This window comes from Lacimonas salitolerans, from assembly GCF_042677865.1.
Taxonomy (GTDB): Bacteria; Pseudomonadota; Alphaproteobacteria; order Rhodobacterales; family Rhodobacteraceae; genus Lutimaribacter; species Lutimaribacter salitolerans.
Window position 1 is genome coordinate 1 of the sequence record NZ_JBHUDD010000155.1, and the last position, 56,042, is coordinate 56,042.

At 64.5% G+C, this 56,042-nt stretch carries 57 protein-coding genes, 1 tRNA gene and 1 other RNA gene (1 of these 59 running past the window's edge); 12 read left to right on the forward strand and 47 right to left on the reverse strand.

From position 1 onward, the window contains the following. Positions 1-537 precede the first annotated feature (537 nt). A tRNA-Ser gene (locus ACFTOW_RS17440) sits at positions 538-627 on the reverse strand. A 128-nt stretch (positions 628-755) separates the two neighbouring features. Between ACFTOW_RS17440 and ACFTOW_RS17445 the strand changes: the two genes are divergently transcribed. Further along, positions 756-1,946, forward strand: coding sequence for an AI-2E family transporter (locus tag ACFTOW_RS17445; RefSeq protein WP_379918078.1), 1,191 nt, complete (start codon positions 756-758; stop codon positions 1,944-1,946). Between the two features lie 75 nt (positions 1,947-2,021). Here ACFTOW_RS17445 and ACFTOW_RS17450 read toward each other — a convergent pair whose 3' ends face one another. From ACFTOW_RS17450 to ACFTOW_RS17510, 13 genes are all read right to left on the reverse strand, one after another. Further along, positions 2,022-2,741, reverse strand: coding sequence for an alanyl-tRNA editing protein (locus ACFTOW_RS17450; RefSeq protein WP_379918080.1), 720 nt, complete (start codon positions 2,739-2,741; stop codon positions 2,022-2,024). After that, positions 2,738-5,248, reverse strand: coding sequence for a DUF3772 domain-containing protein (locus ACFTOW_RS17455; RefSeq protein ID WP_379918083.1), 2,511 nt, complete (start codon positions 5,246-5,248; stop codon positions 2,738-2,740). Before ACFTOW_RS17455 ends, ACFTOW_RS17450 begins: the two co-directional genes overlap by 4 nt. Further along, entirely contained in the window at positions 5,241-6,269 is a 1,029-nt protein-coding gene (locus ACFTOW_RS17460; protein WP_379918085.1) for a cysteine synthase A, read from the reverse strand. Before ACFTOW_RS17460 ends, ACFTOW_RS17455 begins: the two co-directional genes overlap by 8 nt. Before the next feature lie 52 nt (positions 6,270-6,321). Then, positions 6,322-7,440, reverse strand: a complete 1,119-nt coding sequence (locus tag ACFTOW_RS17465) for a gamma-glutamylcyclotransferase (protein WP_379918087.1) — start codon at positions 7,438-7,440, stop codon at positions 6,322-6,324. 3 nt (positions 7,441-7,443) lie between these two features. Continuing rightward, positions 7,444-7,887, reverse strand: coding sequence for a TrgA family protein (locus ACFTOW_RS17470; RefSeq protein ID WP_379918089.1), 444 nt, complete (start codon positions 7,885-7,887; stop codon positions 7,444-7,446). Next, positions 7,884-9,092 carry a class I SAM-dependent methyltransferase gene (locus tag ACFTOW_RS17475; RefSeq protein WP_379918091.1) on the reverse strand — a complete coding sequence of 403 codons (1,209 nt, stop codon included), beginning with the start codon at positions 9,090-9,092 and terminating at the stop codon, positions 7,884-7,886. Before ACFTOW_RS17475 ends, ACFTOW_RS17470 begins: the two co-directional genes overlap by 4 nt. 101 nt (positions 9,093-9,193) lie before the next feature. Then, on the reverse strand, positions 9,194-10,612 hold the full coding sequence (locus ACFTOW_RS17480; RefSeq protein WP_379918093.1) for a cryptochrome/photolyase family protein: 1,419 nt from the start codon (positions 10,610-10,612) through the stop codon (positions 9,194-9,196). A 49-nt stretch (positions 10,613-10,661) separates the two neighbouring features. Further along, a complete protein-coding gene (locus tag ACFTOW_RS17485) occupies positions 10,662-11,882 on the reverse strand; it encodes an aminotransferase class V-fold PLP-dependent enzyme (RefSeq protein WP_379918096.1) in 1,221 nt (406 codons plus the stop codon). Between the two features lie 163 nt (positions 11,883-12,045). After that, entirely contained in the window at positions 12,046-13,785 is a 1,740-nt protein-coding gene (locus tag ACFTOW_RS17490) for a BCCT family transporter (RefSeq protein WP_379918098.1), read from the reverse strand. Positions 13,786-13,818: 33 nt separating this feature from the next. Then, on the reverse strand, positions 13,819-14,235 hold the full coding sequence (locus tag ACFTOW_RS17495; RefSeq protein WP_379918100.1) for a universal stress protein: 417 nt from the start codon (positions 14,233-14,235) through the stop codon (positions 13,819-13,821). A gap of 258 nt (positions 14,236-14,493) precedes the next feature. Then, a complete protein-coding gene (locus tag ACFTOW_RS17500; protein ID WP_379918102.1) occupies positions 14,494-15,096 on the reverse strand; it encodes a hypothetical protein in 603 nt (200 codons plus the stop codon). 227 nt (positions 15,097-15,323) lie between these two features. Then, positions 15,324-16,316 carry an acryloyl-CoA reductase gene (gene acuI, locus ACFTOW_RS17505; protein WP_379918105.1) on the reverse strand — a complete coding sequence of 331 codons (993 nt, stop codon included), beginning with the start codon at positions 16,314-16,316 and terminating at the stop codon, positions 15,324-15,326. A gap of 99 nt (positions 16,317-16,415) precedes the next feature. Continuing rightward, the gene (locus tag ACFTOW_RS17510) at positions 16,416-16,922 is read right to left on the reverse strand and encodes a DinB family protein (protein WP_379918107.1); all 507 of its coding nucleotides are present in this window, start codon (positions 16,920-16,922) and stop codon (positions 16,416-16,418) included. A gap of 79 nt (positions 16,923-17,001) precedes the next feature. Here ACFTOW_RS17510 and ssrA point away from each other — a divergent pair. After that, positions 17,002-17,348: a transfer-messenger RNA gene (gene ssrA / locus ACFTOW_RS17515) on the forward strand. Between the two features lie 33 nt (positions 17,349-17,381). Here ssrA and ACFTOW_RS17520 read toward each other — a convergent pair. The 7 genes from ACFTOW_RS17520 to ACFTOW_RS17550 all read right to left on the reverse strand — a co-directional run bounded on the left by ACFTOW_RS17520 (position 17,382) and on the right by ACFTOW_RS17550 (position 22,622). Then, positions 17,382-18,458 (reverse strand): tyrosine-type recombinase/integrase, encoded by a 1,077-nt coding sequence (locus ACFTOW_RS17520; protein ID WP_379918109.1) that lies wholly within the window; start codon positions 18,456-18,458, stop codon positions 17,382-17,384. A gap of 7 nt (positions 18,459-18,465) precedes the next feature. Next, the gene (locus ACFTOW_RS17525) at positions 18,466-18,669 is read right to left on the reverse strand and encodes a helix-turn-helix transcriptional regulator (RefSeq protein WP_379918111.1); all 204 of its coding nucleotides are present in this window, start codon (positions 18,667-18,669) and stop codon (positions 18,466-18,468) included. 361 nt (positions 18,670-19,030) lie between these two features. Further along, a complete protein-coding gene (locus ACFTOW_RS17530) occupies positions 19,031-20,470 on the reverse strand; it encodes a phage major capsid protein (protein WP_379918113.1) in 1,440 nt (479 codons plus the stop codon). Beyond that, positions 20,467-21,084, reverse strand: coding sequence for a head maturation protease, ClpP-related (locus tag ACFTOW_RS17535; protein ID WP_379918115.1), 618 nt, complete (start codon positions 21,082-21,084; stop codon positions 20,467-20,469). Before ACFTOW_RS17535 ends, ACFTOW_RS17530 begins: the two co-directional genes overlap by 4 nt. Then, positions 21,084-21,383 carry a hypothetical protein gene (locus tag ACFTOW_RS17540; RefSeq protein ID WP_379918118.1) on the reverse strand — a complete coding sequence of 100 codons (300 nt, stop codon included), beginning with the start codon at positions 21,381-21,383 and terminating at the stop codon, positions 21,084-21,086. Before ACFTOW_RS17540 ends, ACFTOW_RS17535 begins: the two co-directional genes overlap by 1 nt. Beyond that, positions 21,380-21,916 carry a hypothetical protein gene (locus ACFTOW_RS17545; protein WP_379918120.1) on the reverse strand — a complete coding sequence of 179 codons (537 nt, stop codon included), beginning with the start codon at positions 21,914-21,916 and terminating at the stop codon, positions 21,380-21,382. Before ACFTOW_RS17545 ends, ACFTOW_RS17540 begins: the two co-directional genes overlap by 4 nt. 82 nt (positions 21,917-21,998) lie before the next feature. Beyond that, on the reverse strand, positions 21,999-22,622 hold the full coding sequence (locus tag ACFTOW_RS17550; protein WP_379918122.1) for a hypothetical protein: 624 nt from the start codon (positions 22,620-22,622) through the stop codon (positions 21,999-22,001). Positions 22,623-22,683: 61 nt separating this feature from the next. On the opposite strand from ACFTOW_RS17550, the gene ACFTOW_RS17555 reads away from it, so the two are divergent. Genes ACFTOW_RS17555 through ACFTOW_RS17565 form a run of 3 tightly spaced genes read left to right on the forward strand, consistent with a single transcriptional unit; the run spans position 22,684 to position 23,626 of the window. Further along, complete coding sequence (locus ACFTOW_RS17555; RefSeq protein ID WP_379918124.1) at positions 22,684-22,920, forward strand: helix-turn-helix domain-containing protein; 237 nt, start codon at positions 22,684-22,686, stop codon at positions 22,918-22,920. Next, entirely contained in the window at positions 22,913-23,401 is a 489-nt protein-coding gene (locus ACFTOW_RS17560; protein ID WP_379918127.1) for a hypothetical protein, read from the forward strand. Before ACFTOW_RS17555 ends, ACFTOW_RS17560 begins: the two co-directional genes overlap by 8 nt. 18 nt (positions 23,402-23,419) lie before the next feature. Further along, entirely contained in the window at positions 23,420-23,626 is a 207-nt protein-coding gene (locus ACFTOW_RS17565) for a helix-turn-helix transcriptional regulator (protein ID WP_379918129.1), read from the forward strand. 282 nt (positions 23,627-23,908) lie between these two features. On the opposite strand, the gene ACFTOW_RS17570 is transcribed toward ACFTOW_RS17565, so the two are convergent. From ACFTOW_RS17570 to yajC, 11 genes are all read right to left on the reverse strand, one after another. After that, a complete protein-coding gene (locus ACFTOW_RS17570; RefSeq protein WP_379918131.1) occupies positions 23,909-24,175 on the reverse strand; it encodes a hypothetical protein in 267 nt (88 codons plus the stop codon). Next, positions 24,172-24,729: a hypothetical protein gene (locus tag ACFTOW_RS17575; RefSeq protein ID WP_379918133.1), complete on the reverse strand. Its 558-nt coding sequence runs from the start codon at positions 24,727-24,729 to the stop codon at positions 24,172-24,174. The genes ACFTOW_RS17570 and ACFTOW_RS17575 overlap by 4 nt, the downstream gene beginning before the upstream one ends. After that, on the reverse strand, positions 24,704-25,489 hold the full coding sequence (locus tag ACFTOW_RS17580; protein ID WP_379918135.1) for a helix-turn-helix domain-containing protein: 786 nt from the start codon (positions 25,487-25,489) through the stop codon (positions 24,704-24,706). Before ACFTOW_RS17580 ends, ACFTOW_RS17575 begins: the two co-directional genes overlap by 26 nt. A 526-nt stretch (positions 25,490-26,015) precedes the next feature. After that, positions 26,016-27,392 (reverse strand): TRAP transporter large permease, encoded by a 1,377-nt coding sequence (locus ACFTOW_RS17585; protein ID WP_379918137.1) that lies wholly within the window; start codon positions 27,390-27,392, stop codon positions 26,016-26,018. A gap of 3 nt (positions 27,393-27,395) precedes the next feature. Then, positions 27,396-28,085 (reverse strand): TRAP transporter small permease, encoded by a 690-nt coding sequence (locus ACFTOW_RS17590; RefSeq protein ID WP_379918140.1) that lies wholly within the window; start codon positions 28,083-28,085, stop codon positions 27,396-27,398. Positions 28,086-28,173: 88 nt separating this feature from the next. Further along, positions 28,174-29,178, reverse strand: coding sequence for a DctP family TRAP transporter solute-binding subunit (locus ACFTOW_RS17595; RefSeq protein WP_379918142.1), 1,005 nt, complete (start codon positions 29,176-29,178; stop codon positions 28,174-28,176). 265 nt (positions 29,179-29,443) lie between these two features. Then, complete coding sequence (locus ACFTOW_RS17600; RefSeq protein ID WP_379918144.1) at positions 29,444-29,797, reverse strand: Mth938-like domain-containing protein; 354 nt, start codon at positions 29,795-29,797, stop codon at positions 29,444-29,446. A gap of 25 nt (positions 29,798-29,822) precedes the next feature. Beyond that, positions 29,823-30,575: a TSUP family transporter gene (locus ACFTOW_RS17605; RefSeq protein ID WP_379918146.1), complete on the reverse strand. Its 753-nt coding sequence runs from the start codon at positions 30,573-30,575 to the stop codon at positions 29,823-29,825. Further along, positions 30,568-31,536 carry a protein translocase subunit SecF gene (gene secF, locus ACFTOW_RS17610; protein ID WP_379918148.1) on the reverse strand — a complete coding sequence of 323 codons (969 nt, stop codon included), beginning with the start codon at positions 31,534-31,536 and terminating at the stop codon, positions 30,568-30,570. The genes ACFTOW_RS17605 and secF overlap by 8 nt, the downstream gene beginning before the upstream one ends. Before the next feature lies 1 nt (position 31,537). Beyond that, positions 31,538-33,202 (reverse strand): protein translocase subunit SecD, encoded by a 1,665-nt coding sequence (gene secD / locus ACFTOW_RS17615; RefSeq protein ID WP_379918150.1) that lies wholly within the window; start codon positions 33,200-33,202, stop codon positions 31,538-31,540. A gap of 65 nt (positions 33,203-33,267) precedes the next feature. Further along, positions 33,268-33,552: a preprotein translocase subunit YajC gene (gene yajC / locus ACFTOW_RS17620; protein ID WP_379918152.1), complete on the reverse strand. Its 285-nt coding sequence runs from the start codon at positions 33,550-33,552 to the stop codon at positions 33,268-33,270. 341 nt (positions 33,553-33,893) lie between these two features. On the opposite strand from yajC, the gene serS reads away from it, so the two are divergent. Next, positions 33,894-35,186: a serine--tRNA ligase gene (gene serS / locus ACFTOW_RS17625; protein ID WP_379918154.1), complete on the forward strand. Its 1,293-nt coding sequence runs from the start codon at positions 33,894-33,896 to the stop codon at positions 35,184-35,186. A gap of 45 nt (positions 35,187-35,231) precedes the next feature. Here serS and ACFTOW_RS17630 read toward each other — a convergent pair whose 3' ends face one another. Both ACFTOW_RS17630 and ACFTOW_RS17635 read right to left on the reverse strand, forming a co-directional pair. After that, positions 35,232-35,462, reverse strand: coding sequence for an EF-hand domain-containing protein (locus ACFTOW_RS17630; protein WP_379918156.1), 231 nt, complete (start codon positions 35,460-35,462; stop codon positions 35,232-35,234). A 330-nt stretch (positions 35,463-35,792) separates the two neighbouring features. Next, positions 35,793-36,689, reverse strand: coding sequence for a hypothetical protein (locus ACFTOW_RS17635; RefSeq protein WP_379918158.1), 897 nt, complete (start codon positions 36,687-36,689; stop codon positions 35,793-35,795). 120 nt (positions 36,690-36,809) lie between these two features. On the opposite strand from ACFTOW_RS17635, the gene ACFTOW_RS17640 reads away from it, so the two are divergent. Beyond that, positions 36,810-37,751, forward strand: coding sequence for a nucleoside hydrolase (locus tag ACFTOW_RS17640; protein ID WP_379918160.1), 942 nt, complete (start codon positions 36,810-36,812; stop codon positions 37,749-37,751). Further along, entirely contained in the window at positions 37,748-38,197 is a 450-nt protein-coding gene (locus ACFTOW_RS17645; RefSeq protein ID WP_379918162.1) for a GNAT family N-acetyltransferase, read from the forward strand. Before ACFTOW_RS17640 ends, ACFTOW_RS17645 begins: the two co-directional genes overlap by 4 nt. A 6-nt stretch (positions 38,198-38,203) precedes the next feature. On the opposite strand, the gene ACFTOW_RS17650 is transcribed toward ACFTOW_RS17645, so the two are convergent. Then, a complete protein-coding gene (locus ACFTOW_RS17650; RefSeq protein WP_379918165.1) occupies positions 38,204-38,740 on the reverse strand; it encodes a CBS domain-containing protein in 537 nt (178 codons plus the stop codon). A 121-nt stretch (positions 38,741-38,861) separates the two neighbouring features. On the opposite strand from ACFTOW_RS17650, the gene ACFTOW_RS17655 reads away from it, so the two are divergent. Further along, positions 38,862-40,283, forward strand: a complete 1,422-nt coding sequence (locus ACFTOW_RS17655) for a protein adenylyltransferase SelO (RefSeq protein WP_379918167.1) — start codon at positions 38,862-38,864, stop codon at positions 40,281-40,283. On the opposite strand, the gene lpxB is transcribed toward ACFTOW_RS17655, so the two are convergent. The 12 genes from lpxB to pyrH all read right to left on the reverse strand — a co-directional run bounded on the left by lpxB (position 40,284) and on the right by pyrH (position 52,456). Further along, positions 40,284-41,438 (reverse strand): lipid-A-disaccharide synthase, encoded by a 1,155-nt coding sequence (lpxB, locus tag ACFTOW_RS17660; protein WP_379918218.1) that lies wholly within the window; start codon positions 41,436-41,438, stop codon positions 40,284-40,286. After that, positions 41,435-42,331 (reverse strand): LpxI family protein, encoded by an 897-nt coding sequence (locus ACFTOW_RS17665; RefSeq protein ID WP_379918169.1) that lies wholly within the window; start codon positions 42,329-42,331, stop codon positions 41,435-41,437. Before ACFTOW_RS17665 ends, lpxB begins: the two co-directional genes overlap by 4 nt. Positions 42,332-42,335: 4 nt before the next feature. Next, the gene (lpxA, locus tag ACFTOW_RS17670) at positions 42,336-43,121 is read right to left on the reverse strand and encodes an acyl-ACP--UDP-N-acetylglucosamine O-acyltransferase (protein WP_379918171.1); all 786 of its coding nucleotides are present in this window, start codon (positions 43,119-43,121) and stop codon (positions 42,336-42,338) included. 5 nt (positions 43,122-43,126) lie between these two features. Further along, positions 43,127-43,591 carry a 3-hydroxyacyl-ACP dehydratase FabZ gene (gene fabZ / locus ACFTOW_RS17675; protein ID WP_379918173.1) on the reverse strand — a complete coding sequence of 155 codons (465 nt, stop codon included), beginning with the start codon at positions 43,589-43,591 and terminating at the stop codon, positions 43,127-43,129. Positions 43,592-43,668: 77 nt separating this feature from the next. After that, complete coding sequence (locus ACFTOW_RS17680) at positions 43,669-44,259, reverse strand: OmpH family outer membrane protein (protein WP_379918175.1); 591 nt, start codon at positions 44,257-44,259, stop codon at positions 43,669-43,671. Next, positions 44,259-46,652: an outer membrane protein assembly factor BamA gene (gene bamA, locus ACFTOW_RS17685; protein WP_379918177.1), complete on the reverse strand. Its 2,394-nt coding sequence runs from the start codon at positions 46,650-46,652 to the stop codon at positions 44,259-44,261. Before bamA ends, ACFTOW_RS17680 begins: the two co-directional genes overlap by 1 nt. Before the next feature lie 334 nt (positions 46,653-46,986). Continuing rightward, entirely contained in the window at positions 46,987-48,330 is a 1,344-nt protein-coding gene (gene rseP / locus ACFTOW_RS17690; protein WP_379918179.1) for an RIP metalloprotease RseP, read from the reverse strand. Between the two features lie 36 nt (positions 48,331-48,366). After that, the gene (gene dxr / locus ACFTOW_RS17695) at positions 48,367-49,539 is read right to left on the reverse strand and encodes a 1-deoxy-D-xylulose-5-phosphate reductoisomerase (protein ID WP_379918182.1); all 1,173 of its coding nucleotides are present in this window, start codon (positions 49,537-49,539) and stop codon (positions 48,367-48,369) included. Then, entirely contained in the window at positions 49,536-50,330 is a 795-nt protein-coding gene (locus ACFTOW_RS17700; protein ID WP_379918184.1) for a phosphatidate cytidylyltransferase, read from the reverse strand. Before ACFTOW_RS17700 ends, dxr begins: the two co-directional genes overlap by 4 nt. Continuing rightward, positions 50,327-51,055: a polyprenyl diphosphate synthase gene (gene uppS, locus ACFTOW_RS17705; RefSeq protein WP_379918186.1), complete on the reverse strand. Its 729-nt coding sequence runs from the start codon at positions 51,053-51,055 to the stop codon at positions 50,327-50,329. The genes ACFTOW_RS17700 and uppS overlap by 4 nt, the downstream gene beginning before the upstream one ends. A 34-nt stretch (positions 51,056-51,089) precedes the next feature. Continuing rightward, on the reverse strand, positions 51,090-51,650 hold the full coding sequence (gene frr / locus ACFTOW_RS17710) for a ribosome recycling factor (protein WP_379918188.1): 561 nt from the start codon (positions 51,648-51,650) through the stop codon (positions 51,090-51,092). A gap of 71 nt (positions 51,651-51,721) precedes the next feature. Beyond that, positions 51,722-52,456, reverse strand: coding sequence for a UMP kinase (pyrH, locus tag ACFTOW_RS17715; RefSeq protein WP_379918190.1), 735 nt, complete (start codon positions 52,454-52,456; stop codon positions 51,722-51,724). A gap of 132 nt (positions 52,457-52,588) precedes the next feature. Between pyrH and miaA the strand changes: the two genes are divergently transcribed. From miaA to ACFTOW_RS17730, 3 genes are all read left to right on the forward strand, one after another. After that, positions 52,589-53,470, forward strand: coding sequence for a tRNA (adenosine(37)-N6)-dimethylallyltransferase MiaA (miaA, locus tag ACFTOW_RS17720; protein ID WP_379918192.1), 882 nt, complete (start codon positions 52,589-52,591; stop codon positions 53,468-53,470). Positions 53,471-53,532: 62 nt separating this feature from the next. Beyond that, positions 53,533-54,348, forward strand: coding sequence for an AraC family transcriptional regulator (locus tag ACFTOW_RS17725; RefSeq protein ID WP_379918194.1), 816 nt, complete (start codon positions 53,533-53,535; stop codon positions 54,346-54,348). A 220-nt stretch (positions 54,349-54,568) separates the two neighbouring features. Further along, positions 54,569-56,042 carry the 5' portion of an ABC transporter substrate-binding protein gene (locus ACFTOW_RS17730; protein WP_379918196.1) on the forward strand. 200 nt of this gene lie beyond the right edge of the window, so the window shows 1,474 of its 1,674 coding nt (coding positions 1-1,474); its start codon is at positions 54,569-54,571; its stop codon lies beyond the right edge, outside the window.

Consider the following 56,042-nt stretch of genomic DNA (forward strand, 5'->3'; position numbering starts at 1 on the left):
CTACCCCCCGGGTGGGTCATTTTTAAATGATCACGATGGGTCAGTTTTGAATGCAGATTGACAGATGGGGTCATTTTCCCGTTTGCCCTTCTGGCAGCGTACGCTCAGTCAACGTAGCTGCTGACGGCAGCAAGATCGATGGAGGACGTGCACGTTCTCCATTATCAAAGTGTAGCGGGAGAGGTAGCGGCCTCCAGGCCGTTCGAGTTGGGCTCACGAGCGTGCGATAGGCCCGCTGATCGGACCGAGCCCTTGCTGCCGGAAGTGACCCATGGTTTGATTTGGGTTCCTTCCTCGACGCGCGACCCTGAAATCGAAGTGTTCAGCCGCAGCCGCAAAAAATATCGCCATTCCCGATACTTAAAATCTATTCACCAAATCGGCACAGGCAACAGGTCCAGAGAATATCGGCCCTGAGAGACCGCTTCCGGGCCACCTGGCAGCAGGGGCAGTGTTCAGCCCCTCCCGCATAACCCTCTAAAACAACGGAAAAATCCGGCCGCAGCTGGGTCGGGAGAACCATTTCGTTAGGGCAAGTGGCGGAGCGAGAGGGATTCGAACCCTCGAGACGGTTCCCCGCCTACACACTTTCCAGGCGTGCGCCTTCGACCACTCGGCCACCGCTCCGTGGGCTGGGTTTTAGACGCAGGCCCCCCCGGAATACAAGAGCGTTCTTGCAAATGGCTTGCCATCGTTGCACCGCGTCCCACCATCGCCCATACTCATTGTGCAATCGCAGAAAGAGCGCACCGCAGATGAACCGTCCCACCGACCGCCTGACACAACCCGACGCCAAGTCCCCGTCGCGCCACGCAGACCCGTACCGGCTGCAAACCGCGGCCCTTGTGATCATTGCTTTCGCGGTCGTGCTGTTCTTGCTGGTGCAGGCGCGTTTCCTGCTGATCTCGCTGGCCACGGCGATCGTGCTGTTCGCGCTGACCTCGGATGCGATCAACTTCATCGCGCGACAGCGGGTGGGGCCGTTTCGCGTGCCCAACTGGCTGGCTTCGATCGTGGCTTTGGTGATGATCTCGACGGCGCTGCTGACGCTGACCTCGATCATTCTGACACAGGTCAACACGGTGCTGTCCACCACCCTCACCTATACCGACCGCGCCCCCGAGGCGCTGGCCGCGATGTTCGCCTGGATGGGCGAGGATGTGGAGCAGGCAGTGTTCAACTCTGTGCGCACGGTCGAGGTGTCGGGCTACCTGCGCTCGTTGGCCGGCCAGGCGGGCAACCTGATGCAGGCCACGGTCCTGGTGATCCTGTTCGTGGGGTTCCTGTTCGCCGAACGGATCTGGTTCACCACCAAGCTGACCAATTTCTTCGGCGACCCCGAACAGGCCGAGCGGGTCAGCCGCATCATGGGCTCGATCATCCACCGGGTGAACTATTACCTACTGGTCAAGTCGCTGGTCAGTGCGGTCACCGGTCTGATGGTCTGGGCGGTGGCCTATCTGTTCGGGCTGGATCTGGCGGTGGCGATGGGGATCATCACCTTCATCCTGAATTTCATTCCCAATGTCGGCTCCATCGTGGCGACGGTTCTGCTGGCGCTGGTGGCCTATGTGCAGTTCGCCGATCCGACCATGACGCTGGCGATCTTCCTGATCGCGGGAACCATCCAGTTCGTGAACGGCAATATCATCGACCCGATGCTGATGGGCCGGGCGCTGCGGCTGTCGTCCTTCGGGATCATCATAAGCCTGGCGTTCTGGGCGGCGGTCTGGGGCATCCCGGGAATGTTCCTGTCGGTGCCGATCATGGTGGGGCTGATGATCGTGTGCAGCCATGTCCCCGAGCTGCGGCCCATCGCGATCCTGCTGTCGCGCGAGGGGCTGCCCGAAGAGGATGACGACATCGGCCCGTCACAGGGGGCCGACAAAGCCGACCGGCCCCCGACCTCGGCCTTTGCGCCGGACCCTGACAGCAAGGCAGGCTGACAGACTGCCACCGTAGGGTGGGTGCCAACCCACCCCGCGCACGGGGGCACACGAGGTGGCGGTCACCCCGCTGCGTCAGTCGTCCAGATGGATCGCGACGCGGCGGTTCTGCCGGCCCTTCTTTTCGATCTTGCCCAGACGCAGCCGGCCGATCTCGCCGGTGCGTGCGACGTGCGTGCCGCCGCAGGGTTGCAGATCGACCTGCGCTTCGCCCTGGCCGATGCGGATCAGGCGCACCCGCCCCTGCCCCATGGGCGGCATCACCGACATGGTCTTCACCAGCCCCGGATTGGCGCGCAGCGCATCATCGGTGATCCAGTCCTCGGTAATGGGCAGATCGCGCGACACCAGGTCGTTCAACGCCGCCTCGACCGCGTCGCGATCCTCGGGGGCTTCGGGCATGTCGAAATCCAGCCGCCCCTTTTCGGCGGTGATCGCGCCGCCCGAGACCGGCATCGGGATCACCACGGACAGCAGGTGCAGGGCTGTGTGGATGCGCATGTGGCGGTAGCGCCGCTCCCAGTCCAGCGTCTGCATCACCCGCGTCCCCACCGGCGGCAGGGCCACGGGTTCGGCAGGCACAAGGGCGATCTGCGCCCCGTCCGCCTTGACCGCCGTGGCGATATCGACGCCGCCGCCTGTCCAGTCCAGCCGCCCGGCATCGCCCGGCTGCCCGCCGCCGGTGGCATAGAACACCGTGCGGTCCAGCACCACACCGCCCTCGGGCGTGTGGGCGGCCACCGTGGCATCGGCCTCGCGCAGGTAGGGGTCGGCAAGAAACATCGGCTCGGTCATCTTCCATCTCCATCGGGGGCATCCACGCCCATGTCACTTTCTTCCAGATGTGCGGCGGCGGCGGGGTCACGCTTCACGGGGGCGGGCGTGCCCTCGCTTGCCACGGGCGCAGCCGGGCTTGGGGCGCCACCGGTCAGCACCTCGGGATTGCGCAGCCAGATGTCGCGCTGCGCAAAGGGAATCTCGATCCCTTCCTCGGCGAACCGCCTTGCGATATCGTGATTCATCTCGGATTTCACGCTCAGCACCCAGTTCACATCGCGCAGGATCGCGCGGATCTCGAACTCGAGACTGTCGGCACCGAACCCCATGAACAGAACCCCGGGCGGGGGTTGCAGCAGCACCAGCGGATGCGCCTCGGCGACCTCGCGCAGGATCGCCTCGACCTTTCGGGTATCGGTGCCATAGGCCACGCCCACCGCCACGATGACCCGGCCCACGGTGTTGCCGCGGGTAAAGTTGGTGACCGTCCCGCTGACCAGATCGGCGTTGGGGATGATCACGTCGGTCCGGTCAAAGGTCTCGATCCGGGTCGAGCGCACCGAGATGTCGCGCACGAACCCCATCTGCCCGCCAACCTCGATCCAGTCGCCCTGGCTGATCGGACGCTCGATCAGCAGGATGATGCCCGAGACGAAATTCGACACGATCGTCTGCAGGCCAAAGCCGATGCCGACCGACAGCGCCCCGGCCACGATGGCCAGACCCGACAGGTCGATGCCCGCCGTGGTGATCGCGATCAGCCCCGCCAGAAACAACCCGACATAGCCAAGCCCCGACACCACCGCCGTCTGTCCGCCGGTGTCCAGCTTGGTCTTGGGCAGCACCGTTGTGCGCAACGCACCCTGCAACAGCCGGGTGGCGGTATAGCCCATCACGAACACCACCACGAAGGTCAGGAAATCGGTGGGCGATATCCGCGTGGCGCCCATCTGGAAGCCTTCACTGAACCGCGTGTAAAGCTCGCTCAGGTCGCTGACCCGCGCGCCCCAGATCAACGCCAGCAAAGGCATCGCCAGAAAACTGAGCGTGAAACCGATCAGCACCGGCACCAGCGCGTCCCGCGCCCCTTCTTCCGATCGGGTCAGCAGCGCGTAGACGTCGAACACCAGCGCCTGCAACAGCGTCAGCGTGCCCAGCAGCACCAGCGTCGCGGTGGTGGAATAGATCAGCAGTTCGAACGCGCGCGCAAACCCCAGGATACCAAGCAGCAGACCGCCGACCCCCACCACCCAAAGACCACGTCCCACCAGGGCGGCCAGGAAATAGCGATAGGGCCGCGTGGTGGTGTCGTCTTCCTCTTCAGGGGCCTCGTACTTGCGCAGGGTCTTGCCAAACCGCCACAACAGCACCGCCGCGATGGCGAGGATGGGAAACATCAGCACCCCGCGCGACACGTCGTTGACATCGGTGGTTGCCACCAGCAGCCTGATCATCACCCCGGCCGACAGCACCCATGCCAGCCAGACGAAAATCCGCCGGGCCTTGGCCGCCGTCCGTGGCTCCATGTCCAGCGGGTTGCCCCGGTTGCCCTCGCGCGGGGTGAACAGCATCGTCATCAGCCAGCGCGAGACGATGATGTAGACCGCGATGCTTGGCAGACCCTCGACGATGGAATCGCCGCGCGGCCCCAAAAGCCCAGTGGTCTGCAATGCCAGCGAGATCAGGTAGACGCCGCCCAGAGGCAGGATGATGTTGCCCAACGACAGCACGAACTCGACCACACCGCGCCCGCGCCGCGTGTTCGCGCCCACCCGTCGCACCAGCCAGTCCACCCAGAACCGGCCCCGCAGCGTCAGGATCACCCCCAGCACCCCAAGAAAGATGGACCCGGCAAGGCTGTCCCAGAACTGCTGACGGCGGATCGGGTTGTCCCACTGGCCGCGCACTTCGGTCCAGATCGCCCGGACACCCGCGCTCATCCCGTCATAGGCGGCCATCCAGCCACCGGGGTTCAGCGGCGAGGTCACCCGTGCCGTTACTTCCTCGACCGAGCGTTGCCGCACCAGCGCATCCACCTCGGCGATCAGGCGATCGGCCTGGGCGTGGGCCTCGGCGGCCAGTTGCACAGGCACGCGCAGATCCGCAAGGCGATCGTTCAGGCGCTGACGTTCGGCCGCGATACGCTCGGGTTCGCTGGCACCCTCCTCGGGTGCAGTTCCAAGCGCGCTGATCTGGCTTTGCAGGGTACGGATACGCCCCGCGTTGACCGATTGCATTTCAAGAAACTGCGCCCGCCACCGCACCAGATCCTCGCGCATGATGGACAGCGCAAAGTTCGATGCCCGCCTGGCCTGCAACGCATTCTCGGCGCGCGTTGCCAAGCCTTCCCACTGCGGATCGTCATAGGCCGGCACCGCCCCAGACACTGTCGTTTCCGTAGTGGCCGGGGGGGCAATGGGCGACAGGCTGGGCGCGTCGGGATCGGTCTGCGCACCGGCAAGACCCGCCCACAAGAACAGGCATAGCGAAAGACAGGCGACAGATAACCGCCCGATGTCAGGCATCTTCGAAAACCCCGGGCACCGACCGGCCCGGGCCTGTCATCCATTCCGGGACCGGCAGGCCCTTTTCGGTCAGGAACGCAGGGTTGAACAGCTTGGACTGATAGCGCGTGCCGTAATCGCACAGGATCGTCACGATGGTATGGCCCGGCCCCATGTCGCGCGCCATGCGGATCGCGCCCGCCACGTTCACGCCCGACGACCCACCAAGACACAGCCCCTCGTCCGACAACAGGTCGAACACCACCGGCAGCGCCTCGGCGTCGGGGATGCGATAGCTGAAATCGGGGGTGAACCCTTCAAGGTTGGCGGTGATGCGGCCCTGCCCGATCCCTTCGGTGATCGAGTTGCCGGGGTTCTCCTGCCCGGTATACAGCTTGAACAGGCCAGCGCCCTCGGGATCGGCCAACCCGACCTTGACGCCCCTGGGCTGCAAGGCCATGCCCACGCCTGCCAGGGTGCCGCCCGAACCCACCGCGCAGATGAAGCCGTCGACCTTGCCGTCGGTCTGCTCCCACACTTCCGGTCCCGTGCCTTCGACATGGGCCTGACGGTTGGCGACGTTGTCGAACTGGTTGGCCCAGATCGCGCCCTTTTCCTCAGATTGCGCCAGCCGCTCGGCCAGCCGCCCGGAATAGCGCACATAGTTGTTGGGGTTCGAATAGGGCACCGCGGGCACCTCGACCAGCTCGGCCCCGGCCAGCCGCAGCATGTCCTTTTTCTCCTGGCTCTGCGTCTCGGGGATCACGATGACGGTGCGAAACCCCATCGACGCGCCCACCAGCGCCAGCCCGATGCCGGTATTGCCCGCGGTGCCTTCGACGATCGTGCCGCCGGGCAGCAACAGCCCCTTTTCCACCGCGTCGCGGATGATGAACAGCGCCGCGCGGTCCTTGACCGACTGGCCGGGGTTCATGAACTCGGCCTTGCCGTAAATCTCGCAGCCGGTGATCTCGCTGGCGCGGCGCAACCTCAGTAGCGGCGTGTTACCGATGGCCCGGGCCAGATCCTGTGCAATGCGCATGTCGCGTCCCCCTGTCTGTTGCCCACAGGTTTATGGGGGCAGACACGGGAACTCAAGCGGATGCGCGCAGGTGCTCACGATGTCGTGCCAGCCACAGCAGCATCGCCACCAGCGGCATGGCGTTGATCTCGCCGCTGTCGATCAGCGCCATGGCACGGTCAAAGCTGATGATATGACTTCGGATATCCTCGTTCTCGTCGGCCAAACCATCGTTATCCTGACGCCGCGCGGTCAGATCGCAGACCCCCAGAAAACAATGAAAATGCTCCGAGGAATAGCCCGGCGACGGATAGGCCGCCATCATGCGTTTCAGATCGCCCAGTTCCAGCCCGGCCTCTTCCACCGCCTCGCGGCGGGCGGTATCCGCCGGGGCCTCGCCCGCATCCACCAGCCCGGCGATCGGTTCCAGCGTCCAGGGCACAGGATCGCCGCGCCAGATCGGGCCAAAGCGCAACTGCTCGATCAGCAACACCTGATCGGTCGCCGGATCATAGGGCAGCACCAGCGCCGCATCGAAGGCCACGAAGGTCTCGCGCTGAAACCAGTCGCTGAACCCGCCGTCAAAGCGGCGGTGGCGCAGGTCGAAATGCTTGATGCGAAAGAACCCGTCAAACCCGGTGGGCCGCGCCACGACCTCCAGGTCACCGGGCTGCACATCGCGGCGCAGGGCGGTAGGGGCAGGCTGTTCGCCCATCATCCGCGCCCAGGCCCGCGCCCGGATGAACGGATAAATCCGCGCGATCTGCTCGGGCGGGGTGGTGCCCATCCGCTCCATCACCTCCTGCGCGGCCCGCAGGCTCAGCGCGGCATCCCGCGCCACCCAATCGTCCAGCGACCAGCGGCCGCCCGCCTGCCACTGCCCTGGATCGGGGAAATAGATCTCCGCCACCACCGGGCCATCTGCGGTTTCCACCGTCGCTTCGCGCAGCGTGTAGCCAAACCCGCCTTCGTAGAAGTCCAGCCGCGCCAGATCATCAGCCGACAGGTTCTCCAGCAGCAAGCCATCGGCCTGCGCCCCCGCCTCGGGCAGGATCATCGGAAACCCCTGCCCCGCCACCGTGCATACCGCATGTCCGGGCAGGCTGGCCGGGCGCAGCGCCTCGGGCGCGCGCCCCAGCACCACGCGCAAAAGCGGCAGATGCCGCAGGCTGCCATACAGAAACACCGCCATGGATCACCGCCAGACGCGCGAGGCGCGTTCCGCCAGAACCGCGCTGACGATTCCACCGACCAGCAGCGTACCGATCACCGCGGGCGTGGCCATGACTGCCAGATACTCGACCCCGATCTCGAAAACACCGACCATCGCCTCGATCGGCCCGTCATAGCGCCGCTTGTTGGCCAGCGCGAACATCTCGCGCGAGGATTGCAAAAGCAGCCCCCAGAACACCAGCACCACCGCCGAGGTCACGCCCACCCCGATGGCATTGGTCATGCCGCGCCCGGTGCGGCTGCCGATCACGATCCAGCCGACCACCGCGCCGATCGCCGCATTCAAATACTCGAAGATGCCAAAGACCGTCGCCTCGGGCATCAGCGGCATGATCAGTTGCGAGGCCAGCCAGCCCGTGATCGCAAGGAGTATCGCGGCCACAAGGCGCGCGGCGGTAAAGGTCATGCGGGTTTCGTCACCGTGATCTGAGTCACGTCGCAATTTCCGCTATGAAAGGTCGCCGCGCAAGAGGTCAGGTAAAAATTCCACATCCGGCGGAACCTGTCGTCAAAGCCAAGGCTGGCCACCTGATCCCATTTGTCGTTGAACGTGTCGTGCCAGCGGCGCAGCGTCTGGCTGTAGCTTTCGCCGAATTCGATGTGGCGCGCCACCTTCAACCCGGCCTTTTCCACCTCGGCCTTCAACACCGAAGGCGCGGGCAGCATTCCGCCGGGAAAGATGTATTTCTGGATGAAATCCACGCCCCGCTTGTAGACCTGCCAGCGGCGATCCTGCACGGTGATGATCTGAAGCGTGGCATTCTTGCCGGGCTTCAGCCGCTCGCGCAGCGTGTCGAAATAGACCGGCCAGTAGCGCTCGCCGACAGCCTCGAACATCTCGATGCTGGCAATGCCGTCATAGCTGCCACGCTCGTCGCGGTAATCCTGCAACTTGAAGGTCACCAGATCGGAAAGCCCCGCCTGTTCAATACGTTGCTGGGCATACTTGAACTGTTCTTCGCTGATGGTCAGCCCGGTCACGCGCAGCCCGCGCTCCTTGGCGGCATATTCGGCGAACCCGCCCCAGCCACAGCCGATTTCCAGAATGTGATCGCCCGGCTGCGCGCCCATCTGATCGACCATGCTGGCATACTTGGCGATCTGTGCCTGCTCCAGACTGTTCTGACCCGGTTCGAACAGGGCGCTGGAATAGGTCATCGTGTCGTCCAGCCACAGGCCATAGAATTCGTTGCCCAGATCATAGTGATAGCTGATGTTCCTGCGCGCCTGCCGCTTGGAGTTCGATTGCAGCCAGAATCGCGCCCGCTCGTAGGCGCGCACCAGCCCCATGCCGGGAAACCCGTCGTACATCTCGTCGTTCTCGTCATGGACCAGATCCATGAAGGCCTGCAGGTCCGGCGTGCTCCACCAGCCATCCAGATAGGCATCGCAGAACCCCAGATCGCCGTCGCGGATCAGACGGGCAAAGATGTCGGGGTTGTGGATGTGCAGTTCGGCCACGAATCCGGGGGCCCGCCCGTCAGCCCGAAAGTGCCGCCCGTCCGGCATCACGAAATCCAGCCGTCCGCGCTCCATACGCTGCGCCATCTCGAAGACACGGGTGAAATACCGTGGCAAATCCTTTTGATTTTCTGTTGTTGTCAGGATCATCCGCTTTTCCCCCTGCGGTTTCTTTGGCGTGTTTTTGGCCAAGGCTGGCGACAGTTAGCCCACCGGGCAAGAATTTCATCCATTTTTATGCGGCTTATCCGTCAGAACGTGCGGTTTTCATAGGCCTCCAGCGCCCTTTTTCGCCCAACATCCAGCGCCACCACCGGCGCAGGGTATCCCATGTCGGGCGACAGGCCCCAGGTGCGCGGCACCGCGTGGAAGAAATCCAGCGCCGTTTGCGGCGGCTTGCCCTGCCCTTCGGCGATCCATCGGCGCACATAGCGTCGGTCGGGGTCAAACTTGTCGCGCTGGCCATCGGGGTTGAACACCCGGAAATAGGGTGTGGCATCGGGGCCAGAGCCCGCCGCCCATTGCCAGCCCATCGCGTTGCTGGCCGGGTCCCAGTCGATCAGGCAATGTTCGAACCACTTTTGCCCGATGCGCCAGTGGCTGAGCAGGTGCTTGGTCAGATAGCTGGCCACGATCATGCGGCCCCGGTTGTGCATCCGGCCCGTGACATAAAGCTCGCGCATCGCGGCATCGACCAGCTCGATCCCGGTGCGGCCCTGTTTCCAGCGCGTGACGGCCTCGGTGTCGTCCTCGTTCCACGGAAAGGCATCCCAGTCCTCACGCCAGTTGCCGGTCAGGATGCGCGGGGTGTGCCAGGCCAGATGATAGGCGAATTCGCGCCACACAAGTTCCTTCAGGAAGGTCTCGGCCCCCGGCTTGCCCTCGTGCCGCGCGCGCAGGCCCGCGTGCCAGCATTGATGCGCGCTGATTTCGCCCAGGGCCAGGTTTTCCGACAGGCCGGACGTGCCATCCTCGGCCAGCACATCGCGCATCTGCCCATAGTCGCTGATCTTGTGGGCGATGAACGCGCCCAGGCGCGCCTGCGCCGCCGCCTCGCCCAGCCGGACATGCGGGCGCACAATATCGCCCCCGCGATTCATCGCGGCCCCCATCCGCCAGTCGTCCAGATCGTCGCTGGCGGGCCATGTGTCGGGCGCAGGGATGCGCCCCGGCGCGGGCAAGGGCGGCTCGACCTCGCGCGTTTTCACCGCGTTCCAAAACGGGGTATAAACCTTGTAGAGTCCACCCTGCTTGGTCTCGACCGTCCAGGGCTCGAACATCAGGTGCCCGCCGAAACTGCGCGCGTCGATGCCATCTTCCTTCAGCGCGGCCTTGACCGCCTTGTCGCGCGCCACCGCGTCAGGGTCATAGGCGCGGGTCCAACAGACCGACCCCGCCCCGGTCTCGGCCACCAGTTCGCGCAGGGCGGTCAGCGCCTCGCCGCGCCGCAGGATCAACCGGCTGCCTGCATCCGCCAATGCCTGCGCGTGATGCGCCAGCCCAAGCCCCAGTCGCCACTTGGGCGCGGCGCCAAGGGCCTCGACCTGATCGTCATGGATGAACACCGGAATCACCGGGCCTCCGGCGGTGCAGGCGGCGCGCAACGCCGGGTGGTCGCCGAGCCGCAGATCGCGGCGCAGCCACAGGATTACAGGGGATGTATCGGCCAAAAGCTGCTCCATTTCTTGTCAAGGAATACGCAGCAACCCCGCAGCCAGATTAAAGAATCTCTTCCAGCGCCGCGATCAGGCGCTGCACCTCGTCCGCGCTGGTGTAATGCACGAAACTCAGACGCAGAACACCCTGATCGGCATCCACCCGCATGCCTTGCAGCGCGCGGACAGCATAGAAATCGCCACCCCCCGCCATGATGCCACGCTGCGCCAGTGCCGCCGCCAGCGGGGCGGCGGGCTGACGCGCATCCACCGCCACCGTGGGCGCGCGCGCCTCGGCCCGGTCCGGCCCCAGCAGGCGGACCGAGTTCTTGGCCTTGAGATAATCCAGCACGGGCTGCAACAGCTGCGTTTCATGCCCGCGCATCAGGTCATGCACCCCATCCGCCCGCGCCGCGGCATCGCCGGTGATCCCGTGATGCCCGGCCAGCGCGTCGAAATAGTCGGCCATGCCCGCGCAGGCCGCCACCTGTGCATGATCGGGCCCGGCAGGCGTGAACCGCTTGTACAGCGCCTTTTCGTTGAAGAAATGCGCCTGATTGGGCAGCTGCATCCCCAAGGCGCGGCGCATCACCATGATCCCCTGATGCGGGCCATAGGTCTTGTAGGCCGAAAACAGGTAGATATCCGGCCCCATCAGCCCCACGTTGGGCAGGCCGTGCGGCGCATAGCTGACGCCATCGACACAGACGAAGGCTCCCGCCGCATGGGCCATCGCGGTGATCTCGACCACCGGATTGACCTGCCCCACCACGTTGGAACAATGCGGAAAACACACCAGCCGCACGGTTTCATCCAGCAGGTCTGGCAGATCCTCGGGGTCCAGCATGCCGGTTTCGGGGTTGATCTTCCACTCGCGGATCTCGATCCCCTCCTGCGCCAGCCGCCGCCAGGGGCCGGAGTTGGCCTCGTGATCCTGATTGGTCACGACGATCGCCTCGCCGGGCTGCATCCATTGCCGGAAGGCTTGCGCCAGGACATAGGTGTTGGCCGTGGTCGACGGACCAAAGCTCAGCTCGTCGGTATCCACCCCCATCATCGCGGCCAGCCGGCTGTGCGCCTCGTCCATTTCCTCGCCGCCCAGACGGCTGGCGTCATAGGGGCCATAGGGCTGCACCTTGCGACTGTGATAGAACCGCGTCAGCCGGTCGATGACAGGCGCACAGGTGTACGACCCGCCCGCGTTCTCAAAGAACGCCTGCCCCTCCAGCGACGGCTCGGAAAACGCGGGAAACTGTGCCCGCACGAAATCGATATCCAGATCCATCTTGCATCCCCTGTCTGTGCCGGGCGCCACTCAAGGCGAAATGCCCCCGCAGCGCAAGACCCCGCACCGTATCCTTTGATTGGGTCCCGCGCGCGCACCTGACCCGCCGAGAACGAAAAAGGCCCCGCACGGGCGGGGCCTTTTGCCAGGATGGTCAAGCCACCTACATGATGCTGCGTTCGCTTTGCAGCCCCTTGACGATGGAAAAGCACATCACCAGCAGCACGACGGTAAAGAACAACCCGGTCGAGATCACCATCGCCTGAAGGCTGTCCAGCCCGGCAGTGCCCGCCGCGCCCAGCAGCAGAACGCCTGCAACAGCACCTTCGAAGATGCACCAGAAGATGCGCTGCGATACCGGCGCATCGACCTTGCCACCGGCCGTGATCGTGTCGATCACAAGGCTGCCGGAATCCGACGAGGTGACAAAGAAGATGACGATCAGCACCACTGCCAGCACCGAGGTGATCGAGGCCAGAGGCAGCTCGCCCAGCATCGCGAACAACGAGATTTCCGGCCGATAGGCGGCAATCACGTTCTGGAACACGCCGCTTTCACTGCCCCCTGCCACAAGCTGGGTGATGGCCGTGCCGCCGAACGTGGCCATCCAGAACACGCAGACCAGCGACGGGATCAGCAGCACGCAGATCACGAACTCGCGCACGGTGCGGCCCCGGCTGACGCGGGCGATGAACATGCCCACAAAGGGTGACCAGCTGATCCACCAGGCCCAGTAGAAGGTGGTCCAGCCATGCAGGAACCCGGTATCCTCGCGCCCGAACGGGTTGGACAGCGGCACGATCTGCTTGGCATAGGCCCCCAGACCGTTCACGAAATCCCCCAGCACCGACAGCGTCGGCCCGGCCAGGAACACAAAGGCCAGCAGAAGACCGGCAAGACCCATGTTGATCTCGGACAGGATCTTCACCCCGCCATCAAGGCCGCGCATCACCGACACCAGCGCGATCGCGGTGATGAAGGCGATGATCAGCACCAGCAGCGACGAGCTGTTCTCGACACCGGCGGCGTTCTCGCTCTCGTTGCCCCACAAAAAGCCCAGAAAGCTGCGCGTGCCTGCCTGCGCGTCGCCCGATCCGAACACCTCTGTCAGACCCGACGCCACCTGCGTGGCCCCCAGCCCCAGCGAGGTCGCCAGACCGAACAGGGTGGCAAAGGCGGCAATCGTGTCGATCACGTTGCCCCAGAAGCCCCAGACACGCTCGCCCAGCAGCGGGTAGAAGGCCGAGCGCAACGTCAGCGGCAGGCCCTTGTTATAGCTGAACAGCGCCAGCGCCAGCGCCACGATGGCATAGATCGCCCAAGGATGCAGACCCCAGTGATAGATCGTCGCCGCCATCGCCATCTGGCGCGCGGCCTCGACCGTGGCGGCATCCGCCACCGTGCCATCCACGATGCCAAGATCGCCACCCAAGGGCTGATCGCCCCATGGCGTGCCGAAGTAGTAGACCGGCTCGAGCACCCCAAAGAACATCAGGCCGATGCCCATGCCGGCGGCAAACAGCATCGCGAACCACGCCGGATAGCTGTAATCGGGCGTCGCATCCGTGCCGCCCAGCCGGACCGAGCCCCAGGGCGTCACGATCAGCACAAGCGCAAAGATCACGAACAGGTTGGCCGACAGCAGAAAGAACCAGTCGAACTGGGTCAGGACGAATGTGCGTATCGCCATGAACGTTTCGCGCGCGCCCTCGGGCCAGATCAGCGCGATGGCGACAAACAGGACCACCGCCACGCCGGTGATCATGAAGACGGGATTGTGAATATCCAGCCGGATCGGGCCAAGCTTGCCCTCGTAATTGTCCTGACCGATTTCGTAATCGGTCTCGATGATATCCGATGCGCCTTCCGGCTCCGGGATACCTTGGTCAGGAGTATCTGTCATGTTTCGCGTTCCCCTTGGTAGTCTGTTTCCTGCTCAGTCCCGCACGACCATCACGCTGACCTTGGCATGGCCCGCGATCTTGCCACCGTTGGATGGCCAGATGTAGTCGGCCAGACCAGGAATATGGCTGGCCATCACCACCAGATCCGCGCCTGTCGCCTCGACCGCGCGCAGCAGGCAGGCGTCCAGATCCGTGGTCGGATCATGGCTAATCTCGGTATGCGCATCCGTCGCGATACCGTGGCTTTCGGCCTCGGCCGCCGCAAAAGCGGCCAGCTTTTCGCGAAACTCGGTCGGGTTATGCGCCAGCTTACCCGGCGTTTCCGCCGTGACGCTAACATAGGCCACTGCCGCCGCGTAATGGGACGCCAGATCGCCCGCCACCCGCAGCGCATGCGCCTGGGTGTCCGGATGTGCCAGATCAACCGGCACCATGATGCGTTTGAACACGTGTTCCCCTCCTTCAACGCTGGTTTTCGGAAGGCGGCCGGATCGTCGGGCCGTGCCTCCCGCGCGCATTCGTTTTTCGTGTTGCCAAAGGCGTCCCGGGTTGTCCGGACCGCGCCTTGAGGCTTCACGCTAACGCGCATTGGGGTCCGAGTGCAAATCGACGCGGCATTTCCGTTACGGAAAGCGACATTTTCTGTCGCTTTTCCACTTTCGCTCAGGTCATTCCGGGGCCAGCCTGACCGCGTGCAGGATCGCGGCTCAGGATGTGCGCAGCCCCTGACGCCGCGCGGGGCGCCCTTCGGCCAGGGTCAGGACCGATGGCACCGACCGGCTGCCGTGCCGCCGCTCGAACGCGGCCATCAGAACAAACCCCACCTGCGGCTCGATCCGCATCAACTGCCCCACGCTGCGCGCCGACATGCGCCCCACGCCGGGCTTCGTGAACCGCTTCAGCCCGATCCGCGTCATGAAGGCCCGCACCCCGGTTTCGCACAGGGGCGAGGCATAGGCATCCTCGATCAGCACGGTCTGGCGGTACTTGCCCGCCCGCGCGGCCCGTGCCAGCGTCTCGACCTCGCCCCAGCGCTGCCGCACCCGCCGCCGCTCGGCCCAGGCATGGCGGGCCTGCGCGATGGCCTCGACCGGATCATCGGGCGTCGCGTGATAGCCATGGGCCTTGTCGCGGTGGCGCACCAGCCACAGCAACTGCCCCTCATGGGTGATGCCGCGATGGGCCGTCACCAGCCCGCACTCTCCGTGCACCACCTGCCCGGGGTCGATCCACATCCGCACCCAGTTCTCGCGGTTTTCCTCGAACTTCGTGGCCGCCACCGCGATCTGCCGCTCCACCAGCGAAACCATCTGGCGGTTGAGGCAAAGACTGTTCAAAAGCTCCGCGCGCCGCGCGGACGATACATACGTCAGCATGAAATGTTCCAATCAAATGATGCGCGTCTGACCCAGAAATCGCCAGACTCGAAAAACGTTCAATTCAATACGATCATGATTTTATGAAACTCGCGTGATTGCAACGAAAAAGAGCAGCCCGTTCCCCGGACTGCCCCCGTTTCACGCGCATGGGCGATGGATCAGGCGTTCACATCCACCACCATGCGGCCCTTGACCTGCCCTTTCAGGATGTCGGCCCCCAGCTTGGGCAGATCCGACAGGGTCGCGGGCTGGCTCATCGCCTCAAGCTTGTCCATCGGCAGATCGCGCGCGATCCGCTCCCAGGCGCGCAGGCGGTTGGCATAGGGCTGCATCACGCTGTCGATGCCCAACAGGTTCACGCCGCGCAGGATGAAGGGCGTGATGAGCGCGCCCTCGATCGCGGCGCCCCCGGCCAGACCCACGGCGGCCACCGAGGTGCCGTATTTCATCTGTTTCAGCACCCGGCCCAGCATCGGCCCGGCCACCGCGTCGATGCACCCGGCCCACAGCTCCTGCTCCAGCGGCTTGCGCGTCACCTCGGTCAGCTCGTCGCGCGCCACGATCTGGCTGGCCCCCAGATCGCGCAGGTATCCTTCCTGCTCGGGTCGGCCGGTCACCGCCGCCACCTCGTGCCCAAGGGCGGCCAGCAGCGCCACCGCGACCGAGCCGACACCGCCCGCCGCCCCCGTCACCAGCACCGGGCCGTGCCCCGGCTCCAGCCCGTGATCCTCCAGCGCCATCACCGACAGCATCGAGGTCAGACCGGCCGTGCCCACCGCCATCGCGGTGCGGGTGTCCAGCCCCTCGGGCAGCGGCACCAGCCAGTCGGCACGCACGCGGGCCTTTTGCGCATAGCCGCCCCAATGCGCCTCGCCCACGCGCCAGCCGGTCAGAACCACCTTGTCGCCGGGCTTGTAGCGGTCATCGTCAGAGGACTCGACCGTGCCGGCAAAATCGATGCCCGGCACATGCGGATAATTCCGCACCAGCCCGCCTCCCGGCCCGATGCACAGCCCATCCTTGTAATTCACCGTGGAATACTCGACCGCCACGGTCACCTCGGCCTGCGGCAGGTCGTCCAGCGTCAGGGTCTTCACCTGCGCTTGGGTCTTGCCGTCGTCGTCCTTGTCCACGACCAGTGCGTTGAACATCCCGTGTCTCCCTTTGCTTGCCGGGGCCTGCGCCCCTGCTTCCTCTCTCCAAAAATATCCCAGGGGGCCCGCGCCTTGCGCGGGCGGGGGCAGCGCCCCCTACCCGGTCTCGGGCATCGCGAACAGATCGCTCTGCGGGGCCTGCGCCCCGGCGGCGGTCAGCATCGCATGGATCTGGCCGCGATGGTGGGTCTGGTGGTTGAAGAAATGCACCACCAGCGCGCCCACCGGCCGCGACACCTCCTGCTCCATCGCGCCGGAATACCAGCGCATCCGCCCGGTCAGGTCGACCGCGCGCAGCTTTTCGGCCCACAGCGTTATGCGCCCGTCCATGCGGAACCGCTCGGCGCTCCATGTGGCATGGGTGGGGTGCATCCGGGGGCTGTCAGCCAGTTTCACGTCAGGGGCCGCGCCCACGCCGAACCGCGCCATCCAGATCTGATCGCCCCACAGAAGGTGATTGGCCGTGCCCAGGATCGACCCCCAGAAGGCCGCCCGGTCCGCCTCCAGCGCCTCAAGGCTCAGACCCGCCATGGCGCGGTCCATCTGCCGGTTCTGCCAGGCATTGTAGGCAGCCATGCGGCGCACATAGTCGGGTGTGATCATGGCCTGTCCCCTTTGCACTTGGTTTTCCCGCACCGAACCCCGCGCGTACTGTCAAAGCGATGCGCGCAAAGATCAATCCCCCCTTTTCAAACCGCCAAAGCCCTCCTATGTATGGGGTGTCCTTCGGGACTATGGACATAAACGCGCTCGTAATAAGCGGATCGGACCCGGGGGCGGTACCCGGCGACTCCACCAAACCTCCTTCATTTGAGGAGCATGGGGTCGAAACAGGATCGACGAACGTCTAAAGGGGTAGCTTTGTCCCGGTGAGGTACCACCGTTATCGGTCCGAAAAGTACAATTGCAAATGACAATCGTGCTCCGGTCGCCGTTGCTGCGTAAGCAGTAACAAGACCGAAACTTAAGCCCTTGCGCTTAGCAGCGTAAGGCGGGGTTCGCAGGCACCTGGCAACAGAAGCCTGCACTCTATTTTCCAGCCCTTAATAAGCTGATTTTCCGTCACTTTCTTTTTCCATTTTCCAGTGGTTTTACAATTTCGGATTGCCGTTTCTCGCGTTCCTCCTTCAAGACATGCTGGGCGCTGACCTTCTTGTCCTCGTGCCGGCAGTAGTGCTCCACGATCTCGAGCGACATGCCGACCATGTCGCCGATCTGCCCGTGTGAGTAACCAGCGCGCCGCAGGCGGATGGTCGCGTTCGCGCGGAGGCCGTGCATCACCGCCCCCTCGAGAATCGGGTGCTTGGCTCGCTCCCGGTCGAAAACCTTCCAGAGCTGGTTGGTGGTGAATGGCCGCCCAGCGCTCTTGCCCTCTTCCTGCAGCAGGAATGGTCCTGGGCGACGCTCCCATCTTGCCATCTCCGCCTGCAGCTCGGGGAAGATCGGACACCACGGCTGCGCGCCGCTCTTCTTCTGCGTCAGGTGGAAGCAGTCGTCCTCGATGTGGTTCGGGCTCAGCCGAACGATGTCCGAGACGCGCTGGCCGGTGTACCGCGCGAGGAAGAAGAACCGCCGCAGCGCTCCCGTGAAATTCTGCTCGGCGAATGCGAGCTGTTCGTCCGTCCAAGGCTCGTGCCCTTTGCCCTTGGCGAAGTGCCGCACGCCCTGCGTCGGATCGTGCGCAAGCAGATCGACCGGCCCGTTGGCCCACTTCACCATGGCGCGCAGCGCATCGAGGACGTTGTTCGCCGCGCCGGGCGTCTCAGCGCCGATCTTGCGGATCAGCGCATCGACATGCTTCGGCCGCAGGGACTGCGCGGGAAGCTGGCCCCATGCCTTGCGCGCAGGCTTCAGGTACCGGCGATACTGATCCTGCGTGCCCTTGCTCAGCTGCCTCTGCAGCGTCGGCCACGATTCCTCAAAGGCGTCGATCAGCGCGCCGATGGTGTCGACCGGAACTGGCCCGGTCACGCCCTGCGCTTGGCGCAGAGCCTGCCAGAATTCCGGTGAGCGTGGGTCCGAAGGTAGCTTTATGCTCTTCCCTTGGTGCGGCGTGTTTCGAAACGGGATGTAGTAGAAGTACTCGCGCCCGCCGGAGACGACCTTGTGGACATATTTCGGGAGATCGATGCTGGTCACGCGCCGCTTAGACATTGTCCACGCCGCGCATGAAGGGATCATCGCCCTGCTCGGCGCTGCCCGCCGCGAGAAGCGCTGCTTCGACATGCGGCCAGTACCAAAGCACCAAACCACCGACGCGCACCGGTTTCGGGAGAAGGCCGCGCTGGACGTAGGTGTCGATGGTCGATTCGCTCATGTCGAGCTCGGCCGCGAGCGTCGCCCGCTTCATGAACGACGAAGGGCGCGGCCCCAGAATAGCTACATGCCTGCCCATCGCGCCTCCCAACCGCAGAATCAATGTGAAAATTCCTCACTTGAGGAAGTGTTGCCCGCTCTGGCTCCCCAGGTCAAGGGCTTTACCTCACACGAGGTAATGGAGGGGGTGAAACCAGAGGCTTGGGAGTGCCGCGCTAGGCGCTCGGGCAGATCATCCCTGCGTCGAGGCCGAGCGCGGCTGGGGTGCGCCGTCACGCAACGGAGTCGTGCGCCGTCGCTGCGGGTGTTTTCCGACACCGCCCGCTGGTCGTTGCAGCCCGAGAGAACTGCGTGGTCACCGCGCGGGATGCCGTTCCGCGCGGTGATGCTCAGGATCAAGCGCCGGGGTTGCGGAACCAGCTTGCGGTTTCGATGAACCGGGCATCCACCGCCCACACGAGGCGGAACTGCAGCCCGAGGGTTTCCCAGGCAGGCCGGGACTCGACACGAGGCGCGTTCTGGCCGGTCAGGAAGGCATGGGCGAGGCCGTCGTGCAGCGCCGGGTTCCCGATCAGGAACCATGCGCCATCATCCGCGAGGCCGGGCTCGACGATGATCTCGAGCTTGCCCGAGAAGGGGTTCGCGTCCGAGAACTTCGTCGCCTGAATTTCGGCCACCACCTGCTGCGCCACCGTCTCGAGCTCTGCCGGGACCACCAGCGCCCAAGGCTCGATCGCGAGACTTTCACCCTGCAGCCCCTTGGCCTTGCGCAGCGCCACCCGCGCCTCGGAGAGGCTGGTCACGCTCAGCGCGGCCCCAGTGCTGGTGGTGTTGCCGTGCGAGGTGTGGAACATGGGCTGGCCGTCAGCCATCGTCTGCCCAGCGCCCGCGTTCGCCTCGAGGGGTTCCAGGAGCACCCGCCGCAGGCGCTCCACCGCGCCGCGCACCATCCGATCCGATGCTTGGGAGAGCAGCTCGACGCGATCATTCGCGATGGCCTTGTTGCTGAGATTGAAGCCCGCGCCGAAGTCACGCGGTGTCGGCAGCGCTTCGCCCTTTTCGTCCATGGTGACGAACTGGATTTCGCCGGCCTCTTCGATCTCCTGCGGCATGCCGGATGCCGAGAGGGTCAGCGCCTTTCCCTCGTGGTAGGTCTCGCGCGGGATTTCCCGCGAAGCGCGCGCCAGATCGGGAATGCGCTGGGCGAACTGCCGGGCAACCACGTTCGACATGGCGTCGGCGGTGATCATCGCGAAGTCGCTCGCGGTATGAGTGCCGCCCGTGACCATCTGGATCGCCTCGCGGCGACTGGAAACGCGCTCGCCCCGTCCTTCCGCGATGGCCATGCACAGATCGCCGAGCGAAGCCTGAGCGAACTCGCGGCCCATGCCGGGCTGGTGCGTCCGGTCAAGCCGGGCTTGGAGGCCATCGACCAGGCGGGCGCGAAGGCCGGGACCGCTGTTCCAGTCCGTACCCACGGTGCTGATTTCGCGCGTCGGCCCGTAGTCGCGAACACTGGCATCGGCCATCACGGCCAAGACCACGTTGCGTGCCGCCTGCTCGACCGTGCCGGTTTCGGGATCCTGCTTAGTCTCGATTTCCGTGAGATAGTCCTTCACGGCCTTGGCCAGATCATCCGCGGCGACCTTGTTCTTCTCGGTCAGGTCGCGGATCAGCTCGAGCCCCGGCGCCAGTGTCTCCATGCGCTTGATCGTCATCTGAGGCCGCGCTGCGAGGACGTCGGCCATGATCGCCGGAAGCTTCCGCTCCTGGGCGAAGAGGCGCGCTTGCGCCAAGAGCCGCGCAGGCGGCTGGATTTGGGTGGGTGCGTTCATTGCTCGCCTCCTTTGGGTTCGGACGGGACGGCCGCCCAGCCGTTTTCGCGCGCGAGGCGCTGCAAGGCCGACGGTGCGGCCGAGTGCTTCGTGTAGTCGTGTTCGGCTGGCGCTTCGGGCTTCGCGTCGCCATCGAGGCCGTCCGCAAAGCCCAGCGCGACCGCCTCTTCGGCGCTCAGCCATGTTTCCTCGGCGAGCCATGCCTGGACGCGCGCGACCGGCTGACCAGAGAAGCGGCTGTAGATTTCCGCGTCTGTCCGTCCGACCTTCTCGAGCAGCTCGGCTTCCTTGCGGTGCGCGTCTGCATCGCCAGCAATGATCGACCACGGGTGGTGCGCCATCCAGAAGGCCGCTGGGTGCATCAGCACAGAGGCACCGCCGCAGATCAGCAGCGAAGCCGAACTCGCGGCGACGCCGCGCACCCGGAACCGCACCCGGCCATGCGCCTCCGCCTCCGCAAGGATAGCCGCGCCCTCGAAAGCATCACCACCGGGACTGTTGACGATCACGTCGACGTCGCGGCTGGAATGCTCGGCGAGGAACTCAGCCAGCGCCAAGGCGGTGTTGCGCCCAGCGCCGATGTAGCCCGCGATCCGAAAAGTTGGGCGATCCATCAGGCTTGCTCCGTGCTGCAGTCCAGAACGCGAAGGTCGGGCTTCGGCGATGGAGGGGGTGGCGCGCACAGGACCGGGTAGAGAGCATTCGGCCAACGTGTCCAGACCGCACGCAGAAGGCGTTCCTGAAACACCTTCTCGGCCTTCGTCTTGGGGTCCAGCCCCATGGCCAGGTTCATGCACCGAGACGGCGCGGGCACCTTGCGCCCTGATTCTTCCTCTGCCTGACACAGGTCGGCGATCACCGGAGCGACCTTGACAAGGAAGTCCTGACGCTGGTCGAGGTTCGGACCCGTCATCGCTGCTCGTCCTCGCTGATCCCCATTTCGTTCGCCCGTGTCAGCACCTCGTATGCCGCTGTGGTCACGTTCAGCGCGGCGAAGACGCGCGACATGTGAGGAGCGCGAAGGGCATCGAGGCCGGGTTTGCTGGGATCGAGTTGCTCGGCGGCCCAGCGCGGAAGCTCGTCCAGCGCACCAGCGAACCAAGCTCGCCAGACCTCGGCGTCTCCTTCCTTCGTCTGCCCGGTGAACTCCGCTCCTGCGATCCAAACCGCAGTATCGGAGCCGACGAAGCTGCCGGGATGGTTCGAACCGTAGCGATCCGCGATCCAGCCCATCGCATTCACGACGAGGCTGCGCGCGTCAGCCGGGCTGATGCCGCCAAATCCATCGACAGAGGTGCTCATTGCGATCAGGCGCAAGGCAAGAGCCTCGGCCAAGGTGTAGTTGCCGCCGCCGCGCTTCGGAAACGGCAGATGGTCACGCTCCGCGAGCAGGTCGAACCGCTTCGGCGGAATGTCGGCGAGATAGGCGATCTGAGCGCGCTTCATAGGTGTCTCCCTCGTTTGAGGGATCATCGCACGCCGCGATATAGGCGGTCAATCCCTTTCCCTCACCAGAGGGATCAGGCTTCTACTTTTCTCGTCTCAGCTCGTTCCAGAGCGGCGAGAGCTTCTTCCTGATCACGCTATCGCTCGGGCATTCGGCACCGTTCGACTGGTCCAAGAACCAGCCCTCAAATGTTGCGACGAACTCCTTCAGCGTCGGTGGGACGCCATGCTCATGGACGTAGATCGCGACCGCTCGCCAAAACCCGTCCCAGTCAAATTTCGGCTCTGGTCCCTTCCCTGCATGCGCCCGGCGCATCAGCTCGTTTTCTTCCTCAAAGCGGCCCATCTCAGCGACGTCGATCAACAGGTCACCTGCCGCAACCACTACGCCATCGGCAGGATCGGACACCGTCCGCCACTCCCGGTCGCCGATCTTCCGCAGGCGTCGCAGGCGCATCGAGGTTGGCCCCGATCCGTCGCGCCGGAACATCGGCAGCAAGTCTGCCATGGCGACCACGACCAGCCCGGCCACCTCATCACCGCCTGCATGGACCGGCCCAACGCTGGTGATGACCTCGAGGCGCTCTTGGGCGGCCCATTGTGCGACTTGGTGCGGCGCGGCGATCCAGCGCGCGCTGACCTCATCAATCGAGAATAGGGACTGTCCAGGTAGCGGCATCGACTTCTTTCCTTGTTCTGATTTCATGACACGGTTACGAATGGGCATGGGCGCGCAAGGCGTCAAGCATTTCAGAACAGGATTCCGAATGAACGCGGTGCAATGTCGAATGGCTCGGGCAGCAACAGGCCTCGGTGTCCGGGAGCTCGCCCAGCGCGCGGGCGTCGCCATCGATACCGTCGCACGGCTCGAGCGCGGCGACACGCTGCGGCCAAGGACAATCGAGGCGATCTGCGCGGCGCTGGAAGAAACCGGGGTGATTTTCCTCGAAGCCACCGATGCCGCGGGCGTCGGCGTCCGGCTGAAAGGAGACCGCAATGCCTGACTGGATCCCGACCGCGCTCTCGGTCGACTGGATCGCCTTGGTGGTTTCGCTGCTGGCCATCGTGCTTTCCGTCTTCGCGCTTCGCCAGAACACGCGCTTCCGAACGGGCGATCAAGCGATGGAGGCCGGGCGCCTCGCAGCGGAGATCGGCGAACAGCTTGGCGACGTCGCATCCCGCGTGCCGAAGGTGAAGGCAAACTGGCACGCGCTGATGGCCGCGAACGGGAACTTCCACTCGGGCGCGAGGCAGCAGCTCGACAACGAGATGGAGCAGGCTCTGGCCGATGTGACCTCTCTGCGCGCGCGCCTGGCCGATCTGTCCGGTGACTTCCAGCGGCTGGGCCCTGCCGCGCTCGAGCAGCGCCTCGTGCAGCTGTGGTCACTCAAGCTTGCCGCGAACCGCATCGAGGGTGGCATCGCCGAGCGCGAAGCCAAGCACCAGCAGGGCGTCGAGGCCCGGCGCGCCGCGATTAACCCCTGACCAGAACCGGAGGAACCAATGGCAGAGCAGCAGGAAACCGACATTTTAGCGGGATATCTCACGCGGGAGCAGCTGGCCGAGAAGCTCGGCGTCACAAAGGACACCGTTGCGAGATGGAGCACGCAAGGAATCGGTCCCGATCTGATCAAGGTCGGTCGCAAGGTCTTCTACTCAGAAGAAGCCATCAGGGAGTGGCTCAAGACACGCGTGGTTCGCAAGGGCTGACCAGCGTGAAAACAGGGTGGCAACCCGGCAACCCAAAGGTGGAAACCCAAGGGTGGAAACCCGTAAAAATCCTTTGACGCTACAGACTTAGCGCGCTTCCGCCCCCCGCATACGTTTTGCGCGCGGGAGGAACCAAAGCCGGGGGGGTGGCCCGGGAGGGGTGCCTGCGAGGTCATTTCCAGCCCGCCCGCGCCCTGCTTTCCCTGCCTTGCGCCGACGGAAACCAAACGCGAGGCGCTTCGCGCCTACCCGTTGCTCCCCCCCTGTTCCGCGCGCCCCCCCTCACGCGCGCCCAGCGGGCTTGAGGCTGGCCAGGTCGTGCGCCCCACCTGCTGGGTGCGTCTGGGCTGGCAGGCGCTCCACACGGCTCGCTGTGGCGCGCAGGAAGGCCGCTGCGTCCTCCCTGCCGCACACCGCCGCGATCCGCCCGACGAGGTGTCCGTGCGCCGCGCTGAGCGCGTGCAGGCCCGGCAGGCCGTGCTCGATGGCTGAGAGCATCAGCCGGTCAAGGTTCTCCGTCAGCGCCAGTATCGTCTCTTCGTCCGTCATGTCGTCTCCTGTTCAGGGATCCTGCCAGCAGCCTCGCACGTTTGCGCGACGGCGCTGCGCCATGGTCCTCGAGCGTCTTGCTCTGCGGCCTCCGGCCAAACCTCGGCCATGATGCGCTGCCGTGCCTCTGGGCTCATCCGTGGGCCCCGATCCGGCTGGTGGTGCGGCTCCCCGCAGCGCACGCGTCCCTGCGCCAGCAGCGAGGCGATTGCGCGTCGGCGCGACGACAGCGCGTCGCAGGCTTCCTCGAGCTCGGCGATGGCCGGGAAGAACTTCCAGCGCTCTCGCAGCAAGACATGCTCGACCACGTCTGCGGGGTATGCTGCGAGGCGCTCCGAGTAGATCGCCATGATCAGCCCCGCGTCCAGCTCGTCGCGCGGCCTGCTGATTGTGATCGCCGAAAGCGTGGCGAGCCACTTCGCCAGCTGCGGCTTGGCTGGTGGTGCCATCGCGGCCGCGAGCGAGCGCTGGGCTGTCGCCACGTCAAATCCCTCTGGCGCGACCAGCACGAGCTCGTGGCGGCCGGTCTCAGGGTTCTTGGTCGAAATGACCAAGCCTGCGCGCTGCAGCCAGCATTCCAGCCGCTCGGCCGGGTGCTGCGCGGTGATTGGGGTGGGCTGCCCCGAAAGTGCCCTTGCGATCTGTCCCATCGCTCGTCCCTTCGCGTTTCAGTGGAATCACGTTCTCTGCTCGGCGTTTCAGCGCGGCGTTGATCCAAGCCACCGGCTCGGTCACCTCCTGCCGCTCGGCCTCGGCCATGATCGCCAAGATCATCGGCTCGGGGTAATCCCGTCGCCATCTTCCGAGGATCGGGCGCGCTCGCTTCTCGGCCACGCCCTTGGCGATGAGGAACCGAAGCCCCGTTTCCCAGAGCGAAGGCTGATCCGTGCCCAGCGCCGCTTGCGGCTGCGAAGCTTCAGCTTCGTCTTCAATGGGGGTTCTTGGGGGTTCGGCGGAACCGTGGTTCCGGGTATTGTGCAGTCCCGTTCCGGGTTTCTCGGTTTCCCGGCACTCCAAACCCGGTTTCTCGTTCCGGGTTTCCTCGGCTTCGGCTGGCCGCAGAAGGACGCGGTATCGGCTGGTTCCGTGCCTCCCACCGCCGCGCTTTACCTCAAGCCAGCCGCTCGCCTCGAGGCGTCGGATCACGCCCCGCGCTCCCCGCTCGGTCATGGCCGCGCGGTTGGCGATATCGATCATGGCCGGGTGGCAGAAGCCGTGTTCGTCGGCCCGATCCGCCAGCGCCAGCATCACGAGGCGCTCGGCCCTGCAGCGCGGCCCGTGGCGCATGACGTGGGTGATGTGGAGGTTGCTCATGCCGCCTCCCTCCATGCCAAGGAAGCGACCGTGCTGGCCACCGAGGGGGAGAGGCCAAAGCGGCGCATGAGCGCTTCCGCTTGGCGGTGTCGTGCTGTATGCTGACCTCCGCAGCACTGTCCCATGCCGCACGTTTCAGCCCCGGTCGCGCCCACCAGCGCACCGGGGTTTTTCGTTTGGGCCCGAGGCCCGAAGGGTGTTTTACAAGATGCCGGTTCGTTCTCCGGTCGTTCTTGTTGCATTCCCGAGAAGCTGGAAAACGCATCTGCCTGAATTTCTGAGACAAACCCGGAAATAGGCAGAAGCCTGCACTTTCCCTTCATCAGTTTGATCTGGATGTGCGCGCCTTGCGCGCGCCGGTCGCCTCGTCACCGGCCCTTGGCCGTTGCCTCGGGTGGGTCGTTGTGGCCGTCGTTGCGCGCCTGGGTCAAGGACGTCGGTGGTTGCAGCCTTTGGTGCCTCCGGCGGGGATATTTTCAGAGAGAGGAAACACGGGCCGCACATGGGGCGGCCCGCGGTGCCATGATCAGTTGATGATGATCTCCGGCCCCATGAAGGTGGTGGGCAACCATGTCGATATGGCCGGGATATACGTCACCAGGATCAGGAAGACGAACAGCACCGCCAGGAACGGCAGCGACGCCCGCACCACCCGCATCATCGGCATCCCCGCCACGCCCGAGGTGACGAAGAGATTGAGACCCACAGGTGGCGTGATCATCCCGATCTCCATGTTCACCACCATGATGATGCCCAGGTGGATCGGGTCGATCCCCAGTTCGATGGCGATGGGAAACACCAGCGGGGCCACGATCACGATCAGCCCCGAAGGCTCCATGAACTGCCCGCCGATCAGCAGGATAACGTTGACGATGATCAGGAACACCCACCAGTTGAACCCCGCATCCAGCATCGCCGAGGCGATCTGTTGCGGTATCTGCTCATCGGTCAGCACGTGTTTCAGGATCAGCGCGTTGGCGATGATGAACATCAGCGTGACGGTCAGCTTCCCCGCCTCGAACAGGGTGTTTTTCGTATCACGGTGAAAGAACGCCGTGACCAGCGCGATCGGCTTTTGCAGCAGCGTCAGGTTGCGCTGCCCATCGGTCCGGTGCAGCGGCCCCATGTCGCGATAGACGAAACTGGCGATGAAGAAGGCATAGACCGCCGCCACCGCCGCCGCCTCGGTCGGGGTAAAAATACCGCCATAGATGCCGCCAAGGATGATCACGATCAGGAACAGGCCCCAGCCCGCGTCAAAGCCCGACTCCAGCACCTCGCCCCAGCCCTGCCATTCGCCCTTGGGCAGGTTGCGGACCTTGGCGATGCCATAGATCGTCAGCATCAGCATGGTGCCCGCCATCAGCCCCGGTATCACGCCCGCAAGAAACATCCGTCCCACCGACACATCGGTGGCCGACGCATAGACCACCATCACGATGCTGGGCGGGATCAGGATGCCCAGGGTGCCCGCGTTGGCGATCACGCCGGCGGCGAAGTCCTTGGAATACCCGACCTGCCGCATGCCCGCGATCACGATCGACCCGATCGCCACCACCGTCGCCGGGCTGGAGCCCGACAGCGCCGCGAACATCATGCAGGCAAACACGCCCGCGATCGCCAGCCCACCGGGGAAATGCCCGACGATGGCGATGGAAAAGCGGATGATCCGCCGCGCCACGCCGCCGGTGGACATGAAGGTGGAGGCCAGCACGAAGAACGGGATCGCCAGCAGCGTGTAATGCCCCGCCATCGCCTGGAACAGCGTCTGCGCGATGGACGCCAGCGAGGTATCCGACAGCACCAGCAGGAACAGGATCGAGGACAGCCCAAGGCTGACCGCGATCGGCACGCCGATCAGCATCAGGCCGATCACCATGATAAAAAGAATGGCAACTTCCACGGATCAGTCTCCCCGGTTCATGTGGGCCACCTCGTCGATGGCCTCTTCGGCTTCATGGCTCACGATCAGGGTCTGCGCCTGACCGGTCCAGATGCGCCAGGTCGCCTGCACAAAGCGGAACAGCAGCAGCGCGATGCCGAAAGGCAGGATGAAATAGGGGATGAAGCGCGGAATCTTCTCGTATTCCTCGCCCTCGTTCATCAACGGCTCGATCCAGCGCAGCCATTCGGGCAGCGGGATATCCACCACCTCGTACCAGCCGCGGTAATTGGTCATCCGCATCTCCTGCAGCCCGGTGGGAAACCAGCGGCCCGTGGTCTGCGGCAGGTTGGCGAAATTGGCCCAGTAATCCCAGGCCCCCTTCATCAACAAACCCGCATAGACGATGCAGACCGCCCCGGCGGTCAGCGCCAGCATCCGGCGCACCGGCGGCGAGAACAGGTTGATCACCGCATCCACACCCAGGTTGGCGGTGATCTTGACCGCATAGCTGATGCCGAACAGCACCAGCCATGCGAACAGAAATGTCACCGCCTCGAGCCCCCAGATCAGCCCGGTATTGAACACGTACCGCAACACCACGTTGATGAAGGTGATGATCGTCATCGCCCCCAGCAGCAGGGCGATCACGGTTTCCTCGATTTCATGGACCAAGCGGCCCAGCATTGTCTGCGGCTCGTATCGTGCGGACATGCCAGCACTCCTCCCCCAAGAATCACGGCAATCGCATGGCCCGGCCCGCGCGCGGTGCGGGGGCCGGGCCGACCGGCAAGGCCGGAGCTTAATGCTTGGCGTTGATCGCCTGCGCGGCGTCGATGTTTTCCTGGCCCACGTCCTCGACGAACTCTTCCCAGACGGGTTTCATCGCATCGACCCAGACCTGCCGCTGCTCTTCGTCAAGCTCGCGGATGGTGCTGCCGGCGTCCACGATTGCCTGACGCGCCTGATCGTCCACCTCGCCCACGACGGCGTTGCGCTCGGTCGTGACCTCGTTCAGGATCGTGGCCAGCTGGTCGCGCACGTCGGCATCCAGGCTTTCCCACCAGTCCACGCTGGTCACGACCATGTAGTCGATGATGCCATGGTTGGTTTCGGTGATGCCATCCTGCACCTCGAAGAACTTCTGCCCGTAGATGTTGGACCAGGTGTTTTCCTGCCCGTCCACGACGCCGGTCTGCAACGCGCCGTACACTTCCGAGAACGCCATCGGCTGCGGGCTGGCCCCCATCGCGGCCATCTGCGCCTTGAGCACGTCGGAATTCTGCACCCGGAACTTCATGCCCTTGGCATCCGCCGGCGAGATCAGCGGCTTCTTCGCCGACATCTGCTTCATCCCGTTGTGCCAGAATTCCAGCCCCAGCAGGCCGCGACGGGTCATCGAGGCCTTCATCGCCTGCCCGGTCTCGGAATTCTGGAACTCGTCCACCGCGGCGATGTTCTTGAACATGAAGGGCAGATCGAAGATGCGGAACTGCTTGGTGAACTGCTCGAATTTCGACAGGCTGGGCGCGGCCATCTGCACGTCGCCCTGCAACATCGCCTCAAGCACCTGGTCGTCGTTGTACAGCGTCGAGTTGGGGAACACCTCCATGCAGGCGGTGCCGTCCATCTCGGTGTTCACCCGCTCCATCAGCATCGTGGCCGCGATCCCCTTGGGGTGGCGGTCGGTGTTGGTGACATGGCTGAACTTGATCACGATCTCGCCGTCGTCGCAGGCCGCAATCGCGGTCTGGGCAGTGGCAGAGATGGCAAGTGCCATTGCGGCAGTGGTCATAAGCGTTTTCATGGGTCTCCTCCCTAGAGTCCTCTGGTCCTCGGCACGCCCTTCGGGCCTGCGCTGTGCATGACCCTGCCCAAACCTGCGAAAATGCTCAAGAATTTGTGATGTCTGCCGGAAAAGACGCCAATTTGCCCGGGCTTTCAGCAGGTTAGGAATGCACACCACACATGGCGGCCCTGCATTCTGCCAACTTTGTGCGGATATCCGCACAAGCACTGCGCCAATTCGTGCGAAAATCCGCACATGCAGCCAGCCTGCGATTCCCCCGGCGTCACACCGGCAGCGCCGCCAGCGCCACGCGCCGCCCTTCGGACAAAAGCACATTGTAGGTCCGGCAGGCGGCGGGGCTGGCCATCACCTCGACCCCGATCCCCAGCTCTTCCAGCCGGGCGCGCAGCCCGCGTGGCGCATGGGCGATATCCGCCCCCATCCCCAGGAATATCACGTCGACATCCCCCGCCAACGCCTCAAGCGCGGCAGTATCCTCCAGCCCGACCCAGCCGCGGGCACGCGCGCCGGTAGCGATCATCGCGCCCTCGATCACCTTGCCGTCGACACGGAAAAAGCCCGGGCCATAGCCCTCGACCGGGACGGCGTTGTCATAGCGGATTTCGTTCAGTTCCATTTCGGCAGCCCCGGTTTGATGTGTTTCAGTCCCAGATCGGCAGTCCGCTGATCGCAGCGGCGATGATCACCACATAGGCCACCCCACGATACAGGCGCGCGCGGGATGGTTCAAACACCCAAGCGCCCAGCAGGTTGCCGATGATGTTGGGCAGCGCCATCGCCAGCCCCAGCACCACCGGGACCCATTCCAGCCGCGCCTGCACCGCCAGCAAACCCAGCAGCAGGATGTCGTAACCGTACAGATACAGCATCGTGTTGGCCCGGATCGACGCAGGCGGGACCGGCGCGGACATATAGAGCAGGATCACCGGCGGCCCGGGCAGGCCCGCCACACCGCCCAAAAAGCCAGACGCCGCCCCGGTGCCCGCCATCACCGGGCGCGACATCGGGCCGGTATAGCGCAGCCCAAGGCTCAGGATCAGCGGCACCGCGATGGCCAGACCCGACACCGCATAGCGAAACAGATCGGGCGACACCCGCACCAGCACCGCCAGCCCCAGCGGCAGGAACAAAGCCGACCCCAGCAGCAGCCACCCCACCTGCCCCGGATCGCCGTCCCGAAACGCCCGTGGCAGGTTCGGCGCAGGGCCGATCATGTCCATGATCACAAGAATGATCAGCACCCAGACCGGGGGCACCACCATCGCGGCAAAGGGGATGAATATCAGCGCCGTGCCAAAGCCGGAAAAGCCGCGCACCACGCCCGACAGCGCGGCACCCAGCACCAGCAGCCACAGGCCCTCGATCCCGAGGGCCTGCGAGACGATGTCAGGCATCGACGTTGGCAAACTGGTTGCCGCCGGTGTTGTCCGGCTTGGTCCAGTCGCGCTTGACCCCCAGCATCAACAGCGTGGTCGAGGCCACGAAGATCGAGCTGTAGGTGCCGATGATCACGCCCCAGATCATCGCAAAGACAAAGCCGCGGATCACGTCGCCGCCCAGCACGAACAACGATCCCAGCGCGATCAGCGTGGTCACCGAGGTCATGAAGGTCCGGCTCAGCGTCTCGTTGATCGACACGTTCAGCACTTCCTTGAACGGTCTTTGCTTGTACTTGCGCAGGTTCTCGCGCACCCGGTCGAACACAACCACCGTATCGTTCAGCGAATAGCCCACGATTGTCAGCAGCGCCGCGATGATCGCCAGATCGAACCGTATCTGAAGCTCGGAAAAGATGCCGATGGTCAGCACCACGTCATGCACCAGCGCCACGACGGCCCCCACCGCAAACTGCCATTCGAACCGCAGCCAGATGTAGATTAGAACCGCGCCGATCGCCAGCACCACAGCGATGACAGCCGTCTGGATCAGTTCGCCCGACACCTTCGGGCCCACGGATTCCACGCTGATGAACCGGATCTCGGGGGCATAGGTGCGCAGCGCCTCCTGCACGCTGTCGATCACCTCGGGCGTCACCGATTCCTGCCCGTCCTGCGCCTGGATGCGGATCATCGCCACGTTCTCATCGTCGCCAAAGGTCGGGTCGAACACCTCGGTGATGGTGATATCGCCAAGGCCCAGCGGCGCCACCGCATCGCGATAGGCGCCCACATCGACCGGCTTGGGGCTTTCGGTGCGGATCGTGGTGCCGCCCCGGAAATCGATGCCGTAATTCAGGCCCTGGATCAGGAACGACCCCAGCGCCACAACCATCAGCACCGCCGATATCCCCAGCCACAGCTTCGCGCGGTTGAAAAAATCAAAGCTGGTGTCGTCGCGGATCAGTTTCAGGCGCATCTCAAACCTCCAGGGTTTTGGGGCGGCGGCGCTCGAACCACAGCACGACCAGCAATCGGGTGACGAAAAAGGCGGTAAAGACCGATGTCATGATCCCCAGCCCCAGCGTGATGGCAAAGCCACGCACCGGGCCGGACCCCATGACATACAGGATCAGCGCGGTGATGAAGGTGGTGATGTTGGCATCCACGATGGCGCTCATCGCCTTTTCATAGCCCAGCTCGATCGCCCGCGCCGGGCCGCGCGCGGTCTTCAGCTCTTCGCGGATACGCTCGAACACCAGCACGTTGGCATCCACCGCCATCCCGATGGTCAGAACGATGCCCGCAATCCCCGGCAGGGTCAGCGTGGCCCCGATCAGACTCAGCAGCCCGAACAGCAGCCCCACGTTGACCAGCAGCGCCACGTTGGCAAAGACCCCGAACAGACCGTAACTCAGGAACATGAACACCAGCACCGCGATACCGGCCACGATACAGGCCGTGGTGCCCGCCGCGATACTGTCGGCCCCCAGTTCCGGCCCGATCGTGCGTTCTTCCAGAAACTCCAGCCCCGCAGGCAGGGCCCCCGCCCGCAGCAGCACCGCAAGCTGCGTCGATTCCTCGACCGTGAAATTGCCGGTGATGATCCCCGACCCACCGGGAATATGGCTCTGGATCACCGGGGCGCTGATCACCTCGTTGTCCAGCACGATGGCAAAGGGGTTGCCGATATTCTCGGCCGTATAGTTGCCGAACCGCCGCGCGCCTGTCGGGTCAAAGCGGAAATTCACCGCCGGCCGCCCGTTCTGATCGAAGGCGGGCTGCGCATCCACCAGTTCCTCGCCGGTCACCACCGGGGCCTGTTCCAGCACATAGAACACCCCCTGCTCGTCCAGCGAGGGCAGCAGCTCGTTGCCCGGCCCGGGCGGCATGTCGCCATTGTCGGTCCGTGTCACCACCGGCTGAAAGGTCAGCTGCGCCGTGGTCCCGATGATTTCTTTCAGTTCCGAGGCACTGCCGATCCCCGGCACCTGGATCAGGATGCGGTCCGACCCCTGCCGCTGGATCGTCGGCTCGCGCGTGCCGACCTCGTCGATGCGCCGCCGGATGATCTCCAAAGCCTGCGCCACCGTGCGCTGATCCATCGCCGCGCGTTCGGCATCCGACAGGCGGATCACCACATCGGCACCTTCCACCGACACGTCGATATCGCTCGACCCGGCCGATGCCACGCCCGACACCGGACGCGACAGGCCGCGCACCAGCGCCGCCGCCTCGCCCGCCATCTCGGGCCGCTCGTTCAGCCGCACGCGCAGCTCGTCCGGCGCGCCCTCCTGCAACCGGAACGTGCCGATCCGCCCGCGCTCTTCGCGCAGCAGAGCCAGCACTTCGGGCCACATCGCGGTGATCCGGCTTTCATAGACATCCGCCACCTGCACCTCGGCCAGCAGATGTGCACCGCCGCGCAGGTCCAGCCCCAGGTTCACCAGCCCCGACGGCAGGAACGACGGCCAGCGCGAGGCCTGCTCTTCCAGCCCTTCGGCCACGCCGCCCGCCTCCAGCGCCGCCCGCGCGTCATTCGATGTCTCGACCCGCGTGTAGAACCCGTTGGGCAACGCCAACAGCAACCCGACCGCAACGACGGTCCAGATCACCAGACGTTTCCATAGATCAATCTGCATCATAGCCTGCCCGCCTCCCTGCCCGTCATTCCGGGCCTGTCACACTGTCGCCGCCTGCGCGGCGCGGATCACTTGGCCTCGGCCGGCTCGGTCTTGGTCAGCACCTGCGCGATGGTCGATTTCACCACCCGCACGCGCACGTTCTCGGACAGTTCCACCTCGATCTCGTTGTCATCCTTGACCTTGCTGACCTTGCCGATCAGCCCGCCCTGCGTGACGACCTGATCACCCCGGCGCAGTGCCTCGACCATCTTCTGATGCTCTTTCAGCTTCTTCTGCTGCGGGCGGATCAACAGGAAATACATGATCGCAAAGATCAGGATAAGCGGAAGAAACTGGGCAACGGCGTCCATCTGGGGTGTCCTTATGAGCAAATGGGAACGCGCAATGGGGCACACCCCCGCGCGAGAATTGGCCGGAACCTATGTGCGCGCCTGCCGTTTTGCAAGCCGAACCGGGGGCGCTCGCGGCAGACCCCGCGGCATGCGCAAGGTTACACACCCATAAAGGCGGCGCGCCCGCAGATCCGACCCTCAGGACCGGCCTCCGAACAGGATCAGACGGCGCGAGGCAAGCCCGAAATCTGACCATCGCGGTGCGTATGGGATGTGCATGCCTTGTGCATACCCCTTTTCCCGCCCCGCGTTTTGGGGCAATAGGGCCGTGAATTCGTCACTCCAAAGGGATCAGACCCATGCATGACATCCGTGCCATCCGCGAAAACCCGGCCGCTCTCGACGCCGCCCTTTCCCGTCGCGGGGCCGAGCCTGCATCGGCCAAGCTATTGGAACTGGACGAAAAAAGACGCGCGGTGATCCACGCGGCGGAAACTGCGCAGGCCGATCAGAACCGCGCCTCCAAGGACGTGGGCGCGGCCAAGTCCAAGGGCGACGAGGCCGAATTCGAACGCCTGCGCGCCCTTGTGGCCGAGAAAAAGGCCGAGGTCGCCGAGATGCAGGCCGAGGCCAAGGCGCTGGATGCGCAACTTACTGATTTTCTTATGACTTTGCCCAACACCCCACTGGCTGACGTCCCCGACGGTGCCGATGAGGATGACAACGTCGAACTCCACCGCTGGGGCACCCCGAAAACCTTTGCCTTTGATCCTAAGGAACACTTTGAAATCAAGGGCGTAAAGCCCGGAATGGACTTCGAGACGGCGGCCAAACTGTCTGGTTCGCGCTTTGTCGTCCTGACCGGCGGCGTGGCCCGCATTCACCGCGCCCTGGCCCAGTTCATGCTGGACCATCATGTTGAAAACAATGGTCTTTCCGAGACATGGACACCCGTTCTGGTGCGTGAAGACATGATGCTGGGCGCCGGTCAACTGCCGAAATTCGGTGAAGACAGCTATCAAACCACAAACGGCTGGTGGCTCGTCCCCACCGCCGAAGTGACATTGACCAATATTGTCAATGGCTTGACGGTCGAAGCGGACACTCTTCCCCGCCGCTACGTGGCCCATACCCAATGCTTCCGCTCCGAGGCGGGCAGTGCGGGCAAGGACACCTCGGGCATGCTGCGCCAGCACCAGTTCGAAAAGGTCGAAATGGTCTCGATTACTCTTCCAGATCAATCTCTTAGCGAGCATGAGCGGATGACGAAATGCGCCGAAAGCGTGCTCGAAGCGCTGGAACTGCCCTATCGCACGATCGTCCTGTGCACCGGCGACATGGGCTTTGGCGCGCAAAAGACCCATGATATCGAGGTCTGGCTATCCGGTCAGAACACCTATCGCGAAATCAGCTCTGTCTCGGTCTGCGGCGATTTTCAGGCGCGGCGCATGAACGCCCGATTCAAGCCCGAGGGCGGCGGAAAACCTGAATTCCTTCATACGCTTAACGGATCGGGCCTCGCCGTGGGTCGCGCCCTTATCGCGGTGCTGGAGAATGGCCAGCAAGAGGATGGCTCGGTCGAGCTGCCCGCTGCGCTGCACCCCTATCTGCGCGGAAAGACCCGGCTTTCGCCCGACGGCACCCTGTCCTGAAAAGCGGCCCCCGGCATCACCGGGGGCCACCGCACATGGCGTGCCTTACTCTTCCAGCAGACCTTCTTCCATGGCCGCGCTCAGCTCTTCCTCGTCGATCTCGCCATCGCCGTTGGTGTCCATCGCGGCGAAATCATCCTCGCTGACGGTGGGATAGGCCGCCGTGATCTCGGCATAGGAATAGGTGCCGTTGCCGTCCATGTCGGTCAACTCGGCCTGTGCCAGCAGCGGCGTGGCCAGAAGTGCGGGCAGGATGATGAGTGCAGTCTTTTTCATTGGTCTTCCTCCATGAGTGGTCCGACAGCATCGGCCGCCGGTGTCATGGATATTGGCGAGTAGACGATTTTTATCAAACCATGCCAGATATTTAACAGGCATTATTCCACCACTGCGCTGGCAGATTCCCGCGCAAGTCACGCCAGGAAATTGCAACTCGGCCCTGAGCGCGAGCGTGCATGGCCGCAAGAATTCCAACCCGCCTTGAGGCTTGTCCGGGCCCGGGGCGCTCGACCAAGGCTGTCAAGATGACCTCAAGGGCCCACCGGCCATTTGCGCGCGGCTTTGCCAAACGCGGCCCAGGCGCGCAAAAGATCGCCTGAACCGGCCTCAGTCCGCGTCCGAATCGATCAGCGTGATGCCCGGCATGTCGCGCAACCTCTCTAGGTCAGCGGCATAGCGGGCGCGCAGCGACGCGCGATCGGTGTCGGCAAAGGCGGCCAGCCCAAGGTTGTCGCGATTGTCGGCGTGACGCGTCATCACCGCGCGAAACTCGGCCTTATCAAGGGTTCCACCCGCATGATACCGCTTCTGCAACTCTTCCAGCGCAGCATCGGTGGCTGACAGGTTCAACTGCCGCGCAGGCTCGGTCAGGGCATCGGCGTCCAGCCCCGGCACCAGCCGCGCCAGAAGGTCGCGGCTGGATCCGCGCGCGTCATAGCTCAGCACGGTGATGCGCGCGGGCTGCAACTGCTCTTGAAATGCCGCCATCAGCTCGGGCCAACCGTCGGTGACCGACATCAGGCCGGGCACGAAAAACGAGAACGGCTCGACCCCAATATCCTCGGCCCGCTTGCGATAGGCCGAGACGAACAGCTCGTCATAGGGCCGCAGTACATAGACGAGGTGCGCCACCGGGCCCGGCAACGCCTCGCGCAGCACACGCAGACGATTGGCCCGTGCCGGATAGAACTTGCCTTGGGTGAAATGCAGCATCCGGCCGGGAATGTTCTCTTCCGACAGGATCAGGCGAGATCGGCCCTGACGCCGCTTGTCGATTTCGGCACGTGCGGGGGCGATGAACTCTTTTGCCTTTTTCAACCCGTGCCGCGGGCTGGGCAGCTTCAATTTAAGCTTGCCTCCGGGGATGCCGTCGCGCCCCGGATAGGCCAGATCATAGCCGGCGGCGCGCAACGCCTCGGCGTTCTCGTCCAGGCACATCTGGAAACTGCTGGTGCCTGTGCGATGTGCCCCCGCATGCAGGTAGACCTGAACCTGTTCCGCCATTTCTGCCCCCTGCCCGTTTTGACGCGCACAATGGGCGGAATCGCACCTCGGCGCAATGCGTCCCCATGGACATCGCGGCGCTGGGTTGCGAATGTCGCGAAAATGACCAAGGACCGAAGTATGCCCGCCAGACAGATCATCATCGACACCGACCCCGGGCAGGACGACGCCGTTGCGATCCTGCTGGCCCTGGCCAGCCCTGACGAGATCGAGGTGCTGGGCATCACCGCTGTGGCCGGCAACGTCCCACTGGCCTTGACGGCGCGCAATGCGCGGATGGTGTGTGAACTGGCCGGGCGGGCGGATACTGCGGTCTTTGCGGGCTGTGACCGTCCATTAGGCCGCGATCTGGTCACAGCCGAGCATGTGCATGGCAAGACGGGCCTTGACGGCCCCAGCCTGCCCGAACCCACCATGCCCCTGCAGGACGCGCACGCAGTGGATTTCATCATCGACACTCTGCGCGCGAAACCCTCCGGCACCGTCACTCTGTGTGCCCTGGGGCCGCTGACCAACATCGCCACGGCGTTCGAGCAGGCCCCCGACATCATCGGCCGCGTGGCCGAGATCATCCTGATGGGCGGCGCCTATTTCGAGGTCGGCAACATCACCCCGACGGCCGAGTTCAACATCTATGTCGATCCGCAGGCGGCGCAGATCGTGTTCGGATCAGGTGCGCCGCTGGTGGTGATGCCGCTGGACGTGACCCACAAGGCGCTGGTGACACAGGTGCGCAACGATGCGTTCCGCGCGCTTGGCACGCCGGTGGGCGTGGCCGTGGCGCAGATGACCGACTTCTTCGAACGGTTCGACAAGGAGAAATACGGCAGCACCGGCGCGCCCCTGCATGACCCCTGCGTGACCGCCTATTTGATCCGGCCCGATCTGTTCACGGGCCGCCACATCAACGTCGAGATCGAAACCGCGTCCGAACTGACCATGGGCATGACCGTGGCAGACTGGTGGCGCGTCACGACCCGCGCGCCCAATGCCACGTTCATGGGTGACCTGGATGCCGACGGGTTCTTTGCCCTGCTGACCGAAAGGCTGGGCCGTCTGTGACCTCGCTGCATATCGCCACGCCCGACGACCTGCATCGGCTTTTGCCGATGGTCACCGCCAGCCATGCCGAAGCCGGGATGAACAGCGACGAGGCGGATCTGACCGCGGCCCTGATGCCGCTGCTTGATGGCACGCCGATGGGGGTGGCCTATCTGATCGGGCCGCGCCGCAGCCCGGTGGGGTATATCGCGCTGTCCTTTGGCTGGTCGATCGAGTTGGGCGGGATCAACGGCACGATCGATGAATTCTGGATACGCCCCCCCGTGCGTGGACGCGGTATGGGCATGGAAGTGTTGCTGGGCCTTGTGCCCGCGCTGGCCAGTCACGGGTTGCGCGGATTGACGCTGGAAATTGATCGCCACAACACGCGCGCTCAGAAACTGTATTCTCGCGCAGGGTTCCGCCTGCGCGAGACACAGAGCCTGATGACCCGCGTGCTGAGTTGATACGCGCTACATCACGGTCAGCACGATGATCATGAGCAGCGAATACAGCATGATGCCGCCCCCGATCAGCCAGATCGGATAGTTGCGCCCGATGCTGGCCTTGGCCAGTTCCTTGGCCTGATAGATCAGGTCGGGCCATGTGTAGGACACGAAATCGCCTTGCGTGAACACCGCCTTGATGCGGCCCTCGTCGTCCACCACGGGCAGGCGGCGGAACCGGTCGTTCGACATGATGCGCATCCAGTCCAAAACATCGTCGGTTTCCCTGGCCACGCGCGGCTCGCGGGTCATGATATCCTCCAGCCGTGTGTCCTTGGCCGACCGGTCGGCGTTGACCAGCTTTTTCATGATGTCGCGCTCGGTCACCACGCCGATCACCTTCTGATCCTCGTCAACCACGATGACCGAGCCGAAATCGCGCTCGGACATCGCTGCAACCGCTTCGGCCACCACCGTGCTGGGCGGAAAGGTCAACGGCTTGGGCTTGCTGGCGAACTCCGGGCGGTTGCGCAGTTGCATCTTGTATGGGTTCTCGGTGCTCATCGGCTGCTCCGTTTTTTGGTTGCGCTGGTTTGTCGCACTGACGGTAGCCCGCTTGCGCAACCCGACAAGGTGGCGCTGACGCCCCCTCGACATCTGCGGCGGAATGCTTAACTGATCGGGTATGAGCATCAGCATCGCCTTCGACAATTCCTATGCCCGGCTGCCCGACGGGTTTTTCAGCCGCCTTGCCCCCAGCCCGGTCAGCGCCCCTGCGCTGCTGGCTTTCAACGCCACGCTTGCCACAGAGCTTGGCATCGACACCTCGGACCCTGCCGGGCTGGCCGAGGTGTTTGCCGGCAATACGGTGCCAGCAGGGGCCGATCCGCTGGCGCAGGCCTATGCCGGGCACCAGTTCGGCGGCTTTTCCCCGCAACTGGGCGATGGCAGGGCCGTGCTGCTGGGCGAGGTGCTGGACCAATCAGGACAACGCCGCGACATCGCGCTGAAAGGATCGGGGCGCACGCCCTACAGCCGCATGGGCGACGGGCGCGCCTGGCTGGGGCCGGTGCTGCGCGAGTACCTGCTGTCCGAGGCAATGCATGCGCTTGGCATCCCGACCACCCGCGCACTTGCTGCGGTGGCCACCGGCGATCCCGTACTGCGCGAGCATGGTCCCCTGCCCGGTGCCGTGCTGACCCGCGTGGCTTCCAGCCATATCCGCGTCGGCACCTTCGAGTTTTTCGCCGCGCGCCGTGACCTTGCGTCGCTGACGGCCCTCTATGACCACACGCGCGCGCGCCACTATCCCGATGCCAAAGACCCCGCCGAGATGCTGGAGGCCGTGATCGACCGGCAGGCCGCGCTGGTGGCCGACTGGCTGTCCATCGGGTTCATCCACGGGGTGATGAATACCGACAACACCACGCTGTCGGGCGAAACGATCGATTATGGCCCGGCAGCCTTCATGGATGTCTATCACCCGATCACGGTCTATTCCTTCATCGACCGGCAGGGACGGTATTCCTACCAGAACCAGTCGCAGATCATCGCATGGAACCTGGCGCAGCTTGCCTCGGCCTTGGTACCGCTGATGCCCGATGCCGATGCGGCGGTGCAGCAATTCACCACCATGATCCACGCCATGCCCGCACGGGTCGAGGCCGAGCGTCAATTGCGGTTCCGCCGCAAGCTGGGGCTTGCAACCCGCCAAGAGGGCGATACGGCGCTGGTGGATGATCTGCTCAAGCTGATGCAGGATCACGGGGCGGATTTCAGCAACACGTTCCGGGGGTTGATCGATGGCACCGCCAGGGACCAATTCGCCGATCCCGCCGGGTTCGATGCATGGCACGCGCGCTGGCAGCACAGGCTGAAGGCCGAGGATGAACCACAGGCGCTGATGCGCGCCACCAACCCCGCCGTCATTCCGCGCAATCACCGGGTGGAACAGATGATCGCGGCCGCCGTGCAGGGCGATTTCGCGCCGTTCGAGCGTATGCTTGACGTGCTGCAACGCCCCTTCGACGATCACCCCGAGGCCGCAGACCTCAAGCAACCGCCACGGCCGGACGAGGTGGTGCAGAACACCTTTTGCGGCACCTGATCAGCCGTCCAGTCCCGACAACACCGCCGTCGCCGCGCGCAGGCCCGGCGCGGCCTGACCCCGACCCAGCCGCTCCATCGTCAGCTCCATCGCCGCGCGTTGGGCCTCTGGGGCGGCCAGCACATCGCGCACAGCGGGCGCGATCAGGTCGGGTCGGCATTTCGAACCGATGAATTCGGGCACCACGCGGGTATCGGACACCAGATTGACCAGCGTGACCGTATCCACCAGCAGCATCCGCGAAATGATCTGCCGGGAAAGCCAGGTCATGTCATAGGCGATGACCATGGGCGTGCCTGATGCGGCCAGTTCCAGCGACACCGTGCCCGACGCCGCCAGCGCCACATCCGCCGCTGCAAAGGCCGCGCGCTTGTGGGCGGCAAAGGTCGCGGCATCCACCCCGCGCGGATCAAGGATCAGCGGTTTGTCAGGCCACGCCGCCGTCGCCTGCCCGATCATGTCCGCCACATGCGTCACCGCCGGGATCACCACGCGCAAGCCCGGCTGATCCCGGCGCAACCGCGCGCAGACGTCCCCGAATACCGGCATCAGCCGCCCCACCTCGCCCCGGCGCGACCCGGGCAGCAGCAGCAGCAGCGGCGCATCACCCAGACCCTGCGCTGCGCGAAACGCCTGCGCCTCGGCGGCATCCGCCACCGGCTCGGACACCACAGGATGGCCCACGAAATCGCAACGCATGCCAGCCGCCTGCATGAACGGCGGCTCGAACGGGAACAGCGCCAGCACCTGGTCGATCACCTGCGCCATCTTTGCCGCGCGCCCGGGCCGCCAGGCCCAGACCGTGGGCGCCACGTAATGCACCGTGCGGATATCGCTGGCCGCCTTGACCCGCCGCGCCACACGCAGGCTGAAATCGGGGCTGTCGATCGTGATCAGGACATCCGGTTTCGCCGCCAGCACCGCCTGCGCTGTCTGGTCGATCCGGCGCTTGAGCTGGCGGTACTTTGGCAGGATCTCGGCCAGCCCCATGACCGACAGCTCCTCCATCGGGAACAGGCTTTGCATCCCTTCGGCCTGCATCATCGGGCCTGCCACGCCCTGAAACGCGACCGTGCGCAGCGATTTCAGCCCCGCCATCAGCGCCGCCCCCAGCCGGTCGCCCGAGGCCTCGCCCGCGATCACGAAAACCTTCAGCGGATCCACAGGAACATGCCCATCGCGTCCAGTATCGCCACGACCTGATCGCGCTCCAGCACGATCACGCCACCCGCCTCGATCACGATGCCGTCCAGCCCGGCCTCGGCGGCGCGGCGGGCGGTGTCGGGGCCGATGGTGGGCAGATCGGCGCGCCGGTCCTGCCCGGGCTTGGGCGCCTTGAACAGGATCGCGCCCGCGCCGGGGGCATCCGGGGCATCCTCGGTCGTGTTCGACAGCCAGTCAGCCGCCTGCCCGATCATGTCGCCCGCCAGATCAAAGGACCACGTGATCGGCCCGAAATCTGGCGCACCGCTGTCGCGTGGCACGGTCAGGCGGCGCAGCATCGCGTCGGTGCCATCCTGCCCTTCGCGCGCCAGCACGCGACCGCGTTTGACCACACAGGCCTGCCCGACGTCGGCGCGGCCCATCTCCGCCAGCGTGTCCAGCGCGACGGGCACGTCCTCGCGGTGGGTCTGCTGCGGCTGACGCCGGGTCGGCACGCCGGGGTCGGGCAGCAGATGGGGGGCCAGGTCATGCGCGGCGCGGATGGCGAATCCCGTCCGCTCCAGAAGGTCCATCACCACCCGCAGCGCGCCATCATCGCCCTGCGCCAGCGCATCGCGCAGCAGCGGCACCAGAGGCGCGGTCTCCGCATCCAGCGCATTCGGGTCAAGTGAGGGGCGATCGATACTGCCGCACAGGCAGACGTCGGTCACGCCACGATTGCCCAGTTGCAGCAGGAATGTGCCCAGCGTTTCCAGACGAAAGGTGATTTCAGGCGTCAGCCCGTCGGGCGCAAAGTCCTCCAGCGCGCAGATCAGCGGCGGCGTGTCCCGGGCCGCGGCCACCGCCGCGGGCAACCGGCCCCGCCCTGCGATCAGCGCCAGCACCGGCCTACCGTGGCGTCAGGAAATGCCGGTCAGTGCCGGCGGTGACAAAGGCGACGATCTGGCGGACATAGTCGCTGGTGGTCTCCTCGCCCAGACGGTTGGCGCGGTCCTGGAACGTACCCTCACCCTGCGCCAGCATCTGGAACGCGGCACGCAGCGCAGTGATATCCGCCCGCGCCACGCCGCGCCGCTTCAACCCCACAAGGTTCAGCCCGTCCAGCTCGCCGCGCGGGCCCTGCACCAGACCATGCGGGATCACGTCATTGGCCACCATTGACAGCGCGCCGATGATGGCCCCCTGCCCGATGCGCACGAACTGATGCACGCCCGACAGTCCGCCCACGATCACGTCATCCTCGATCACGCAATGGCCCGCGATGGCCGAGTTGTTGACGATGATCACCCGGTTGCCCAGCTGCGCATCATGGGCCACATGGCAGCCCGCCATGAACAGCCCGTCATCGCCCACGCGGGTCACCCTGCCGCCGCCATCCGTGCCGGTGTTCATCGTCACATGCTCGCGAATGCGGTTGCGCGCGCCGATTTCCAGACGTGTCTTCTCGCCATTGAATTTCAGATCCTGCGGGATCTCGCCGATCACGGCAAAGGGAAAGATCACCGTCTCGGCCCCCACGCTGGTCTGACCGCCGATCACCACATGGCTTTTCAGCTCGACTCCGTCGCCCAGATGCACATCGGCCCCCACATGACAGAACGGGCCCACGCGCACATCCGCGCCCAAACGCGCGCCATCCTCGATGATCGCAGAGGGGTGGATGTGGCTGGCCATGCGGCTTACTCCTGCGGCAGGTCCATCATCGCGGTGAACTCGGCCTCGGCGGCCAGATCCCCGTCGACGGTGGCGATGCCCTTGAATTTCCAGACCTTCGCGCCGGGTTTGCCGCGCAGCGTGGTCAGTTCCATCCGCAACTGATCGCCGGGCACCACCTTGCGGCGGAACTTGCAGCCGTCGATGCCCATGAAATAGATCAGCAGGTTCTTGTCAGCCAGATCCATCGCCACGCCAACCATCACCGCCGCGGTCTGGGCCATCGCCTCGACGATGGTGACGCCCGGCATGATGGGCGTGCCGGGGAAATGCCCCTGAAAATGCGGCTCGTTCATGGTGACATTCTTGAGGCCCACGGCACTGGCGGTGCCGTCGATATCGACCACCCGATCCACCAGAAGGAACGGATAGCGATGCGGCAGAATGCGCTGGATCAACTGGATATCGGCGCTTTGCTGCGTGTCACTCATGGCGGTATCCTTGGTGGGTCAGGGGCTGTAGCATGTCCCTAGCAACTCCCCCTGCCCGGGGCAAGCTCCGGGGCGCGTCAGGGATCGGTGGCGGTGTCCGGCTGGCTTTCGCTTTCAGGCATATCGAATTCGACGTCAGGATCGGCCTCGTCCAGTCGCCGTATCGCAAGATTGGTTATGTCGATCACATCAAGCGTCAGCACCACGGACCGGCTGTCAACGACCACGACCGCGTTCGCCTCGCGCACGATGTCCGTCAGCACCGGGAGTGCTGCCTCGTCGAACCGATTGCGCAGGGTGTCGCCCTGTTGGGTCAACTCGACTGCCAGCTGCCGGCGTTCGCTGCGAATCCGTTGAACTTTCTCGTCAAAGGCACGGGCGGCCCCGCGAAAGGTTTCGGGGGCCATGGTGTCGCGCGCTTCGGTCAGCGCGATTTCCTCGGCTTCCAGCTCTGCCTCGATCCGGCGGTTCTGGGCCTCGAGCATCACGCGCTCTGCCTCAAGCTGGCCCACCATCTCACGGCCCAGTCGCGAGCCGGCAAAAAACCTGTCGTAGTTGATCGACAGGACCGGGCTGCGGAACACCTGCTCGCCCTCTGACAGCGATTGCGCCGCCACCGGGGCGGCCAGCGCCAGACAGGCCGCCAGAACCGCCGCCAAGCGCCGCATCAGAACCGGGTCGAAATCGAAACGTTGAACGTCTGCTCGTCGTCGCGGTCTTCCTTTTCCAACGCCTTGGTAAAGTTGAACCGCAGAGGCCCGATCGGCGTGGTCCAGAACACCGACAGCCCCACAACCTGACGCAGCGAGAAATCGTCGTAAAGGATACCGTTAGCGCCCACCGCAAGGCTGTCATCCAATCCCCAGACCGAGCCGATATCATAGAACACGCCGCCCCGGATGCCGTACTCTTCCGGCAGACCCAGCGGGAATTCCGCCTCGAACTTGGCAACGGCATACATGTTGCCGCCAAGGGCATCGTTTACGACGTTGTTGCCATCGGTATCATCGTATTGCCGCGGCCCGATCCCGTCAGGGCTGAAACCGCGCATGATCGACCCGCCGATATTGTATCGGTCGGTCACCCGCGATGTGCCTTCGCTGAATGACAGTGCACCACCTTCGATCGAGGCGCGCAATGTCACCTCTTCGTTGAACACCTTGGTTTCGGCGGTCGCCTTGGCGCTGGTGCGAATAAACTTGTTTTCGCCGCCAACCCCGGCGAACTCCTGACCGAACTGAAGACGGTATCCGGCGTTGGGATTCAACCCGTTGATCCGGCTGTCATAGGTGTAGGTATAGCCGACCGAACTGGTCAGAACGCGGCCGAGGTCCGCCTCCTGCGAAATCACGCTGCCCGTGACCGACGGAACATTCGGATCGACAAGATTCTCGTAATCCGCCTCCATGTTCACGCTTTCGGCCTGGTAGAACAGGTTCAGGCGTCCGCGCTCGCTGACCGGAAAGCCAAGGCTGGGGCGGAAGCGGAGCAGTTCGGTATCGTAGTTGGCGTTCAGGTTGTCCGTTTCGATGTACCCGACATCGATGCCGAACTCCAGGTCACGCCCCAAAAGTGCAGGTTCGGTGAACTGCAGACGGTACACGCGGTTGTCCTCGGCGCCCGACAGCGAGAGGTTTATCCGCTGCCCCCTGCCCAGAAAGTTGTCTTCGCTCAGCGATGCGGTCAACGAAAAACCTGTCGAGCTGGAAAATGCGCCGCCAAAGGACAGCGACCCGGTGGGCTGTTCCTCGACATTCACGTCGACAACCACCTGATCGGGGCTGGAGCCTTCGCGCGCGTTTACCTCTGCATTCGCGAAAAAGCCAAGCGCGCGGATGCGTTCCGCGCTTTCACGGATTTCGCGGGGGTTGAACGGGTCGCCTTCGACGATCCTGAACTGGCGGCGCACGACCCGGTCCAGCGTGGTGGCGTTGCCTTCGATGTCGATCCGCTCGACGAATACGCGCTGGCCGCGCACAAGGGCAAATTCCACGTCCAGTGTCAGATCGCGATCGTTGCGGGTGATGCGCGGCTCGACCCGCACGAAATTCAGCCCCTTGCGGATCGCCAGCGTTTCCAGCCGCGCGATCGAGTTTTCCACGATGCTAGGCGAATAGACCACGCCCGGACGCACGCGCAGCGCCTCCTGAAACTCGTCCACGTTCACATCGGACAACTCCGATGTGGTGGTGATGGCGCCGAACCTGAATTGCTGGCCTTCGTAGATGTTGAAGGTCAGGAAATAGCCGTCACGTTCGCGCGCCAGTTCGGCATTGACCGAGGTGGTGCGGAAATCGACGTAGCCGCGGCTGTTGTAGAAGTCGGTCAGCACCCGCTTGTCGAACTCGATCCGGTCGGCCACGAACGTGTCCTTGCGGACAAAGGCGCGCAGCAGGCCGGCCTGCTTGGTTTCCAGCACCCGGCGCAGGCGATTGTCGGAATAGGCCTGGTTGCCGACAAAGCCGATCCGCTCGATCTCGACCAGACCGCCTTCGAAGATCTCGTAGACCAGATCGACGCGGTTGTCGCCCCGGCGGATGATGCGCGGGGTCACCTGGGCGCCCAGGCGTCCGGCGTTGTTATAGGCTTCGGCGATACGGGTGGCGTCCTGTTCGGCGACATTCGGGCTGTAGATCCGGCGCGACTGACTTTCGATGACCTGCCCCAGCACATCGTCATCGATGCGGCGGTTGCCCTCGAAAGAGATCCGGTTGATCGTCGGGAATTCCGTGACCGAGATGACCAGCGTGTTCCCGCGTGGCTCCAGCGCAACGGTTTCGAACTGGCCCGAGGCCAGAATGCGCTGATAGGCGTCATTCAGAGTGCCCGCCGATACCGTCTGGCCCCGCGCGATTCCCGCATAGGACAGGATCGTGGACGCCTGGATGCGCTGATTGCCTTCGATTCTGACGTTGGAAAAGCTGTAGCTTTGTGCTTCGGCCTTCTCGGGCAGGCCTGCGAAAGCCATTGCAAAAACAAGGAAAACCAACGCGCCGATGCTGCGCAGTCCGGTGGCTGTCTTGGCAGGGACATGTCCCAGCGCAGCAGATGCGTCGATCATCAAAATCCCCAGTCAGAGAAGCGTTCGCATCCTGACTATCGGCATTGATGCCCCTTGTCAAAACGCCAAACGCGCCCCGGAAGGGCGCGCGCAGGCGAAATCGAATTTCCGGTTGGATCACAAGCTGTAGAAATATACCGCCAATGCGACGCACATGTAGATGGTTACCACGAAAAGGATGCGGTCCCAGTTCAACCGGACCAACAGCCCAAGACCCCGCGCGCCTGTCTGTATCGTTTGCATGTCACACCCGCCTTAGTCATCTGTTCGGTGCAAACATTAAAAGAGCATTGTGGCACGATTTGGGCAAAATCGCAGCCACCGGCGCACGCGATCAGGGGCAGAAGATGTCATTCGTCAGGGCAAACACCATCAGCGACAGGATCACGAACAGGCCCGTGGTCATCATGATCCGCAGCGCAAGATCGCTGGGCGGACGCCCTCGGACGGCCTCGTAGGCATAGAACACCAGATGCCCGCCATCCAGCACGGGGATGGGAAACAGGTTCAACAACCCCACCGCCGCTGACAGGACGCCGATGAAATAGATGAAATTCCATGCGCCCTGGCTGGCCATCTGCCCCGACACCTCGGCAATTCCGATGGGCCCCGACATGTTGCAGCTTGAAATCGCGCCCGTCACCATGTGCCACAGACCCGAGATCGAGCCGCGCATGATTTCATAGGTGCCCTGCACACCCCCCCACAGCGCCTGACCCAGCCCGGGCGCGGCGGTGGCCGGTTCAAACGCCATGCCTCCCACGATGCCGATGCGCCAGTTGGTCTGGAATCCACCTTCCCGCTGGGGTTCATCGACTCGGCGCGGGGTCAGCGTCAGCTCCAGCTCCTCACCCGCGCGCCAGACCGTAAGGGCAAGCGGTGTGCCGGCGCCCCCTTCGACCCGGTCGCGCAGTTGCGAAAAGGCAAAGATCGGCGTGCCATCCACGGCAGTGATCACATCGCCCACCCGCAACCCGGACGTAAACGCCGCCGATTGCGGAGACAGTTGCGTGACCAGGGGCGGCATCAGCCAGGGGCCATCCAGCGCCATTTGCTGGCCGTCCCGATCCACCACATATTCAAGCCGGGGTTGTTCCGGCAAAGCGTTCAGCAGATCGTCAAACCCGGTGGTGTTCTCGAAATCCGGTACGGGGATGCCGCCGATTTCCAGCAGCACATCGCCCGATTGCAACGCGGTTTCCTGCGGCAGCGGGCGCATGTCCCCGATGGTGAGCGGGTCAACCGCGACACCGCGCGTCATGCCCACTGCAGTGAAAAGCGCAATCGCCAGAACGAAGTTGAACACCGGCCCCGCCGCCACGGTCGCCGTGCGCGCCCACAACGGCGCACCGGCCATGGTGCTGCGCTGCTCTGCGGGCGTCATCTCGCGCACCGCCTCGCCATCAGGGGCGCTGGCGGCATTGGCGTCGCCGCGAAACTTGACATAACCACCAAAGGGGAGCGCCGCGATCTGCCAGACCGTGCCGCGCTTGTCCGTCCGGGCGAACAGCACAGGGCCAAAGCCAAGGCTGAACACATCCGCATGGATGCCCGACCAGCGCCCGACTATATAGTGGCCGTATTCATGGATCGCCACGATCACCGACAAGGCCACGACGAAAGCAGCCAGCGTGCCCAGAAGGTTGCCAAACTGGGGAAGCAGCGAAATGATATCCAAAAGCCTGTCCTTTATTGCCTGCCTGCAAGCGCCGTGTCAGCAGTTTTGCGCGATTTGATCGTCGACGTCCTGACGTGCCAGATGGTCCGCTCGGGCCACGTTATCAAGGGTGATTTCGGCATCAAGAAGGCCGGACTGTGCCGACAGCCTGTCCAGCACACCCGCAACCACCGCCGTCATGTCGGTGAACCCAAGCCGCCCGGCAATGAACGCATCCAGCGCGCGCTCCTTGGCCCCGTTGAAGATCGCGCCGGAAAGACCGCCGATGCGCATCACCTGCTGTGCCAGATCCAGCGCCGGATAGCGCGCAGTGTCGGGCGCGCGGAAATTCAGTTGGCCGATGCGTGCCAGATCCAGCCGTTCGACCGGCAGATCCCGGCGCTCGGGCCAGTTCAGCGCATAGCCGATGGCGTGGCGCATGTCCGAGGGGCCGACATGGGCCATCAGCGCCCCGTCGCGAAACCCCACCAGCGCGTGGATCAGGGATTCAGGGTGGATCAACACCTCGATCTGATCGGGCGCGATGCCAAAGTATTCACGGGTTTCAATGACTTCCAGCGCCTTGTTGAACATCGACGCGCTGTCGATGGTGATGCGTTGGCCCATATCCCAATTGGGATGGCAGGACGCCTCGGCCACCGATGCCTTTGCCAGCCGGTCCAGCGGCCAATCGCGGAACGCCCCACCGCTGGCGGTGATCACGATCCGCTCGACCGCCGCCATATCCTCGCCCACCAGCGCCTGAAAAATAGCAGAATGCTCGCTGTCCACCGGCAGGATGCGCGCGTCATGCTGACGCGCGGTCGCCATCAATAGTGGCCCGGCGGTGACCAGCGATTCCTTGTTGGCCAGCGCCAGCGTCGTGCCCTGCTCCAGCGCCTTCAGCCCCGGGGCCAGCCCGGCAACACCCACGATGGCCGACATGATCCAGTCGGCAGGACGCGCTGCCGCCTCGACCAGAGCCGCGGGCCCGGCTGCCGCCTCTACGCCGGAGCCTGCCAACGCCGCGCGCAGATCCTCCAGCCGCGCGGGATCGGCGGTGACAGCCAGTTCCGCACCCAGACGCCGCGCATCGGCGGCCAGTTGCGCGATGTTTTGCCCGCCGGTCAGCGCCACGACCTGAAACCGCGCCGGATCGCGTGCGATCAGGTCGATCGTGTTTTGCCCGATCGAGCCTGTCGCGCCAAAGATGCTGACCCGCCGCGTCATGTCACCATCCCCAGAGCCAGAACCAGCAACGCGCCACCGATCAGCCCGTCGAACCGGTCGAGCAAGCCGCCATGCCCGGGGATCAGGGCCGAGCTGTCCTTGACCCCTGCCCGCCGCTTGATGGCGCTTTCCATGATGTCCCCCAGTTGCGCGGCCAGCGCCACCAGCATCGAGAACATGACGACGGCCCATGCCGGAACAGGCACACCGAAATAGGCCTCGAACACGTTCAGGAACAGCAGCCCCACCACGCCGGCCCCGACCCAGCCCGCCACCGTGCCGGACCATGTCTTCTTGGGGCTGATCGCAGGCCAGAACTTTGGCCCGCCCAGCACGCGGCCCACGAAATACCCGCCCACATCCGACGCGATCACCACACACAACAGCCAGATCAGAAACGGAATGCCCAGCCCGTCGCGAATCCAGCACAGGGAATAGCCCGCCAGCAGGATCATCGGCGCATAGATCAGCCAGGATTTGCGAAAGGTCCGGATCATTATCGCCCCGACGATGACGATTGCGGCTATGGCAGGCAGGATGACCATGTCGGGCACATGGTTCAGCGCGACCATCACCGCCCCCGACAGCAGCGCCAGCTGCACCGCGGCGCCGCCCCCGTCGCCGGTCAGCATGCGCACCAGTTCCCAGATCATCAACCCGATGATCCCGCCGACGAACAAGTGAAACCACAGCCCGCCCAACCAGACCTCGACCGCGCCGATGGCCAGCATCGCCACCGCCGATGCCACCCGCACCCACAGATCGTCCCATTTCGAGACGACCGCCTTCATGCGGTCACGGCACCGAAACGGCGGTCGCGGTTGGAATAGCTGTCCAGCAACAGGGCAAACTCGTCGCGCGTGAAATCGGGCCACAGCGTGTCGATGAATTCGTATTCCGCATAGGCCGATTGCAACAGCAGGAAGTTCGATATCCGCGCCTCGCCGCTGGTGCGGATCACCAGATCGGGATCGGGCAGCACGTAGGTGTCCAGGTATCGCGGCAGGGTTTCCTCGTCCACCTGTTCGGGGTCAAGCCGGCCGCTGGCCACATCCTGCGCCAGCCGCTTGGTGGCGCGCGCCACCTCGTCGCGGCCGCCATAGTTCAGCGCGATCGTCAGATGCACCCGGTCATTGGATTCGGTCATCTGCTCAAGCTCGTCCATCAGGTTGAACAGCTTGGCATCCAGCCGCACCCGGTCGCCGATAAAGCGCACGCGCACGCCCTCGTCACGCAGATCGCGCGCCTCCTTGGTGATATAGCGGCGGAACAGGCTCATCAGCCCGGCCACCTCGACCTGCGTGCGGCGCCAGTTCTCGGTCGAAAAGGCAAATATCGTCAGGTATTTCACGCCCAGATCGGGACATGATTCGACGATCTCGCGGACGCGCTTGGCCCCGGCATGATGCCCGAACAGGCGCGGGCGGCCACGTTGCGTGGCCCAGCGCCCGTTGCCATCCATGATGATCGCAACATGGGCCGCGGGGGTGCTTTTGGTATGAGAGCCGGGTTTCAAGAAAATGCGCCGCCTTTTTTCAAATCAGCAAGTGTCAAACCTGCATGATCTCGGATTGCTTGTTGTCCAGCGCCTCGTCGATCATCTTGATGTATGTGTCGGTCAGGTCCTGCACTTCGGATTCCCAGAACTTCTGATCATCCTCGGACATCTGGTCCTTGGCCTTCTTGATCTGGTCCATCCCGTCACGGCGCACGTTGCGCACGGCGACGCGGGCATGTTCGGCATATTGCGCGGCGACCTTGCCCAGCTCGCGGCGGCGTTCCTCGTTCAGTTCGGGGATCGGCAGCATGATGATCGTGCCGTTGGTCTGCGGGTTGATCCCCAACCCCGAATTCATGATCGCCTTTTCCACCTTGGACACCATCGAGCGGTCCCAGACGTTGATCGTGACCATGCGCGGTTCGGGCACGTTGACCGTGCCCAACTGGTTGATCGGTGTCTGCTGGCCGTAGGCATCCACCATGATCGGTTCCAGCATCGTGCCCGAGGCCCGCCCCGTGCGCAGCGACGCGAATTCGGTTTTCAGCGATGCCATGGCACCGTCCATGCGGCGTTTGATATCGTCCGTATCAAGAATGAAGTCGTCTGACATGATGGCCCTTGCAGCTTGGTGATGTGTCGATTTGCAGAACGGTCTAATCCAAGCCCGCGGATTTGGCCAGCCTAGCCATGCACCTTGGTATATGTGCCCTCACCCGCCAGGATGCCCCTGAACCCGCCGGGTTCGTCCAGCGAAAACACGATGATCGGCAGGTTGTTGTCGCGCGCCAGCGCGATGGCGCTGGCGTCCATCACGTTCAGATGCTGGGCCAGCACCTCGTCATAGGTCACGCTGTCATAGCGCACCGCGTCGTCATGTTTCATCGGGTCCTTGTCATAGACCCCGTCCACCTTGGTGCCCTTCAGGATCGCCTCGCAGGCCATTTCATTGGCCCGCAGCGTGGCTGCCGTGTCGGTGGTGAAATACGGATTGCCGGTGCCGGCGGCAAAGATGCAGACCCGCTGCTTTTCCAGATGCCGGACCGCGCGGCGGCGGATATAGGGCTCGGCCACCTCGTCCATGCGGATGGCGCTGATGACGCGGGTAAAGACGCCCAGACCCTCAAGCGCCGATTGCATCGCCAGCGCATTCATCACCGTGGCCAGCATGCCCATGTAGTCGGCGGTTGTCCGCTCCATCCCCTGCGCGCTGCCTGCCAGACCGCGAAAGATGTTGCCGCCGCCGATCACCATGCAGATCTCTACCCCCAGGTCATGGACCACCTTCACCTCGCGGGCGATTCGCTGCACCGTGGGTGGATGCAGGCCGAACCCCTGATCACCCATCAACGCCTCGCCCGATATTTTCAGCATCACCCGCTTGAAGGCGGGTTTCGGGGTCTGGGCGGCGTCGGCCATGGGCAGGAGCTCCGTGCGTATGTGAGGATCGCGGGCAAACTGTCGCAAAACGCGGCCGGGTTCAATGCGGGATCGGCCCATATGCGCAATGGGTTTTGAACCGGCGCGGTTTTGCCGCTACATCGCGCATCCATGCAGATGATCCATGACATTCCCCCCGACCGGCCCGTTCTGATCGCAGGCCCCACCGCCAGCGGCAAATCCGCCCTGGCGCTGCGCATTGCCGAAACCGGTGGCGGCGTGATCGTCAATGCCGATGCGATTCAGGTGTTCGACTGCTGGCGCGTGCTGACGGCAAGGCCAGATGCGGCGGATGAGGCGCGCGCACCGCATTGCCTCTACGGTCATGTGCCTTGCGATTTTGCCTATTCGGTGGGCCATTGGCTGCGCGAGGCTGCGGCAATTCTGCAAAGCGGTGCCCGCCCCGTCATCGTCGGCGGCACGGGCCTGTATTTTCGCGCGCTGACCGAGGGGCTGGCCGATATTCCCGCCACGCCGCCCGACATCCGGGCCGAGGCCGACGCGCGGCTGCGCGATGACGGCCTGCCCGCGCTGCTGGCCGGGCTGGATGACGCCACCGCCGCACGGATCGACCGCCGGAACCCGATGCGCGTGCAGCGCGCGTGGGAGGTATTGCGCAGCACCGGGCGCGGGCTGGCCGACTGGCAGGACGACACCCCGCCGCCACTGCTGCCGCTGACCGACACAATGCCGCTGCTGGTCATGGCCGATACCGACTGGCTGAACGCCCGGATCGCGCAGCGGTTCGACCGGATGCTGGAGCTTGGCGCGCTGGACGAGGCCCGCGCGATCCTGCCGCGCTGGTCCCCCGCCCTGCCCGCGGCCAAGGCCATCGGCGCCCCCGAGCTGATTGCCCACCTGCGCGGCGAGATCACGCTGGACGCCGCGCGCGAGGCTGCAACCATCGCCACACGGCAGTTCGCCAAGCGTCAGCGGACGTGGTTTCGTGCCCGGATGGGCGGATGGACGCAGGTTCCCGCCAAGACGCTTTGAATCTTTGCCATGGTTTGTCACACTGTGCGCAGACTCGCCTCCCGCATGACGGTAAGGACAGTATGCAACATCAGCCCACCCTGACCGCACCCATCATCCAGACCGTCCAGCAATATGCAGGCGGTGCCGCCTGGCGTCTGGACCTGCTGCACGCCTGCGACCATGATCTGCTGATCTGGATCACGCGCGGGCAGGGTCGCGTCATCCTCGAAGGGCAGCGGCGCGGGCTTGGGGTGCACAACGCGCTGTTCATCCCCGCAGGCACTCTGCACGCGCTCGAACCGGGCGCGCAATGTTTTGGTCTGGCGCTGATGCTGCCGGATGGCGCGGCCCTCGGGTTTGGCCGCACGGCACGGCATCTGCGCATTCGCGACCAGCAGGCGCAAACCGAACTGACCGCGCTGCTCGAGGCGATGGGCCGCGAAAACATCCGCGACGCGCCGCTGCGCGACCGGGCCATGCGCGCCTATGCGCAATTGGTCGGGGTATGGACGCAACGTCAGGCCGTCGAGCCGGACCAGCAAAGCGAGCCCGCCGCGCGCCGCCTTGTCGCGGCCTATTGTGACCTGCTGGTGCGGCAGTACCGCAGCGGCATCACCATGACCGGGCTGGCCGAGGCGCTGGACGTGACGCCGACCCATCTCAGCCGGTCGTGCAAACAGCTTTGCGGGCTGACCGCCGCCGAGATGCAGACCCAGGTCACCTTGCATGCCGCGCGCGATCTGATCGAAGGGTCTGATGCCGCCCTGTCGCGTATCTCGGATCACCTCGGTTTTGGCAGCGCGGCCTATTTCTCGCGCTTCATCACGCAACATACGGGCGAATGCCCAAGCACGTTGCGCCGTAGCGCGGCAAACCGGGTGAAAATCCGAAAATAGGGATTTTCAGGTTGCGCCAATGCCCTATGTCGCTTTTGTATGAAAAAGATGTCGCATTTTGGATGTGATATGGCGATTGAAGGCGTTGACGTGTGCAGGAAACTGGTGCCGAATGTTTTTCCAACGGGGAAGCTACTGCCCCGGCGGCGCCACTCAGGCGGACTGCACCACAGCGACAAAAGAAAAACTCAATAATCGAGTGTGTCACAGGGAGACGACAATGACGCAGACAACACCCGTAACCCAGACCGTGCATGACGCGGCGCGGATGTACGCGGACGAATTCAAGGCCGGCAAGCTGAGCCGCCGCGAGTTTCTGGCCCGGACCACCGCTCTTGGTGTCACGGCCGCGACGGCCTACGCGCTTGGCGGTCTTGGAAGCCCCGCGGCGGCGCAGGCCACCCCCAACCGGGGCGGCACGATCCGCATGCAGATGGAAGTGCGCGCCTTCAAGGATCCGCGCACGTTTGACTGGACCCAGATCGCCTATCTGACCGCGGGCACGCTGGAATACCTGGTCGAATACAATAATGACGGCACGTTCCGTGGCCTGCTGCTGGAAAGCTGGGAAGCCAATGAAGATGCCACCGAATACACCCTGAAGGTCCGCCAGGGCATCAAGTGGAACAACGGCGACGATTTCACCGCCGAGGACGTGGCACGCAACATCCGCGGCTGGTGCGACAGCTCGGTCGAGGGCAACTCGATGGCCGCGCGGATGAACTCGCTGATCGACGAGGACACCGGCCGCGCAGCCGATGGCGCGATCGAGGTTGTCGACGATCACACGCTGCGCCTGAGCTGCAAATCGCCGGACATCACCATCATCCCGAACTTCAGCGACTACCCGGCCCAGATCGTGCACGAGTCCTTCGATGCGGATGCAGATATCTCGGAACTCGTGGGCACCGGCCCGATGGTGGTCGAAAGCCTGGATGTCGGGGTCAAGGCCGTGGTGGTCAAATCCGATCACCCGTGGTGGGGCGACGACGCCTTTGAAGAGGGCGGGTTCTATTTCGACCGGATCGAATACATCGACTACGGCACCGATCCCGCCGCATGGCTGGCCGCTGCCGACGCCGAGGAAATCGACATCCTGTACGAAAGCGTCGGTGACTTCATCGACATCCTTGATGGTCTGGGCTGGACCAAGTCCGAGGTGGTGACAGGGGCAACCATCGTCGTGCGCCCCAACCAGCTGGCCGAAGTGGATGGCAAGCAGATCTTTGCCGACAAGCGCGCCCGCCAGGCGCTGGTGATGGCGGTCAACAACGAGGTCTGCCTGGAACTGGGCTATTCGGATCGCGGCGTTGTCGCCAAGAACGACCATGCCGCCCCGGTGCACCCCGAAACCGACGAGACGGTCGAGCGCCTGCCCTTTGATCCCGACCGCGCCCGCGAACTGTGGGAAGAGGCCGGGCTGGCCGATACCGAGATCGAACTGGTCTCGATCGACGACGACTGGCGGCGCAACACCACCGACGCTGTGGCCGCCCAGTTGCGCGATGCCGGCATCAACGTCAGCCGCTCGCTGCTGCCCGGCTCGACCTTCTGGAACGACTGGACGAAATACCCGTTCAGCTCGACCAACTGGAACCACCGCCCGCTGGCCACGATCACCTGGGGTCTGGCTTACCGCTCAGGCGTGGCATGGAACGAATTCGGCTACTCCAACCCAGAGTTCGACACCATGC

Bases quoted from the DNA above. Each gene is read 5' to 3' on its own strand.
- ACFTOW_RS17445 (WP_379918078.1), top strand. From the start codon at position 756: ATGAACCGTCCCACCGACCGCCTGACACAACCCGACGCCAAGTCCCCG.
- ACFTOW_RS17450 (WP_379918080.1), bottom strand. From the start codon at position 2,741: ATGACCGAGCCGATGTTTCTTGCCGACCCCTACCTGCGCGAGGCCGAT.
- ACFTOW_RS17455 (WP_379918083.1), bottom strand. From the start codon at position 5,248: ATGCCTGACATCGGGCGGTTATCTGTCGCCTGTCTTTCGCTATGCCTG.
- ACFTOW_RS17460 (WP_379918085.1), bottom strand. From the start codon at position 6,269: ATGCGCATTGCACAGGATCTGGCCCGGGCCATCGGTAACACGCCGCTA.
- ACFTOW_RS17465 (WP_379918087.1), bottom strand. From the start codon at position 7,440: ATGGCGGTGTTTCTGTATGGCAGCCTGCGGCATCTGCCGCTTTTGCGC.
- ACFTOW_RS17470 (WP_379918089.1), bottom strand. From the start codon at position 7,887: ATGACCTTTACCGCCGCGCGCCTTGTGGCCGCGATACTCCTTGCGATC.
- ACFTOW_RS17475 (WP_379918091.1), bottom strand. From the start codon at position 9,092: ATGATCCTGACAACAACAGAAAATCAAAAGGATTTGCCACGGTATTTC.
- ACFTOW_RS17485 (WP_379918096.1), bottom strand. From the start codon at position 11,882: ATGGATCTGGATATCGATTTCGTGCGGGCACAGTTTCCCGCGTTTTCC.
- ACFTOW_RS17490 (WP_379918098.1), bottom strand. From the start codon at position 13,785: ATGACAGATACTCCTGACCAAGGTATCCCGGAGCCGGAAGGCGCATCG.
- ACFTOW_RS17500 (WP_379918102.1), bottom strand. From the start codon at position 15,096: ATGGTTTCGCTGGTGGAGCGGCAGATCGCGGTGGCGGCCACGAAGTTC.
- acuI (WP_379918105.1), bottom strand. From the start codon at position 16,316: ATGTTCAACGCACTGGTCGTGGACAAGGACGACGACGGCAAGACCCAA.
- ACFTOW_RS17510 (WP_379918107.1), bottom strand. From the start codon at position 16,922: ATGATCACACCCGACTATGTGCGCCGCATGGCTGCCTACAATGCCTGG.
- ACFTOW_RS17525 (WP_379918111.1), bottom strand. From the start codon at position 18,669: ATGAAGCGGGCGACGCTCGCGGCCGAGCTCGACATGAGCGAATCGACC.
- ACFTOW_RS17530 (WP_379918113.1), bottom strand. From the start codon at position 20,470: ATGAACGCACCCACCCAAATCCAGCCGCCTGCGCGGCTCTTGGCGCAA.
- ACFTOW_RS17535 (WP_379918115.1), bottom strand. From the start codon at position 21,084: ATGGATCGCCCAACTTTTCGGATCGCGGGCTACATCGGCGCTGGGCGC.
- ACFTOW_RS17540 (WP_379918118.1), bottom strand. From the start codon at position 21,383: ATGACGGGTCCGAACCTCGACCAGCGTCAGGACTTCCTTGTCAAGGTC.
- ACFTOW_RS17545 (WP_379918120.1), bottom strand. From the start codon at position 21,916: ATGAAGCGCGCTCAGATCGCCTATCTCGCCGACATTCCGCCGAAGCGG.
- ACFTOW_RS17550 (WP_379918122.1), bottom strand. From the start codon at position 22,622: ATGAAATCAGAACAAGGAAAGAAGTCGATGCCGCTACCTGGACAGTCC.
- ACFTOW_RS17555 (WP_379918124.1), top strand. From the start codon at position 22,684: ATGAACGCGGTGCAATGTCGAATGGCTCGGGCAGCAACAGGCCTCGGT.
- ACFTOW_RS17560 (WP_379918127.1), top strand. From the start codon at position 22,913: ATGCCTGACTGGATCCCGACCGCGCTCTCGGTCGACTGGATCGCCTTG.
- ACFTOW_RS17565 (WP_379918129.1), top strand. From the start codon at position 23,420: ATGGCAGAGCAGCAGGAAACCGACATTTTAGCGGGATATCTCACGCGG.
- ACFTOW_RS17570 (WP_379918131.1), bottom strand. From the start codon at position 24,175: ATGACGGACGAAGAGACGATACTGGCGCTGACGGAGAACCTTGACCGG.
- ACFTOW_RS17580 (WP_379918135.1), bottom strand. From the start codon at position 25,489: ATGAGCAACCTCCACATCACCCACGTCATGCGCCACGGGCCGCGCTGC.
- ACFTOW_RS17590 (WP_379918140.1), bottom strand. From the start codon at position 28,085: ATGTCCGCACGATACGAGCCGCAGACAATGCTGGGCCGCTTGGTCCAT.
- ACFTOW_RS17595 (WP_379918142.1), bottom strand. From the start codon at position 29,178: ATGAAAACGCTTATGACCACTGCCGCAATGGCACTTGCCATCTCTGCC.
- ACFTOW_RS17600 (WP_379918144.1), bottom strand. From the start codon at position 29,797: ATGGAACTGAACGAAATCCGCTATGACAACGCCGTCCCGGTCGAGGGC.
- ACFTOW_RS17605 (WP_379918146.1), bottom strand. From the start codon at position 30,575: ATGCCTGACATCGTCTCGCAGGCCCTCGGGATCGAGGGCCTGTGGCTG.
- secF (WP_379918148.1), bottom strand. From the start codon at position 31,536: ATGCGCCTGAAACTGATCCGCGACGACACCAGCTTTGATTTTTTCAAC.
- secD (WP_379918150.1), bottom strand. From the start codon at position 33,202: ATGATGCAGATTGATCTATGGAAACGTCTGGTGATCTGGACCGTCGTT.
- yajC (WP_379918152.1), bottom strand. From the start codon at position 33,552: ATGGACGCCGTTGCCCAGTTTCTTCCGCTTATCCTGATCTTTGCGATC.
- serS (WP_379918154.1), top strand. From the start codon at position 33,894: ATGCATGACATCCGTGCCATCCGCGAAAACCCGGCCGCTCTCGACGCC.
- ACFTOW_RS17630 (WP_379918156.1), bottom strand. From the start codon at position 35,462: ATGAAAAAGACTGCACTCATCATCCTGCCCGCACTTCTGGCCACGCCG.
- ACFTOW_RS17635 (WP_379918158.1), bottom strand. From the start codon at position 36,689: ATGGCGGAACAGGTTCAGGTCTACCTGCATGCGGGGGCACATCGCACA.
- ACFTOW_RS17640 (WP_379918160.1), top strand. From the start codon at position 36,810: ATGCCCGCCAGACAGATCATCATCGACACCGACCCCGGGCAGGACGAC.
- ACFTOW_RS17650 (WP_379918165.1), bottom strand. From the start codon at position 38,740: ATGAGCACCGAGAACCCATACAAGATGCAACTGCGCAACCGCCCGGAG.
- ACFTOW_RS17655 (WP_379918167.1), top strand. From the start codon at position 38,862: ATGAGCATCAGCATCGCCTTCGACAATTCCTATGCCCGGCTGCCCGAC.
- lpxA (WP_379918171.1), bottom strand. From the start codon at position 43,121: ATGGCCAGCCACATCCACCCCTCTGCGATCATCGAGGATGGCGCGCGT.
- fabZ (WP_379918173.1), bottom strand. From the start codon at position 43,591: ATGAGTGACACGCAGCAAAGCGCCGATATCCAGTTGATCCAGCGCATT.
- ACFTOW_RS17680 (WP_379918175.1), bottom strand. From the start codon at position 44,259: ATGCGGCGCTTGGCGGCGGTTCTGGCGGCCTGTCTGGCGCTGGCCGCC.
- bamA (WP_379918177.1), bottom strand. From the start codon at position 46,652: ATGATCGACGCATCTGCTGCGCTGGGACATGTCCCTGCCAAGACAGCC.
- dxr (WP_379918182.1), bottom strand. From the start codon at position 49,539: ATGACGCGGCGGGTCAGCATCTTTGGCGCGACAGGCTCGATCGGGCAA.
- ACFTOW_RS17700 (WP_379918184.1), bottom strand. From the start codon at position 50,330: ATGAAGGCGGTCGTCTCGAAATGGGACGATCTGTGGGTGCGGGTGGCA.
- frr (WP_379918188.1), bottom strand. From the start codon at position 51,650: ATGTCAGACGACTTCATTCTTGATACGGACGATATCAAACGCCGCATG.
- pyrH (WP_379918190.1), bottom strand. From the start codon at position 52,456: ATGGCCGACGCCGCCCAGACCCCGAAACCCGCCTTCAAGCGGGTGATG.
- miaA (WP_379918192.1), top strand. From the start codon at position 52,589: ATGCAGATGATCCATGACATTCCCCCCGACCGGCCCGTTCTGATCGCA.
- ACFTOW_RS17725 (WP_379918194.1), top strand. From the start codon at position 53,533: ATGCAACATCAGCCCACCCTGACCGCACCCATCATCCAGACCGTCCAG.